This window comes from Streptomyces sp. NPDC126503, from assembly GCF_040302405.1.
GTDB classification, from domain to species: domain Bacteria; phylum Actinomycetota; class Actinomycetes; order Streptomycetales; family Streptomycetaceae; genus Streptomyces; species Streptomyces gulbargensis.
The window spans coordinates 1-56245 of the sequence record NZ_JBEORS010000008.1; the positions used below are offsets into that span (position 1 = coordinate 1).

General features: G+C 71.6%; 56 protein-coding genes and 4 tRNA genes (1 of these 60 cut by a window edge). 34 read left to right on the forward strand and 26 right to left on the reverse strand.

Translation table 11 applies throughout. From position 1 onward, the window contains the following. A partial coding sequence (locus tag ABTY40_RS12755) for a M28 family metallopeptidase (RefSeq protein WP_352059554.1) occupies positions 1–1051 on the reverse strand: 1051 nt, incomplete at its 3' end. 415 nt (positions 1052–1466) lie between these two features. Then, a complete protein-coding gene (locus ABTY40_RS12760; RefSeq protein WP_352059555.1) occupies positions 1467–1934 on the reverse strand; it encodes a VOC family protein in 468 nt (155 codons plus the stop codon). 54 nt (positions 1935–1988) lie between these two features. Here ABTY40_RS12760 and ABTY40_RS12765 point away from each other — a divergent pair, with 54 nt between their 5' ends. Both ABTY40_RS12765 and ABTY40_RS12770 read left to right on the forward strand, forming a co-directional pair. Then, complete coding sequence (locus tag ABTY40_RS12765; RefSeq protein WP_352059746.1) at positions 1989–2576, forward strand: CGNR zinc finger domain-containing protein; 588 nt, start codon at positions 1989–1991, stop codon at positions 2574–2576. A 79-nt stretch (positions 2577–2655) separates the two neighbouring features. Beyond that, a complete protein-coding gene (locus tag ABTY40_RS12770; protein ID WP_352059747.1) occupies positions 2656–3561 on the forward strand; it encodes an EamA family transporter in 906 nt (301 codons plus the stop codon). A 20-nt stretch (positions 3562–3581) separates the two neighbouring features. Here the strand turns inward: ABTY40_RS12770 and ABTY40_RS12775 are convergent, their stop codons facing one another. Both ABTY40_RS12775 and ABTY40_RS12780 read right to left on the reverse strand, forming a co-directional pair. After that, positions 3582–4175 carry a DUF4291 domain-containing protein gene (locus ABTY40_RS12775; protein WP_352059556.1) on the reverse strand — a complete coding sequence of 198 codons (594 nt, stop codon included), beginning with the start codon at positions 4173–4175 and terminating at the stop codon, positions 3582–3584. 63 nt (positions 4176–4238) lie between these two features. Continuing rightward, the gene (locus ABTY40_RS12780) at positions 4239–4736 is read right to left on the reverse strand and encodes a winged helix-turn-helix transcriptional regulator (protein ID WP_352059557.1); all 498 of its coding nucleotides are present in this window, start codon (positions 4734–4736) and stop codon (positions 4239–4241) included. A 99-nt stretch (positions 4737–4835) separates the two neighbouring features. Between ABTY40_RS12780 and ABTY40_RS12785 the strand changes: the two genes are divergently transcribed. Together ABTY40_RS12785 and ABTY40_RS12790 are read left to right on the forward strand one after the other, a co-directional pair. Next, on the forward strand, positions 4836–6293 hold the full coding sequence (locus ABTY40_RS12785) for an MFS transporter (protein ID WP_352059558.1): 1458 nt from the start codon (positions 4836–4838) through the stop codon (positions 6291–6293). 29 nt (positions 6294–6322) lie between these two features. Next, the gene (locus ABTY40_RS12790) at positions 6323–6649 is read left to right on the forward strand and encodes a DUF6401 family natural product biosynthesis protein (RefSeq protein ID WP_352059559.1); all 327 of its coding nucleotides are present in this window, start codon (positions 6323–6325) and stop codon (positions 6647–6649) included. 187 nt (positions 6650–6836) lie between these two features. Here the strand turns inward: ABTY40_RS12790 and ABTY40_RS12795 are convergent, their stop codons facing one another. From ABTY40_RS12795 to ABTY40_RS12825, 7 genes are all read right to left on the reverse strand, one after another. After that, positions 6837–7688 carry a mechanosensitive ion channel family protein gene (locus tag ABTY40_RS12795; protein WP_352059560.1) on the reverse strand — a complete coding sequence of 284 codons (852 nt, stop codon included), beginning with the start codon at positions 7686–7688 and terminating at the stop codon, positions 6837–6839. A gap of 91 nt (positions 7689–7779) precedes the next feature. After that, positions 7780–8709 (reverse strand): EamA family transporter RarD, encoded by a 930-nt coding sequence (gene rarD / locus ABTY40_RS12800; RefSeq protein ID WP_502990576.1) that lies wholly within the window; start codon positions 8707–8709, stop codon positions 7780–7782. Between the two features lie 344 nt (positions 8710–9053). After that, positions 9054–10115, reverse strand: a complete 1062-nt coding sequence (locus tag ABTY40_RS12805) for a 2-oxoacid:ferredoxin oxidoreductase subunit beta (RefSeq protein WP_352059562.1) — start codon at positions 10113–10115, stop codon at positions 9054–9056. Next, the gene (locus tag ABTY40_RS12810) at positions 10108–12045 is read right to left on the reverse strand and encodes a 2-oxoacid:acceptor oxidoreductase subunit alpha (RefSeq protein ID WP_352059563.1); all 1938 of its coding nucleotides are present in this window, start codon (positions 12043–12045) and stop codon (positions 10108–10110) included. The genes ABTY40_RS12805 and ABTY40_RS12810 overlap by 8 nt, the downstream gene beginning before the upstream one ends. Positions 12046–12354: 309 nt before the next feature. Then, the gene (locus ABTY40_RS12815; RefSeq protein WP_309049941.1) at positions 12355–13014 is read right to left on the reverse strand and encodes a response regulator transcription factor; all 660 of its coding nucleotides are present in this window, start codon (positions 13012–13014) and stop codon (positions 12355–12357) included. Between the two features lie 171 nt (positions 13015–13185). Further along, positions 13186–14487: a sensor histidine kinase gene (locus ABTY40_RS12820; protein WP_352059564.1), complete on the reverse strand. Its 1302-nt coding sequence runs from the start codon at positions 14485–14487 to the stop codon at positions 13186–13188. Between the two features lie 217 nt (positions 14488–14704). Continuing rightward, positions 14705–15910: a sensor histidine kinase gene (locus ABTY40_RS12825; RefSeq protein ID WP_352059565.1), complete on the reverse strand. Its 1206-nt coding sequence runs from the start codon at positions 15908–15910 to the stop codon at positions 14705–14707. Positions 15911–16077: 167 nt separating this feature from the next. On the opposite strand from ABTY40_RS12825, the gene ABTY40_RS12830 reads away from it, so the two are divergent. From ABTY40_RS12830 to ABTY40_RS12885, 12 genes are all read left to right on the forward strand, one after another. Then, on the forward strand, positions 16078–16479 hold the full coding sequence (locus ABTY40_RS12830; protein WP_345278599.1) for an NADH-quinone oxidoreductase subunit A: 402 nt from the start codon (positions 16078–16080) through the stop codon (positions 16477–16479). Next, entirely contained in the window at positions 16470–17045 is a 576-nt protein-coding gene (locus ABTY40_RS12835; protein ID WP_345278598.1) for an NADH-quinone oxidoreductase subunit B, read from the forward strand. The genes ABTY40_RS12830 and ABTY40_RS12835 overlap by 10 nt, the downstream gene beginning before the upstream one ends. Next, positions 17042–18247, forward strand: a complete 1206-nt coding sequence (locus tag ABTY40_RS12840) for an NADH-quinone oxidoreductase subunit C (protein WP_352059566.1) — start codon at positions 17042–17044, stop codon at positions 18245–18247. The genes ABTY40_RS12835 and ABTY40_RS12840 overlap by 4 nt, the downstream gene beginning before the upstream one ends. Next, on the forward strand, positions 18244–19212 hold the full coding sequence (locus ABTY40_RS12845; protein WP_352059567.1) for a complex I subunit 1/NuoH family protein: 969 nt from the start codon (positions 18244–18246) through the stop codon (positions 19210–19212). The genes ABTY40_RS12840 and ABTY40_RS12845 overlap by 4 nt, the downstream gene beginning before the upstream one ends. Beyond that, on the forward strand, positions 19212–19868 hold the full coding sequence (locus ABTY40_RS12850; protein WP_352059568.1) for a NuoI/complex I 23 kDa subunit family protein: 657 nt from the start codon (positions 19212–19214) through the stop codon (positions 19866–19868). The genes ABTY40_RS12845 and ABTY40_RS12850 overlap by 1 nt, the downstream gene beginning before the upstream one ends. After that, positions 19865–20464: an NADH-quinone oxidoreductase subunit J family protein gene (locus ABTY40_RS12855; RefSeq protein WP_352059569.1), complete on the forward strand. Its 600-nt coding sequence runs from the start codon at positions 19865–19867 to the stop codon at positions 20462–20464. Before ABTY40_RS12850 ends, ABTY40_RS12855 begins: the two co-directional genes overlap by 4 nt. Next, positions 20464–20820, forward strand: a complete 357-nt coding sequence (nuoK, locus tag ABTY40_RS12860; RefSeq protein WP_352059570.1) for an NADH-quinone oxidoreductase subunit NuoK — start codon at positions 20464–20466, stop codon at positions 20818–20820. The genes ABTY40_RS12855 and nuoK overlap by 1 nt, the downstream gene beginning before the upstream one ends. Continuing rightward, positions 20817–22793 (forward strand): NADH-quinone oxidoreductase subunit 5 family protein, encoded by a 1977-nt coding sequence (locus tag ABTY40_RS12865; RefSeq protein ID WP_352059571.1) that lies wholly within the window; start codon positions 20817–20819, stop codon positions 22791–22793. The genes nuoK and ABTY40_RS12865 overlap by 4 nt, the downstream gene beginning before the upstream one ends. A 3-nt stretch (positions 22794–22796) precedes the next feature. Further along, positions 22797–24374: a complex I subunit 4 family protein gene (locus ABTY40_RS12870; RefSeq protein ID WP_352059572.1), complete on the forward strand. Its 1578-nt coding sequence runs from the start codon at positions 22797–22799 to the stop codon at positions 24372–24374. Continuing rightward, positions 24371–25999, forward strand: a complete 1629-nt coding sequence (locus ABTY40_RS12875; RefSeq protein WP_352059573.1) for an NADH-quinone oxidoreductase subunit N — start codon at positions 24371–24373, stop codon at positions 25997–25999. Before ABTY40_RS12870 ends, ABTY40_RS12875 begins: the two co-directional genes overlap by 4 nt. A 151-nt stretch (positions 26000–26150) precedes the next feature. Beyond that, positions 26151–27014 carry a zinc metalloprotease HtpX gene (gene htpX, locus ABTY40_RS12880; protein ID WP_352059574.1) on the forward strand — a complete coding sequence of 288 codons (864 nt, stop codon included), beginning with the start codon at positions 26151–26153 and terminating at the stop codon, positions 27012–27014. Further along, positions 27011–27403 carry a YccF domain-containing protein gene (locus tag ABTY40_RS12885; RefSeq protein ID WP_352059575.1) on the forward strand — a complete coding sequence of 131 codons (393 nt, stop codon included), beginning with the start codon at positions 27011–27013 and terminating at the stop codon, positions 27401–27403. The genes htpX and ABTY40_RS12885 overlap by 4 nt, the downstream gene beginning before the upstream one ends. A gap of 30 nt (positions 27404–27433) precedes the next feature. On the opposite strand, the gene ABTY40_RS12890 is transcribed toward ABTY40_RS12885, so the two are convergent. The 5 genes from ABTY40_RS12890 to ABTY40_RS12910 form a co-directional block, all read right to left on the reverse strand. Next, positions 27434–28672 carry an APC family permease gene (locus tag ABTY40_RS12890; RefSeq protein ID WP_352059576.1) on the reverse strand — a complete coding sequence of 413 codons (1239 nt, stop codon included), beginning with the start codon at positions 28670–28672 and terminating at the stop codon, positions 27434–27436. A gap of 9 nt (positions 28673–28681) precedes the next feature. Next, positions 28682–29311 (reverse strand): alpha-ketoglutarate-dependent dioxygenase AlkB family protein, encoded by a 630-nt coding sequence (locus tag ABTY40_RS12895; RefSeq protein WP_352059577.1) that lies wholly within the window; start codon positions 29309–29311, stop codon positions 28682–28684. Beyond that, positions 29308–29811, reverse strand: a complete 504-nt coding sequence (locus ABTY40_RS12900; protein WP_352059578.1) for a methylated-DNA--[protein]-cysteine S-methyltransferase — start codon at positions 29809–29811, stop codon at positions 29308–29310. Before ABTY40_RS12900 ends, ABTY40_RS12895 begins: the two co-directional genes overlap by 4 nt. A gap of 103 nt (positions 29812–29914) precedes the next feature. Then, entirely contained in the window at positions 29915–30670 is a 756-nt protein-coding gene (locus ABTY40_RS12905) for an HNH endonuclease signature motif containing protein (protein WP_352059579.1), read from the reverse strand. A 161-nt stretch (positions 30671–30831) separates the two neighbouring features. Beyond that, positions 30832–31323: a YajQ family cyclic di-GMP-binding protein gene (locus ABTY40_RS12910; RefSeq protein ID WP_345278583.1), complete on the reverse strand. Its 492-nt coding sequence runs from the start codon at positions 31321–31323 to the stop codon at positions 30832–30834. Between the two features lie 170 nt (positions 31324–31493). On the opposite strand from ABTY40_RS12910, the gene ABTY40_RS12915 reads away from it, so the two are divergent. Next, positions 31494–31575 (forward strand) — tRNA-Tyr (locus ABTY40_RS12915). 97 nt (positions 31576–31672) lie between these two features. Beyond that, entirely contained in the window at positions 31673–31834 is a 162-nt protein-coding gene (locus tag ABTY40_RS12920; RefSeq protein WP_352059580.1) for a hypothetical protein, read from the forward strand. Positions 31835–31912: 78 nt separating this feature from the next. On the opposite strand, the gene ABTY40_RS12925 is transcribed toward ABTY40_RS12920, so the two are convergent. After that, positions 31913–32569 (reverse strand): SDR family oxidoreductase, encoded by a 657-nt coding sequence (locus ABTY40_RS12925; RefSeq protein WP_352059581.1) that lies wholly within the window; start codon positions 32567–32569, stop codon positions 31913–31915. A gap of 17 nt (positions 32570–32586) precedes the next feature. Continuing rightward, on the reverse strand, positions 32587–33876 hold the full coding sequence (locus ABTY40_RS12930) for an amidohydrolase family protein (protein ID WP_352059582.1): 1290 nt from the start codon (positions 33874–33876) through the stop codon (positions 32587–32589). Positions 33877–34094: 218 nt separating this feature from the next. Between ABTY40_RS12930 and ABTY40_RS12935 the strand changes: the two genes are divergently transcribed. From ABTY40_RS12935 to ABTY40_RS12960, 6 genes are all read left to right on the forward strand, one after another. Beyond that, positions 34095–34167: transfer RNA gene (locus ABTY40_RS12935), tRNA-Thr, on the forward strand. A gap of 45 nt (positions 34168–34212) precedes the next feature. Beyond that, positions 34213–34285: transfer RNA gene (locus ABTY40_RS12940), tRNA-Met, on the forward strand. 88 nt (positions 34286–34373) lie between these two features. Continuing rightward, positions 34374–34538 carry a 50S ribosomal protein L33 gene (gene rpmG, locus ABTY40_RS12945; protein WP_003956487.1) on the forward strand — a complete coding sequence of 55 codons (165 nt, stop codon included), beginning with the start codon at positions 34374–34376 and terminating at the stop codon, positions 34536–34538. Between the two features lie 84 nt (positions 34539–34622). Further along, on the forward strand, positions 34623–35075 hold the full coding sequence (locus ABTY40_RS12950; protein ID WP_345278580.1) for an FAS1-like dehydratase domain-containing protein: 453 nt from the start codon (positions 34623–34625) through the stop codon (positions 35073–35075). 2 nt (positions 35076–35077) lie between these two features. Next, entirely contained in the window at positions 35078–35506 is a 429-nt protein-coding gene (locus tag ABTY40_RS12955) for a MaoC family dehydratase (protein ID WP_352059583.1), read from the forward strand. Between the two features lie 22 nt (positions 35507–35528). After that, the gene (locus ABTY40_RS12960; protein ID WP_352059748.1) at positions 35529–36626 is read left to right on the forward strand and encodes a UDP-N-acetylmuramate dehydrogenase; all 1098 of its coding nucleotides are present in this window, start codon (positions 35529–35531) and stop codon (positions 36624–36626) included. Positions 36627–36651: 25 nt separating this feature from the next. Here ABTY40_RS12960 and ABTY40_RS12965 read toward each other — a convergent pair whose 3' ends face one another. Further along, positions 36652–37674 (reverse strand): adenosine deaminase, encoded by a 1023-nt coding sequence (locus tag ABTY40_RS12965; protein ID WP_345278577.1) that lies wholly within the window; start codon positions 37672–37674, stop codon positions 36652–36654. A gap of 126 nt (positions 37675–37800) precedes the next feature. Further along, positions 37801–39027: a pyridoxal phosphate-dependent aminotransferase gene (locus ABTY40_RS12970; RefSeq protein ID WP_352059584.1), complete on the reverse strand. Its 1227-nt coding sequence runs from the start codon at positions 39025–39027 to the stop codon at positions 37801–37803. Positions 39028–39232: 205 nt separating this feature from the next. Here ABTY40_RS12970 and ABTY40_RS12975 point away from each other — a divergent pair. From ABTY40_RS12975 to ABTY40_RS13020, 10 genes are all read left to right on the forward strand, one after another. Continuing rightward, positions 39233–39305: transfer RNA gene (locus ABTY40_RS12975), tRNA-Trp, on the forward strand. A 104-nt stretch (positions 39306–39409) separates the two neighbouring features. Continuing rightward, on the forward strand, positions 39410–39697 hold the full coding sequence (gene secE / locus ABTY40_RS12980; protein WP_352059585.1) for a preprotein translocase subunit SecE: 288 nt from the start codon (positions 39410–39412) through the stop codon (positions 39695–39697). Between the two features lie 44 nt (positions 39698–39741). After that, a complete protein-coding gene (gene nusG, locus ABTY40_RS12985) occupies positions 39742–40623 on the forward strand; it encodes a transcription termination/antitermination protein NusG (RefSeq protein ID WP_352059586.1) in 882 nt (293 codons plus the stop codon). Positions 40624–40782: 159 nt separating this feature from the next. After that, positions 40783–41217 (forward strand): 50S ribosomal protein L11, encoded by a 435-nt coding sequence (gene rplK / locus ABTY40_RS12990; RefSeq protein WP_309054883.1) that lies wholly within the window; start codon positions 40783–40785, stop codon positions 41215–41217. A gap of 82 nt (positions 41218–41299) precedes the next feature. Beyond that, on the forward strand, positions 41300–42028 hold the full coding sequence (gene rplA / locus ABTY40_RS12995) for a 50S ribosomal protein L1 (RefSeq protein ID WP_309054882.1): 729 nt from the start codon (positions 41300–41302) through the stop codon (positions 42026–42028). A gap of 144 nt (positions 42029–42172) precedes the next feature. Then, a complete protein-coding gene (locus tag ABTY40_RS13000; RefSeq protein WP_352059587.1) occupies positions 42173–43093 on the forward strand; it encodes an SCO4651 family lipoprotein in 921 nt (306 codons plus the stop codon). A gap of 252 nt (positions 43094–43345) precedes the next feature. Further along, positions 43346–43876, forward strand: coding sequence for a 50S ribosomal protein L10 (gene rplJ / locus ABTY40_RS13005; protein ID WP_309054880.1), 531 nt, complete (start codon positions 43346–43348; stop codon positions 43874–43876). A 119-nt stretch (positions 43877–43995) separates the two neighbouring features. Further along, positions 43996–44385 carry a 50S ribosomal protein L7/L12 gene (gene rplL / locus ABTY40_RS13010; RefSeq protein WP_345278571.1) on the forward strand — a complete coding sequence of 130 codons (390 nt, stop codon included), beginning with the start codon at positions 43996–43998 and terminating at the stop codon, positions 44383–44385. A 538-nt stretch (positions 44386–44923) separates the two neighbouring features. Next, complete coding sequence (gene rpoB / locus ABTY40_RS13015) at positions 44924–48406, forward strand: DNA-directed RNA polymerase subunit beta (protein WP_345278570.1); 3483 nt, start codon at positions 44924–44926, stop codon at positions 48404–48406. A 100-nt stretch (positions 48407–48506) separates the two neighbouring features. Next, positions 48507–52406: a DNA-directed RNA polymerase subunit beta' gene (locus ABTY40_RS13020; protein ID WP_309054877.1), complete on the forward strand. Its 3900-nt coding sequence runs from the start codon at positions 48507–48509 to the stop codon at positions 52404–52406. A gap of 73 nt (positions 52407–52479) precedes the next feature. Here ABTY40_RS13020 and ABTY40_RS13025 read toward each other — a convergent pair whose 3' ends face one another. The 6 genes from ABTY40_RS13025 to ABTY40_RS13050 form a co-directional block, all read right to left on the reverse strand. Further along, entirely contained in the window at positions 52480–52743 is a 264-nt protein-coding gene (locus tag ABTY40_RS13025; RefSeq protein ID WP_352059588.1) for a hypothetical protein, read from the reverse strand. Beyond that, the gene (locus ABTY40_RS13030) at positions 52730–52963 is read right to left on the reverse strand and encodes a hypothetical protein (RefSeq protein ID WP_352059589.1); all 234 of its coding nucleotides are present in this window, start codon (positions 52961–52963) and stop codon (positions 52730–52732) included. Before ABTY40_RS13030 ends, ABTY40_RS13025 begins: the two co-directional genes overlap by 14 nt. Before the next feature lie 42 nt (positions 52964–53005). Next, complete coding sequence (locus ABTY40_RS13035) at positions 53006–53932, reverse strand: peptidoglycan-binding protein (protein ID WP_352059590.1); 927 nt, start codon at positions 53930–53932, stop codon at positions 53006–53008. Between the two features lie 157 nt (positions 53933–54089). Next, the gene (locus tag ABTY40_RS13040) at positions 54090–54530 is read right to left on the reverse strand and encodes an ATP-binding protein (protein WP_352059591.1); all 441 of its coding nucleotides are present in this window, start codon (positions 54528–54530) and stop codon (positions 54090–54092) included. Between the two features lie 41 nt (positions 54531–54571). Continuing rightward, the gene (locus tag ABTY40_RS13045) at positions 54572–55216 is read right to left on the reverse strand and encodes a hypothetical protein (RefSeq protein ID WP_352059592.1); all 645 of its coding nucleotides are present in this window, start codon (positions 55214–55216) and stop codon (positions 54572–54574) included. Then, a protein-coding gene (locus ABTY40_RS13050) for a hypothetical protein (RefSeq protein ID WP_352059593.1) crosses the window boundary here: on the reverse strand, positions 55216–56245 show its 3' portion. It continues 77 nt past the right edge of the window; 1030 of the gene's 1107 nt are visible here — the last part of the coding sequence; its start codon lies beyond the right edge, outside the window; it ends in the stop codon at positions 55216–55218. The genes ABTY40_RS13045 and ABTY40_RS13050 overlap by 1 nt, the downstream gene beginning before the upstream one ends.

Genomic DNA, 56245 nt, shown 5'->3' on the forward strand with positions numbered 1-56245 from the left:
TGACGCCGGTGACGTTGACCGTGGAGGTCACCGCGACGCCGTTGTCCGGGATGGACACGTCGGCGGTGTTCTCGAAGACCTTGCCGGTGGGCGGCGGGGTGGTCGCGCCGGACAGCGTCCACAGGGCGTGGGCGATGGCGTCGCTGTTGCGGTCCAGGGCCGTGTCGTTGATGTTCGACGTCGTGTCGCAGGACGAGTGGTAGCAGCGGTCGAAGGCCGTGGCCGTACCGCCCCACTTGGTCACCTGCGAGCTGGTCTTCACCCGGCTCGCGCCGGTGAAGAGACCGCCGACCGGGATGCCCACGTTCTTGAAGGAGGCGTGGTCGGAGCGGCCGTCGCCCTCCGTCTCGATCTCCGTCGGGACGCCGAGGCCCGCGAAGTAGTCCTTGAACGTCTTCTCGATCACCGGGTCGTCGTCGTAGACGAAGTAGCCCGGGTTCGGCGAACCGATCATGTCGAAGTTGAGGTAGCCCGCGAACTTGGACCGCTCGGTCGTGGGCAGCTGGTTCACGTAGTACTTCGAGCCGACGAGGCCGAGTTCCTCGGCGCCCCACCAGCCGAACCGCAGGTGCTTGGAGGGCTGGTAGCCGGCCCGGGCCACGGCGAGGGCCGCTTCCAGGACGGCGGCGGAGCCGGAGCCGTTGTCGTTGATGCCGGCGCCGGAGGAGACCGAGTCGAGGTGTGCGCCGGCCATCACGACCTGGTTCGGGTCTCCACCCGGCCAGTCGGCGATCAGGTTGTAGCCGGTGGTGCCGTTGTAGCTGAACTGCTGGACGGTGGTGGTGTAACCCGCCGCGTCCAGCTTGGCCTTCACGAAGTCGATGGACGCCTTGTAGCCGGGCCGGCCGTGGGCGCGGTTGCCGCCGTTGGCGGTGGCGATCGCCTGAAGGTCCGTCAGGTGCTGCTTGACGTTGGCGAGCGGGATGTCGGGGGCGGCGGCCAGGGCCGAGGCCGCCCGGGGTTCGGCGCCTGCGGTGCCGGTCAGACCGCCCAGGGCGAGGGCGGTGAGCGCGGCGGCCGCGACGGCGCGTCGGGGAACGGAGAGGTTCATGTGGGGGCTCCGGATTCCGAACGGGGATGGGACGGAACGTGCGAGACGCCTCGGGCCGGGTAGCCACGAGGCGCTGGAGCTGTACGAGTACACGTGCGGTGTTCAGTTGTTCCGTTGAACGATTGTGCGTGTGCGTGCTGAATGTTCAGCGAGAATTTGACTTGGCGTCAAGAGCGGAAACCGGTCACGGCCGTCCGCTCAGCGGACAGGGCCGGTGACGTGCGGGGCGGGCGGGGGCGGAGGGGCCTCGGAAGCGCAACGGGCGACCGCCCGGACGGCGCGCGGAGTTCCCGAGGTCGGCGGGGGCGCCGGTACCGGGACCGGCGGGGCGCGACCGAGGCCGACGGGTGGGGTTCCCGAGGTCGGTGGGCGGCGGGCCCTCTCTCCGCGGCCCGCCCATGCCCCGCCGGCACCCCTACTGCACGCAGAACTCGTTCCCCTCCGGGTCCGTCATCACCACCCAGCTGCCGCCCTGCTCCGCCACCCTCCGCCGGACGGTCGCGCCCAGGCCCTCCAGGCGGGCCACCTCCGCGTCCCGCGTACCCGGTTCCGTGTGGAGGTCCAGGTGGAGCCGGTTCTTGACCGTCTTCGTCTCCGGGACCTGCTGGAAGAGGATGCGGCGGCCCGTGCCCGCGCCGGTGGCCGGGTCACGGGGGTCGTCCGGGTGGCTCACGGCGGCGAGGGCGCGCCAGCCGAGGCGCTCGCCGGGCGTGCCCGGGTGGACGGTGGCCGTCTCTCCGGCGGGTACGGCTCCGGCCTTGAGCAGCCGTTCGACGAGGGCGCTGTGGTCCTCCTCCTCGTAGCGCAGCGCGGCGGCCCAGAAGGCGGCCTGGGCGTGCGGATCGGCGCAGTCGATCACAAGCTTCCAGTGGAGTGCGGTCATGTAACTACTTATACTGGTTACGTGACACGGACCGCCACCGGAACACCCCCGGGAATGACCCTCCAGCACCGCGACGGGCAGCGCTTCCGCTTCGACGCGGGCGCGCTCTGTCTCGAACTGCTCCTCACCGGTGGCCCCGGCCCGGCCGCCTCCCGGTACGAGGTGCTCGACCGGGTGGAGGGCCTGCTCGACTGGGTCCGCCGCTGCCGCCTCGCCCCCGGGCCGGAGCTGACCGTCACCCCCGCCGAACTCGCGGCCGTACGGGAGCTGCGGGACGCCCTCTGGCGCCTGGCCCTCGCCCGCGCCGGGGGAGAGGGTTACGACCCCGGGGACCTGGACCTGGTGAACGGGGCCGCCGCCGGCGCGCCGCTCGCCGCCCTCGTCCGCCCGGACGGCACGCGCGCGTGGGCCCCCGGCGCCACCGGCACCCGGCTCCTGGCCACCGTGGCCCGGGACGCGGTCGACCTGCTCACCGGCCCCCACGCGGACCGCGTCCGCGTCTGCGGCGCCGCCGACTGCTTCCTGGTCTTCGCCGACACCTCCTGGCCCGGCCGCCGCCGGTGGTGCTCGATGGAGCGGTGCGGCAACCGCCACAAGGTGCGGGCGCACCGGTCCCGTACCCGTACGGAGGACGAGGCCTGACGGCCCGCCACGCGCGCGTACCGCGCGAAAAAGGGGTGACGCGCGGCGGCCGGTGGCCGACAATCCACGCGTGGCCACCATGGACGCCGACGGGACCGAGCGCGGCCCCTCACCCCGCACCACCCCGGCCGCCGCGGTGGCCGGACGCGCCTTCGGCGCCATTCCGCCGACGGTCCTGGTGCTGCTCGGCATCGTCAGCGTCCAGCTCGGATCGGCCGTGGCCAAGCACCTGTTCGGCGCGGTGGGCAGCTTCGGGACGGTCGCCCTGCGGCTGTTCTTCGCGGCGGCCGTGCTGGTGCTGCTGTGGCGGCCGTCCCCGCGCGTCACCCGGCGTACGGCGACGGTGGTCCTCGCCTACGGCCTGGTCCTCGGCCTGATGAACCTCTGCTTCTACCTGGCGCTGTCGCGGATTCCGCTCGGGATCGCGGTGACCATCGAGTTCCTCGGCCCGCTGGGCGTGGCGCTGGCCGGATCCCGGCGCTGGCTGGACGGCCTCTGGGTGGCGCTCGCGGCCGGCGGCGTCGTCCTCCTCATGGAGGGGCGCGGCGACCTGGACCTGCTCGGCGTGCTGTTCGCCCTCGCCGCCGGAGCGTGCTGGGGCCTCTACATCCTGGTCGGCGCGGCCCTCGGCCGGCACACCACCGAGGGCAACGGCCTCGCGCTCGGCATGGCCGTCGCGGCGCTGGTCACCGTGCCGTTCGGCGTGGCCGAGAGCGGGACGGCGCTCCTCCAGCCGTGGGTCCTGGCCGCCGGAGCCGGTCTGGCGCTGCTCTCCTCGGTGATCCCGTACACGCTGGACCTGGAGGCCCTGCGCAGGATCCCGCCCCGCGTCTTCGGCATCCTCATGAGCCTAGAACCGGCCATGGCCGCCCTCATCGGCCTCGTCGTGCTCGGCGAGGCACTGTCCTGGTCCCAGTGGATCGCGGTGCTGTGCGTCGTGGCCGCCTCGGCGGGCGCGGCGCGCGGCGGACGCCCGGACGACTGACGGGCCCTCACGAACGCTCCTCAGTGCACGAGATGGCCCAGCAGGCCGTCCGCGACCGGGTACGGCTCCTCGCGCGGCAGCAGGCGCCGGGCCGCCTCCACGTCCCCCGCGCGGACGTGCGCGTGGACCTCGTGGGCGAGGGCCGTGACGTCGGTGACGGACACCGTCCACTCGTCCGCGTACCGGCGGGACGCCTCACCCGCCAGCCCCAGCTGAAGCGAGCGGTACGGCAGCGGCCGCAGGTGCGGGTCCCGCTCCGGGTCCCACTGCACCCGTGCCGGGGCCCGCTTCAACTCCCGCTGCCAGGCGGCCCGGTCGGGGTGCAGGCCGGGGACGTAGTGCGAGAGCTGGGCGTGGCGCAGGGCCCAGTCGAAGCCCTCACGGGTGATCTCCACGGCGAGGACGGTCTCCTGGCCCTCCTTGGTGCCCCAGCCCGAGCGGTACATCATCCACAGGAACGACGGCTTGATCCACGTCATGCGGTCCCGCTTCCACTCGGCCGGGAAGCGGCCGTCCCGCGCCGCCGGCAGGCCGAGCTCCGGCCGGTACGCCTGGTAGACGGTGACGGTGTCCGGGGTGTGGAGCGCGCGGATGCGGTACTTCGGTTCTTCCATGGGGGACAGCGTGCGGTCCGGCGGCCCCGTGGAGCCACCGGATTTTTGAGCGCCGCCCCGCCCCTACACCGGGACGGGCCGCCCCCGGCCGGCCGCCGGGGCCGCCTCCAGGGACCCGGCGGCGTCGGCCGCCTCGCGGGCGTCGTAGGCCGCGCGGGCCGCCGCGATCTCGCTCTGGTGCCGCTCGGTCCAGGTCACCAGGGAGCGGATCGTGGTGTGCAAGGTCGCGCCCAGCGGGGTGAGTTCGTACTCGACGCGGGGCGGGACCACCGGATGGACCGTGCGCTTCACCAGGCCGTCGCGCTCCAGCTGGCGCAGGGTCACGGTCAGCATGCGCTGACTGACGCCGTCGATCTCCCGGCGGAGCTCCGTGAAGCGGAGCACGCGCCGGTCGAGGAGCGCGATGACCAGCAGGGACCACTTGTCGGCGATCCGGTCGAGGATCTGCCGGACCTCGCAGTCCTCACGGGTGTCCCACTGGAAGGGATCCGTGTCGGGACCGGCGTCGCCTCCGTAGGTTCCCGCGCAGTGACTCGGTGACTTCGAAGTGCCTTCTTCCATGCCACCCGATGGTGCCGCAGGATGCAGATGGTTACAAGAGGGAACCGACCCTCATTCCGGTAACCGGAACCCCCAACCCTCCCCGCCCTGGAGACAGTTGTGTCCGCACGCTCCTGGAGTCTGCTCCTCGTCCTCTGCGGGACGATCTTCCTCGAAGGCATCGACGTGGCGATGCTCGCCGTCGCCGTCCCGAGCATCCGCGCCGATCTGGACCTCACCACCTCCACCGCCGCCTGGGTCATGTCCGCGTACGTCCTCGGCTACGCCGGCTTCACCCTCCTCGGCGGCCGGGCCGCCGACCTCCTCGGACGCCGCCGCATGTTCCTCGGCTGGCTCACCGTCTTCCTGGTCTTCTCCGGCCTCGGAGGCTTCGCCGACCAGGGCTGGACCCTCGTCCTGGCCCGCTTCGTGACCGGTGTGGCCGCCGCCTTCATGACCCCGGCCGCCCTGTCGATCATCACCACCTCCTACGCCGAGGGGCCGCAGCGCAACCAGGCCCTGCTCGTCTTCGCCGGCACCGCCGCCGGAGGCTTCTCCCTCGGCCTCGTCATCGGCGGCCTCCTCACCCAGCTCGGCTGGCGCTGGGTCTTCTTCGCCCCCGTGCTGCTGGCCGCCGCGCTCCTCCTCGCCGCGCCGAAGCTCATCCCGAAGGAGGAGCGCCCGGCCGGCGGGCGGCGCGGAGGCTTCGACCTCGCCGGGGCGCTCACCGCCTCGGGCGCGATGCTCCTCCTCGCGTACGGGATCCTCCGGCTGGAGCACGGCTTCGGCGGCTGGCCCCTGACCGCCGCCGCCCTCGCCGCCGGACTCGTCCTCGCCGGTCTCTTCGTCGCCGTCGAACGCCGGGCCGCCACCCCGCTGGTCCGGCTCGGCCTGCTGCGCACCCCGTCCGTGATCCGCGCCGACCTCGGGGCCCTGCTGTTCGTCGGCTCCTTCTTCGGCTTCCAGTTCATGGTGACCCTGCACCTCCAGGAGCTGCGCGGCTGGTCCTCGCTCCAGACGGCGCTGGCCCTGGTGGTCATGGGCTGCGACGCGATCCTCGCCCCGACGCTGACCCCGCGCCTGGTGAACCGGTACGGCAACGCCCGGGTCGTCCTCGGCGGCTTCGTCCTCGCCGTCGCCTCCTACGCGCTGTTCCTGCCGGTCGGCCCGGACTGGTCGTACGCCGCGATGTTCCCGGCACTGCTCCTCACCGGCCTGGCCTTCTCCCTCGCGTACGGACCGCTCACCATCGCGGGCACCGACGGGGTCGCGGAGGAGGAGCAGGGCCTGGCGAGCGGACTGCTCACCACGGCCACGCAGTTCGGCTCGGCGGTCGGCATCGCGGCGGTGACCGCGGTGTACGGACTCACCGGCGGCGGCCTCGACGGCTTCCGGGCGGCGCTCGTCGTCCCGGTGGTGATGGTCGTCCTCGGCGTGGCCGTCACGGCGACCGGGGTACGGGGACGGCGGCGCGGCCCCGTCGGCGTGGAGGCTCCGGAGGTCCCCGGGAAGGCCCCGGAGGCGGTCCCGCAGGCGGCCCCGGAGGGCCCCGGCGCTGCGACCAAGCTCACGGTCTGAAGGCCCCGCGGCGCCCCTAATGTAGAGGGATGAACGATTCGCCCGGCTGCCCGTTGACCGACGTCGTCTCCACGTATCTGCCCCGGCTCTCGGAGTTCTCCTTCGAGCCGGGGCTCGTGGCCGCCGTCGACCAGCACGCCGCCGCGGTCTGCGACGCGCTCGTCCCCGCCCAGCGCGGTCCGGAGCCCCGGAGCGTCGGGCGGGAGGAGCTCGCCGACTACGTCCTCGGGTTCACCGACTGGCTCTCCGAGGTCGACTGGGTCGAGCCGGTCGGCCACGACTTCGCCACCCTCCGCCTGACGGCGGTCTGCTGGCTGGTCCGCGAGCTCGACCTCCTCGACAAGGACGCCGCCTGAGGCAGGGCCGCACAGGCGGTTCGGGGGCTCGGGCGGCCGGCGGTTCGGGCCGCACGGGCCGTACCGCCCGCGCCGCTGTCCCGGCCCACGGCACCGGCCCGTACCCGGGAACACGGCGGACCCGCCGGAGCTCTCGGGCACCGGCGGGTCCGCGGGCACGGCGGGCCGGAGCCCTCCGCGCGGCGTGTCACATCGGGTCGACCGGGGGCGCCGGCGGCATCGGGGGCTCCTGACCGGGGCGCCGCTGCTCCTGGCCGCCCCCCGTCCCCTGCCGGCCGCCCATCCGCTCCTGCGCCGAGGGCATCCCGCCCCGCGCGTCCTCACGGCCGCGCTGGTAGGCCGCGATCTGGTCCTTGGCCCGGCCCGTCTCCGTCTCCGCGGCCGACAGCCAGCGCTCCCAGCGGCCCCGCATCGGGGTGACGAGCCCGCCGCCGACACCGACGATCACGACACCCGCGATCGTGGCGAGCACCGCCGTGAGCACCGGCCCGGTCACCGAGGTCGCGATACCGGCCTGGCTCAGCGCCGCGATCACACCGAGGCCGACGATGAAGGCCCAGACCGCCGTGCCGAGCACCTTGCCGTACGACATCTGTCCCAGCGCGCCCTGGACGATGTCCCGCACCGCCCGCGCGATGGCCATGGCGACCACGACGATCACACAGGCGACGATCGCCTTCGGCAGCCACGCCACGACGCCGTTGATCATGACGCTCACCGGGTTGGGGCCGAAGACCCCGAAGGCGAGCTGGAGCGCGATCAGTAGGACCGCGTAGTAGAGGATCTTGGCGATGATGCCGGTGGCGTCGTACTTCGACCCCTTGAGGGCCTTCGCGACACCGCTGCGTTCGGCCATCCGCTCGAAACCGACCTTGCGCAGCAGCCGGTCGGCGACCTTGGCGATCATCTTCGCCACGAACCAGCCGACCAGCAGGATCGCGAGGAAGGCGATGAACTTCGGGATGAACTCGGCGACGGCCGACCAGGCATCCGTGAATCCCCGGCCGAAGTCGACCGAGAGGGCGAGGGGCTGCGACATGGCGCCATCACTCCGCTCGGGACGAGGGCCCCGTTCCGTTTCAGGGCCTGGACTCCCGACGTAACTACGCGTGAGCCGAACGCGCCTGTTGTCAGCGCCCCCGCTGGGCCGAAGGGGTGGAAACCGCGGCGCCGGCGGTGTCCGGCGCGGCGGCGGGCGCCGTCAGGCGCCGGGCCCGCTCGATCTCGCTCCGGGTGCGGCGGGCGGTCCGCAGGGCGTCCCAGGTGAGGATCGTCAGCGCCAGCCAGACCAGCGAGAACCCCGCCCAGCGCTCCGGCGGCATCGCCTCGTGGAAGTACAGGACGCCGAGCAGGAACTGGAAGGTCGGCGCCAGGTACTGGAGCAGGCCGAGCGTCGAGAGCGGGACGCGGATCGCCGCCGCCCCGAAGCAGACCAGCGGTACGGCCGTCACGACGCCGGTCGCGGCGAGCAGGGCCGCGTGGCCCGCGCCCTGGGCGCCGAAGGTCGAGGAACCCTGCGCGCCGAGCCAGAGGAGGTAGGCGAGCGCGGGCAGGAACTGGACGGCGGTCTCGGCGGCCAGGGACTCCAGGCCGCCGATGTTGACCTTCTTCTTCACCAGGCCGTAGAGCGCGAAGGAGGCGGCGAGGGTGAGCGAGATCCACGGCGGCCGGCCGTAGCCGATCGCCAGGACGAGCACGGCGGCGAGGCCGATGCCGACGGCCGTCCACTGGGCCGGGCGCAGCCGCTCCTGGAGGACGAGCACGCCGAGGGCGATGGTGACGAGCGGGTTGATGAAGTAGCCGAGCGAGGCCTCGACGACGTGGCCGGTGTTGACCGACCAGATGTAGAGGCCCCAGTTCAGGGTGATGACGGCGGCGGCGAGGGTGAGCAGGGCCAGCTTGCGCGGGCTGCGGACCAGCTCGCGCGTCCAGTTCCAGCGGCGCAGGACGAGCAGCGCGAGGCCGACCACCGCCAGCGACCACACCATGCGGTGGGCGAGGATCTCAAGGGCGCCGGCGGGCTTGAGGAGCGGCCAGAACAGCGGGACCAGGCCCCACATGCCGTAGGCGCCGATCCCGTAGAGGAACCCCGCCCGCCCTTCGTTCCGCGCGGCCCCGGGCTTCCCGCCCGCCGCGTCGGCCGTCCCGCCCGTACCGTCCGGTGCCGCCGTCGTTCCTGCCGCTCCCGAGTGCGCCGTCTCCGACCTCACCGGACCTCCCGCCCTGCATCGCTCGCCCGTACCGCTGTCCCGTCGACGGTAGCGCCGGACAGGGCGGCTTGTCATGCCCGTACCGCGATACGGTCATGACGGCCCAGGGGTCGGGACCGTGGCGCCGGGAACGCCGGAGGGGGCGCGGCCCCGTGGCCGCGCCCCCTCTCGCCGTTCCGTGGTGCCGCCGTCCGTCAGCCGACGACCGTCCACGTGTCGTTGCCGGTCAGGAGCTGCCCCAGGTCGCCCTTCCCGTACCGCTCGACCGCCGACTCCAGCTGCTCGGCCATGAGCGTGTCGTACACCGGCCGCTCCACGGACCGGAAGACACCGATCGGCGTCCGGTGCAGGGTGTCCGGGTCCGCCAGGCGGGAGAGCGCGAAGGCGGTCGTGGGGGAGGCGGAGTGGGCGTCGTGGACGAGGATCCGCGACTCGTTCTCCGGGGTGACCGGGACGACCTGGAGGTCGCCGGTGGCCGGGTCGCGGACGACGCCCTGGCCCAGGTCGGCGCCGAAGCGGATCGGCTGCCCGTGCTCCAGGCGGATCACCGCCTCCTTGGCCTGGTCCTTGTCCTTGAGGACCTCGAAGGCGCCGTCGTTGAAGATGTTGCAGTTCTGGTAGATCTCCACCAGCGCCGTGCCGTTGTGCTCGGCGGCCTGGCGCAGCACCTCGGTGAGGTGCTTGCGGTCGGAGTCGACCGTCCGCGCGACGAAGGTGGCCTCGGCGCCGAGCGCGAGCGACACCGGGTTGAAGGGCGCGTCGAGCGAGCCCATCGGCGTCGACTTGGTGATCTTGCCGACCTCGGAGGTGGGCGAGTACTGGCCCTTGGTCAGCCCGTAGATCCGGTTGTTGAAGAGGAGGATCTTGAGGTTGACGTTCCGCCGCAGGGCGTGGATCAGGTGGTTGCCGCCGATGGACAGCGCGTCGCCGTCGCCCGTGACGACCCAGACGGACAGGTCGCGGCGCGAGGTGGCGAGGCCGGTGGCGATGGCCGGGGCGCGGCCGTGGATGGAGTGCATCCCGTAGGTGTTCATGTAGTACGGGAAGCGGGAGGAGCAGCCGATGCCGGAGACGAAGACGATGTTCTCCTTCGCCAGGCCGAGCTCGGGCATGAAGCCCTGGACGGCGGCGAGGACGGCGTAGTCACCGCAGCCGGGGCACCAGCGGACCTCCTGGTCGGACTTGAAGTCCTTCATCGTCTGCACGGCCTCGGCCTTGGGCACCAGGCTCAGCAGAGACTCGGTGGACTCAGGCATCGATGGCCTCCTTGAGGACGGCGGCGAGCTGCTCCGCCTTGAACGGCATGCCGTTGACCTGGGTGTGGCTGCGGGCGTCGACCAGGTACTTCGCCCGGACGAGGAGGGCGAGCTGCCCGAGGTTCATCTCGGGGATCACGACCTTCTCGTACCGCTTCAGGACCTCGCCGAGGTTCTTCGGGAAGGGGTTGAGGTGGCGCAGGTGGGCCTGGGCGACGGCGCCGCCCTCCCGCCGGACGCGCCGCACGGCCGCCGTGATCGGCCCGTAGGTGGAACCCCAGCCGAGCACCAGGGTGCGCGCGCCGTCCGGGTCGTCGACCTCGATGTCGGGGACGTCGATGCCGTCGACCTTGGCCTGCCGGGTGCGGACCATGAAGTCGTGGTTGGCGGGGTCGTACGAGATGTTGCCGGTGCCGTCCTGCTTCTCGATGCCGCCGATGCGGTGCTCGAGACCGGGCGTGCCGGGCACGGCCCACGGGCGGGCCAGGGTGTGCGGGTCGCGCTTGTACGGCCAGAAGACCTCGGTGCCGTCGTCCAGCGTGTGGTTCGGGCCGCCGGCGAACCGGGTCCGCAGGTCCGGCAGGTCGTCGACCTCCGGGATCCGCCACGGCTCGGAGCCGTTGGCGAGGTAGCCGTCGGAGAGCAGGAAGACGGGGGTGCGGTAGGTCAGCGCGATCCGCGCCGCCTCCAGGGCCGCGTCGAAGCAGTCGGCCGGCGTCCTCGGGGCGACCACCGGCACCGGGGCCTCGCCGTTGCGGCCGTACATGGCCTGGAGGAGGTCCGCCTGCTCCGTCTTGGTGGGCAGGCCGGTGGACGGGCCGCCGCGCTGGATGTCGACGATCAGCAGCGGCAGCTCCAGGGAGACCGCGAGGCCGATCGTCTCCGACTTCAGGGCCACACCGGGCCCGGAGGTCGTGGTGACGGCGAGCGAGCCGCCGAAGGCCGCGCCGAGCGCGGCGCCGATGCCGGCGATCTCGTCCTCGGCCTGGAAGGTCCGCACGCCGAAGTTCTTGTGCCGGCTCAGCTCGTGCAGGATGTCCGAGGCCGGGGTGATCGGGTACGAGCCCAGGTAGAGCGGCAGGTCGGCCTGGCGGGAGGCGGCGACGAGCCCGTAGGACAGGGCCAGGTTCCCGGAGATGTTCCGGTACGTGCCGGCCGGGAAGGACCGGGTCGCCGGGGCGACCTCGTAGGAGACGGCGAAGTCCTCGGTGGTCTCGCCGAAGTTCCAGCCGGCCCGGAAGGCGGCCACGTTGGCCTCGGCGATCTCGGGCTTCTTGGCGAACTTGCGGCGCAGGAAGGCCTCGGTGCCCTCGGTGGGCCGGTGGTACATCCAGGAGAGCAGCCCGAGCGCGAACATGTTCTTGGAGCGCTCGGCCTCCTTCCGGGACAGGCCGAAGTCCTTGAGCGCCTCGACGGTGAGCGTGGTGAGCGGCACCGGGTGGACCCGGTAGCCGTCCAGCGAGCCGTCCTCCAGGGGCGAGGTCGCGTAGCCGACCTTGGCCATGGCGCGCTTGGCGAACTCGTCCGTGTTGACGATGATCTCGCCCCCGCGCGGCACGTCCCCGATGTTGGCCTTCAGCGCCGCCGGGTTCATCGCGACCAGCACGTTCGGGGCGTCGCCCGGCGTCAGGATGTCGTGGTCGGCGAAGTGCAGCTGGAAGGAGGAGACGCCCGGCAGGGTGCCGGCGGGTGCCCGGATCTCGGCCGGGAAGTTCGGCAGAGTGGAGAGGTCGTTCCCGAAGGACGCCGTCTCCGAGGTGAACCGGTCACCCGTGAGCTGCATGCCGTCGCCCGAGTCACCCGCGAAACGGATGATCACCCGGTCGAGCCGGCGCACTTCCTTCTCTGTGCCGTTCTGGGCCGTCGCCGGAGCGCTGCGCTGCTCTCCGACCAGGGCCTCACCGGCCTCGCTACTGACCTGACTGGTCACTGAACTGGACCTCCCTCGCGGCAAGGGGACTCCCCGCCGGAGGCGGGAGAAGGTTCGGGAAGCGGCCGGCCGGTCACCGTCCGTCCCATGGCCACCCTACGACGGTAAGGAGGCCCTTCCCGGGACTTCTCACATGATGGACCTCATTTTGAGACGCCCTCTTGCCCTGAATTGTCACGTTCTGTCGCCACCCGGAGTGTTCCGGAAAGTCGCATTCCGCCTCATCCCGCGGTCCCGGGGCCCCGGGAGGCCGGGATGCCGCCCCGGCCCGTCCCGGCTTCCCGCGACACCTGACAGACTGTCAGACCATCACGACCGGAGGTACGTCAACACCGCGAGTACCCGGCGATGATCGCCGTCACTCGGCGACAGGCCCAGCTTCAGGAAGATGTTGCCGATGTGCTTCTCCACCGCGCCGTCGCTCACGACCAGCGCTTTCGCGATCGCCGAGTTCGTCCGGCCCTCCGCCATCAGACCGAGGACCTCCCGCTCGCGCGGCGTCAGGTTCGCCAGCACGTCCTGCTGCCGACTGCGGCCGAGCAGCTGCTGGACCACCTCCGGATCCAGCGCCGTACCGCCCCCGGCCACCCGCACCACCGCGTCCACGAACTCCCGCACGTCCGCCACGCGGTCCTTCAGGAGGTAACCCACGCCCCGGCTCGACCCGGCCAGGAGTTCGGTGGCGTACTGCTCCTCGACATACTGCGACAGGACCAGCACACCGAGACCCGGGTACTCCTTCCGCAGCCGCACCGCCGCCCGCACCCCCTCGTCCGTGTGCGTCGGCGGCATCCGCACGTCCGCCACCACCACGTCCGGCAGCGCCCCGGCCTCCGCGAGCCCGGCGACCGCCGTCACCAGCGCCTCACCGTCACCCACCCCGGCGACCACCTCGTGGCCCCGGTCGGTCAGCAGCCGCGTCAGCCCCTCCCGCAGCAGCACCGAGTCCTCCGCGATCACCACCCGCACCCGGCCGGCCTCCTCTCCCGTACCCGCGCCGGCGCCCGTACCGACGCCCGTACCCGTACCCGTCCCCGCGCCCAGACCCACGTCCCGCAGCCCCCATGTCCCGATCGTCCGATGCCCCCCGGGGGGAGCGATGCCCCCTCAGCATCGCACCCGGCACCGGCCACGGGAGGGCTACGCCCGCCAGGGAAGTTCGGCCGTCACCACCGTCGGACCGCCCTCCGGGGAATCCACCGCGAGGACCCCGTCCACCGCCCCGACCCGCTCCGCCAGCCCCGCCAGGCCCCGGCCGCCGCCCTTTCCCACGGCCGCCCCGCCCACGCCGTCGTCCCGCACCTGGAGCATCAGCCGCTCACCCGAACGCCACACCTCCACCCACGCGCGGCGCGCCCGCGCGTGGGTGGAGACGTTCCGCAGCAGCTCCGACACGGCGAAGTAGGCCAGCCCCTCGATCGCCGCCACCGGCCGCGCCGGCAGATCCACGTCCACCGCCACCGGCACGGTGCAGCGCGAGGCGACCGAGGAGAGCGCCGCGTCCAGGCCCCGGTCCGTCAGGACGGCCGGATGGATGCCCCGGGCCAGGTCCCGCAGTTCCCGCAGCGCGAGCTTCACCTCGCCGTGCGCCCCGTCCACCAGGACCGCCGCCGCCCGCGGGTCCCGCGCCAGCGTCTCCTTCGCCAGCCCCAGATCCATCGCCAGCGAGGCGAGACGGGCCTGCGGGCCGTCGTGCAGGTCCCGCTCGATGCGCCGCAGATCGGCGGCGGCCGTGTCGACCAGCACCCCCCGGTCCGACTCCAGCTCCGTCACCCGCGAGGCCGGCCGCGACGGCCCGAGCAGGCCGGCCACCAACAGCTTGTCCACGGCCACCAGGCCGCGCAGCACCCACGGGCCGACCAGGACGAAGACCAGCCCGATCGCACTGGTCACGGCGATCTCGAAGGGCGAGTCCAGGTAGAAGGCGTGCGTCCGGTCGCCGTACAGCTGGATGCCGTCCTGCCCCACGTACGCCGGGAAGGTCCACTGCCACAGCGGGTACGTGAAGAGGCCCCAGCCCCAGCCCCACAGCGTCACCGTCACCGCGAACGAGAACACCGCCCACGGCAGGTGCACGACCGCGTACAGCAGGTGCCGCCACGAGGCCCCGCTCCGCAGCACCGCCCCCATCCACGAGAACGCCCCGCCCGTCCGGCCCCGCACCGGCTCCGGCGCCGCCACCTCGAGCCCGAGCAGCCCGCGTGCCCGCGCCCGCTCCACCACGCCGAACCCCCGGCACAGCGCGAGCGTCCCGGCCAGGACCGGCACCCCGAGGAACGTGATCAGCAGTCCGGCGCCGGTCGCGGTCAGCGCGACCGACAGCGCGAACCAGCACACGGCGAGCGGCAGCCCGACCAGGACGTGGAGGAAGGCCCGCCAGGTGCGGCCCTCGAAGGGCGCGCGGAGCACGGCCGGGAGGCGGAGGGAAGCAGCGGGGTCCATGGCGGTCCTTCGGTGAGGAGAGGCGGTTTCCGTACGTCCTCCAGCCTTCCGCCGGGCCGGGCCGGTGACCATGAGGAGGGTGGGCGTCTCGGGGCGGGGGTTTTCCCCACCGGGAGGGGCGGCGGTACGGCGGCGGTACGCGTCGGGCCGGGGCGGCGGCCAAGGGTCAGGGGCGCGGGCTCGGGCGCGGCCAGGGGCGGCGGTCAGGTGCCCGGGCTCAGGCTCCGGCCGGCCGGGCGCGCCAGGGCAGTTCCGCCGTGACCACGGTCGGGCCGCCCGCCGGCGAGTCCACGAGGAGCAGCCCGTCCACGGCGCCGAGCCGCTCGCCGAGCCCCGCGAGCCCGGTTCCGCCGTCCGTCCGCGCCCCGCCCACGCCGTCGTCCCGCACCTGGAGCATCAGGCGGTCACCCGAACGCCAGACCTCCACCGAGGCCCCGCGCGCCCGCGCGTGCTTCGAGACGTTCTGCAGGAGCTCGGAGACCGTGAAGTACGCGATGCCCTCGATCGCCTCCGCCGGCCGCTCGGCGAGGTCCACCGCCACCTTCACCGGCACGGTGCAGCGCGAGGCGACCGAGGAGAGCGCCGCGTCCAGGCCCCGGTCCGTCAGGACGGCCGGATGGATGCCCCGGGCCAGGTCCCGCAGCTCCTGGAGCGCGAGCTTCACCTCGCCGTGCGCCTCGTCGACCATCGCCGCGGCCGTGTCCGGATCCTCCAGGAGCTTCTCCTTCGCGAGACCGAGCCCCATCGCGAGCGCCACCAGCCGGGCCTGCGCGCCGTCGTGCAGGTCCCGCTCGATGCGCCGCAGATCGGCGGCGGCCGTGTCCACGACCACCCCCCGGTCCGACTCCAGCTCCGCGATCCGCCGCTCCAGCTCGTCGGAGGGCGACAGCAGGCCCCGCACCATCAGCCGGTCCGCGTTCGCGAAGCCGCGCGCCATGTACGGCAGCACCGGCCACAGGACGATCAGCGAGACCAGCGTGACCGAGAACGTCACCACGCCCCACGGCAGCCGGAGCAGCCCGTACAGCTGGGTCCGCCAGGCCACCGGGTCCTTCAGCGAGGCCCACAGCCACCCGAAGAAGCCGCCGCGCCGGGGCAGCGCAGAGGGCTCCGCGATCTCGACCCCGAGTAGCCGGCGGGCCCGCGCCCGCTCCGCGCGGCCGATCCCGCGCGCCCCGCCCAGACCGAGCGCGAGCAGCGGCAGGCCGACCACCGTCACGGCCAGGCCGGCCCCGAGCGCGACGCTCACCACCGCGTACACGAAACCGACGAGGGCCGTGAACAGGTTGGACAGCAGATGGGCGATCTCCCTCCACGTCTCCTTGCCGTAGGCCGGACGCGGACGCGGGGCGGCGGAAGGAGGGGCCGGGGGAACGGAGGGGGGAGCGGAGAGCGGAGCGGCGGGGTCGCGATCGGCGGTCATGGGCCCCAGCCTGCCCGTACGGGACGGCGCGGGGCCATGGGGGAGGTGGGTCACGGGCCGGGGGGATAACCCCACCCGCGCCTGCTTACGCTCCCTTTAGCAGGGCCTAGACTCGCGTGCGTACGGAAGTGACACGTGAGACACCGAGACCGAGGGGCGGGACGGACGTGCCGGAACCGACCGTTGTCGCGGCCCAGGCCGCCGACCACTTCGAGACGTACTCCGCCGTCGGGCTGCTCGCCGTCATCGGCGTGATGTTCGTGGCCGTGGCGTTCGGCGCCGGACGCCTGCTGCGGCCCGTCGTGCCCACCCCCGAGAAGCTGCTCACGTACGAGTGCGGCGTCGACCCCGTGGGAGAGGGCTGGGCCCACACCCAGGTCCGCTACTACGTGTACGCCTTCCTCTACGTCATCTTCGCCGTCGACTCGATCTTCCTCTTCCCCTGGGCGACGGTCTTCGCCGCGCCCGGATACGGCGCGACGACCCTGGTCGAGATGTTCGTCTTCCTCGGTTTCCTCGCCGTCGGACTCCTCTACGCGTACAAGAAGGGTGTCCTGGCATGGACGTAACACCCCTGCCGGCCCCCCGGCTGGGCCCGCTGGCCCGCCTGGCCCCCGAGCCGATGAAGGTCGTCCTCAACTGGGGCCGCCGCTACAGCCTGTGGGTCTTCAACTTCGGCCTCGCCTGCTGCGCGATCGAGTTCATCGCCGCGTCCATGGCCCGGCACGACTTCATCCGCCTCGGCGTGATCCCCTTCGCGCCCGGCCCGCGCCAGGCCGACCTGATGATCGTCTCCGGCACGGTCACCGACAAGATGGCCCCGGCCGTGAAGCGGCTCTACGAGCAGATGCCCGACCCGAAGTACGTCATCTCCTTCGGCGCCTGCTCCAACTGCGGCGGCCCCTACTGGGACTCGTACTCCGTCACCAAGGGCGTCGACCAGATCATCCCCGTCGACGTGTACGTGCCGGGCTGCCCGCCCCGGCCCGAAGCGCTGCTCCAGGGCATCCTCAAGCTCCAGGAGAAGATCGCCCGCGAGAACCTGGGGGAGCGGTACGGCACCACGGCGCCGGCCTCGGTCTCCCAGCTGACCGGCCCGCTGGTCACCCCTCCGCCGGGAGGCGACGACCGATGAACCGCTACGACTCCCTCCCCGAGGCCGTGACGGACCTGTTCGGCGACGAGGCGGCGGCGGAGCGGGCGTACGACCTGCTGACCGTCGACGTCCCCGTCACGGACTGGCTCGACGCGCTGCGGACCGCCAAGGACGAGCTGGGCTGCACCTACTTCGACTGGCTGAGCGCGGTGGACGAGCCGGGCACCGGCTTCCGTGTCTGCGCGCACGTCGTGGCCCTCCGGGACGGCGCCGCCCCGCAGCGTCTGCTCGTGCGCACGACCGTGCCCCACAGCGACCCGGTCCTGCCCACGGCGGTGGGGGTGTTCGCGGGCGCGGCCTGGCACGAGCGCGAGACGCACGAGATGTTCGGCGTCCGGTTCGAGGGCCACCCGCACCTGGTCCCGCTGCTGCTGCCCGAGAACTTCGAGGGCCACCCGCTCCGCAAGGACTTCGTGCTCGCGGCCCGGGTCGCCAAGGCGTGGCCGGGCGCGAAGGAGCCGGGCGAGTCCCACGACGGCGGCCCCAAGCGCCGCCAGATGCTCCCCCCGGGCGTCCCGGACCCGAACGAATGGGGCCCCCTCAAGGGCCAGCTCCCCCCGGCCCCCACCCGCGCCGACCGCCCGGCCCGCCGCACCCGTACGGCCACCGAGGGCTCGGCGAGCCAGGCGGCGGAGGCGACGCCCGCGCGTCGTGCCCGCTCGGCGTCGGAGGGTTCCGCGAGCCAGGCGGCGGAGGCGACGCCCCCGCGCCGTACCGGCTCCGCGAGCGCGGGACCGGCCGGTCAGCCGGCCCCGCGCCGTACCCGCTCGGCGTCGGACGGCTCCGCGAGCCAGGCCGCGGCAGCCTCCCCCGCGGCGCCCCGCCCGCGCCCCCGCAGCGCGGACGCGCCCTGGCACCACGCCCGCCCGGCCTTCGACACCTCCCCGCAGGACACGCAGGACACGCAGGACACCAAGGACACGGCGGCGCCGGCCGGTGCCGCCCCCGCGCCGGAGCCGGCCGGGGCGGCCGAGGGCGCCGCTGCCACGCCGGACACCCGCCCGGACCCGCAGGCCCCGGCCTCCGGGCGGCCCCAGGACCCCACGGAGAGCACCGCCCCCCGGGGTACGCCCCCGGACCCGGAGCCCCCCGCCGAGGGCGCCACCACCCCGGAGCCGGAGGGTGGACCGCGGCGACGGCACACCGATGAGAACGACACCGACGGAGGCGATCCCGCGTGAACGACGTACTCGACGTCGCCCTCCGGCTGCTCGTCGTCCTCGCCGTCTTCCTCGTGCTGCCGCTCGTCGTCGGGCAGACCGAGCACAAGGTCATGGCCCACATGCAGGGCCGCCTCGGCCCCATGTACGCGGGCGGGTTCCACGGCTGGGCCCAGCTCGTCGCCGACGGCGTGAAGTTCGCGCAGAAGGAGGACGTCGTCCCGAAGGACGCCGACCGCCGCGTCTTCCAGTTGGCACCGGCCGTCGCGCTCCTGCCGTACCTGCTCGTCCTCGTCGCGATCCCGATCGGGCCCGGCGAGGGCGCCGTCGGCCAGGTCGTCGACGCGGGCATCTTCTTCGTGCTCGCCGTCATGGGCATCGGGGTGCTCGGCAGCCTGATGGCCGGCTGGGCCTCCGCCAACAAGTTCTCGCTGCTCGGCGCGCTCCGTACCGCCGCCCAGCTCCTCGCCTACGAGCTGCCGATGCTGCTCGCCGCCGCGTCCGTCGCGATGGCGGCCGGCACCGTCTCCCTCCCCGGCATCCTGAACGCCTTCGAGTGGTGGTGGCTGCCCTGGCAGATCGTCGGCGCGATCGTCTTCTTCGTCGCCGGCCTCGCCGAGCTCCAGCGGCCCCCGTTCGACATGCCGGTGGCCGACTCGGAGATCATCTTCGGCGCGTACACCGAGTACACGGGCCTCCGCTTCGCCCTGTTCCTGCTCGCCGAGTACGCGGGCATCGTCGTCCTGTGCGGCCTCACCACCGTCCTCTTCCTCGGCGGCTGGCACGGCCCCCTCGGCGCGGACGGGCTCGGCTGGGTGTGGACCCTGCTCAAGACCGCGGTCCTCGCCTTCGTCGTGATCTGGCTCCGCGTGACGTACCCCCGGCTCCGCGAGGACCAGCTGCAGAAGCTGGCCTGGACGACCCTCGTCCCGCTCGCCCTGGCGCAGATCGCGCTCACCGGCATCGTGAAGGTGGCGATCCAGTAATGCCCATCCCCGGCTCCGGCCTCGCCAAGGGCCTCGCCGTCACGCTCCGCACGATGACGCGCAAGAACGTCACCGCGCAGTACCCGGACACCCAGCCCGAGCTGGCGCCCCGCACGCGCGGGGTGATCGGGCTGTTCGAGGAGAACTGCACGGTCTGCATGCTGTGCGCCCGCGAGTGCCCCGACTGGTGCATCTACATCGACTCCCACAAGGAGACGGTCCCGGCCGCCACTCCCGGCGGCCGCGAGCGCAGCCGGAACGTCCTCGACCGTTTCGCCATCGACTTCGCGCTCTGCATGTACTGCGGGATCTGCATCGAGGTGTGCCCCTTCGACGCCCTCTTCTGGTCGCCGGAGTTCGAGTACGCCGAGACCGACATCCACGAGCTCACGCACGAGCGGGACAAGCTCCGGGAGTGGATGTGGACGGTGCCCGAGCCGCCCGCGCTCGACCCGAAGGCGGAGGAGCCCAAGGAGGTCGCCGCCGCCCGCAAGTCCGCCGAGAAGGCCGCCGCCCAGGCCGCGGCAGCCGCCGAAGCCGCCGCCGAGGCACCTGAGGCCGCGTCCGGCACCGGGACGGCAACCGACCCCGCGCCCGGCGCCGGGACCGCAACCGACCCCGCGCCCGGCACCGACGCCCAGGGGGAGCAGCAGTGAACCTCGCCGCCGCCCACCCCGGCTTCCTCTCGCCCTCCGGCGTCGAGATCGCCTTCCTGCTCGTCGGGCTCGTCACCCTCGGCGCCGCCCTCGTCACCGTCACCACCCGCCAGCTCGTGCACGCCGCCCTCTGGCTGGTCGTGGCGCTCGGCGGGCTCGCCGTCGAGTACCTCCTCCTCACCGCCGAGTTCATCGCCTGGGTCCAGGTGCTGATCTACGTCGGTTCCGTCGTCGTCCTCCTCCTCTTCGGTCTCATGCTCACCAAGGCCCCCATCGGACGCTCCCCGGACGCCGACTCCGGGAACCGGCCGGTCGCCCTCGCCGTCGCGCTCGCCGCCGCCGCCGCGCTCGTCTGGGTCGTCGTCGACGCCTTCCGTACGACCTGGATCGACCTGGACGGACCCGCGCAGGGCACGACCGGCGTCACCGGCGAGATCCTCTTCAAGCACTGGGTGCTGCCCTTCGAGGCCCTCTCGGTGCTCCTCCTCGCCGCCCTCGTCGGCGCGATCGTCCTGTCCCGCAAGAAGGACACCGCCGCCCCCCGCACCGGCCCGGGCACCGGTCCCGCCGCCGGCCCGAAGGGCGGAGCCCGCTGATGCACCTCGCCTACCCGGCCGTCCTCGCCGCCCTCCTCTTCTGCGTCGGCCTGTACGGCGTCCTCGCCCGCCGCAACGCCATCCTGGTCCTGATGTCCGTCGAGCTCATGCTCAACGCCGTCAACCTCAACCTGGTCGCCTTCGACGTCTGGCTCCGCGACGCCCTGCACGCGGGCCAGGCCCTCACCCTCTTCACCATCGCCGTCGCCGCCGCCGAGATCGGCATCGGTCTCGCGATCGTCCTGATGGTCCACCGCAACCGCGGCACCTCGGACGTCGACCGCCTCCGCGACACGGCGGAACAGCCCGAACCCGCCGACGCCGGGACCGACGAGAAGGCCGAGGCCACCGCGTGACCACCACGACCCTCGCCGCCCTCGTCCCCGTCCTGCCCTTCCTCGGCTCCGCCGCCGGACTCGCCCTCGGCCGCACCGCGCCCGGCTTCGTCCGCCCGCTCGCCGTCCTGCCGGCCCTCGCGGCCACCGTCCTCGCCGTGCTCGTCGCCGTCCGCCAGGGCGGCGGCCGGGCCCTCGACGCCGCCACCCCGCTCACGCCGACCGGCTCCGTCCCCATCGACCTGGCGCTGCACATCGACGGCTTCGCGGCCCTCGTCGCCGTCCTCGTCGGCGTCGTCGCGACCTGCGTGCAGATCTACTCGACCGGTTACCTCCGCGACGACCCCCGCTACCCCTCGTACGCCGCGCTCGTCTCCCTCTTCACCGCCGCCATGCTCCTCGTCGTCTACTCCGGCGACCTCATGGTGCTGCTGGTCGGCTGGGAGGTCATGGGCATCTGCTCGTACTTCCTCGTCGGCCACTACTGGGAGACCCCCGAGGCCCGGGCCGCCTCCCTCAAGGCCTTCCTCGTCACCAAGCTCGGCGACGTGCCCTTCCTCATCGGCCTCTTCGCGCTCGCCGCCGACGCCGGCACCTTCCGCATCACCGGCGTCCTGGGCGCCGTCGCCACCGGCGGCCTCGACCACCCCACCCTCATCGCGCTGCTGCTCCTCGCCGGCGTCGCCGGCAAGTCCGCGCAATTCCCGCTCCACACCTGGCTCCCCGACGCCATGGCCGGCCCCACCCCCGTCTCCGCGCTGATCCACGCGGCGACGATGGTCGCCGCCGGCGTCTACTTCACGGCCCGGCTCCTGCCGGTCTTCGCCGCCTCCGGCGCCGCGCTGACCGTCCTCGCCGTCATGGCCGCGATCACCATGGTCGGCTCCGCGCTCGCCGCCCTCGCCCAGGACGACATCAAGCGGGTCCTCGCCTACTCGACCATCGGCCAGCTCGGCTACATGGCCGGCGCGCTCGCCGTCGGCGACCGGGGCGCCGCCGTCTTCCACCTCCTCTCGCACGCCGCCTTCAAGGCGCTGCTGTTCCTCGCCGCCGGCGCCGTCATCCACGCCGCCGGGACGAACTCGCTCACCGCCATGTCCCGCATGAGCGGCCTCGCGAAGCGCGTCCCCGACGCGTACTGGACGATGACCGTCGCCCTCCTCGCCCTCGCCGCGATCCCCCCGTTCGCCGGCTTCTTCTCCAAGGAGGCCGTCCTCGTCGCCGCCGAGCACACCGCGCTCGGCGACCGGACCGGCGCCCCCGCCGGGGCCGGCTGGACCGTCCTCGTCGCGGGCCTCCTCACCGCGCTGCTCACCGCCGCCTACGCCCTCCGCCTCTGGCTGCGGGCCTTCCGCGGCCGGGGCACCGAGGCCCCCGACCACGGCCGGCAGCCCCTCGCCATGACGACCGTCCTGTGGGTGCTGGCCGTCCCCTCCCTGGCCTTCGGCCTCACCGTCACGTACCTGGACGACTGGTTCGACGGCCACGCCCTCACCCCGACCCTCACCACCGCCGTCCTCGGCACCGGACTCGCCGCCGCGGGCGCCGCGATCACCTACGCCGTCTGGCGCGCCCTCGCCGCCAGGGCCCCGGCCGCGCGCCTCCCTCACGTCGCCCACCCCGAGGCCGACGCGGGCCAGGTCGAGGCCGAGGCGCTGCACCTGCCGCACCCCGGCGAGGACCCCGGCGACCCCGGCCGCGCCCTGCTCGGCCCGCTGTACCGCCCGGCGGCGAGCGGCTTCCACCTCGACGCCCTCTACCGGGCCGCCTTCGTCCGCCCCGTCACCGCCGCCGCCTCCCTGGTCCGCTTCCTGGACCGCGAGGTCGTCGACACGTACGTACGCGGCGCGGGCAGCACCGCGAAGGGCCTCGGGTGGCTCGTCCGCCGCGCCCAGACCGGCAACGTGCAGACCTATCTCAGCGCCCTGCTCGCCGGCTCCGTCGTCCTGGCGATCGCCGCCGTCGCCCTCGCCAACGCCGTCGCCGGAGCGTGAGCCGTGATCGATATCAGCGAATCCGTGATGCAGTTCCTCCTCGCGTTCCTCGTCGCCGCGCCGCTCCTCGGCGCCGCCGCCGCGCTCCTGCCCGCCCCGCCGGGCCTGCGCGGCCGCTCACCCGAGCAGGCCGTCCTCCGCCACGGCGTGACCGTCACCGGCGCCGTCCTGCTCGCCGCGATCGTCCTCACGCTCGGCTTCGACCACGACCACCCGGCCACGATGCAGGCCACGACCGACATCAGCTGGATCCACGCCCTCGGCGTGCGCATCCACCTCGGCGTCGACGGCATCTCCCTCCCCCTCCTGCTCCTCACCGCGCTGCTGACCTTCCTCTGCGCGCTGTACAGCTACTTCAAGCCCCCCGCCGGCCCCGCCCCCAAGGCCTTCGTCGCCCTCCTCCTCGTCCTGGAGTCCGGCACCCTCGCCGCCTTCGCCGTCCTCGACCTGGTCCTGTTCTTCCTGGCCTTCGAGATGGTGCTCATCCCCATGTACTTCCTCATCGCCCGCTGGGGCGGCGAGGGCAGGCGGCCCGCCGCCTGGAAGTTCGTCCTCTACACGCTGCTCGGCTCCGTCGTCATGCTGCTCGGCCTGCTCCTCATCGGCGTGAAGGCGGGCACGTTCGACATGGTGGCACTCGCCACCGACAACGGCCGCGGCCTGACCGCGTCCGTGCAGCTCATCGCGGTCCTCGCGATCGGTCTCGGGCTCGCCGTGAAGACCCCGATGTGGCCGCTGCACTCCTGGCTGCCCGACGCCCACACCGCCGCGCCCACCGTCGGCTCCGTCCTCCTCGCCGGCGTCCTGCTGAAGATGGGCACCTACGGGTTCGTCCGCATCGTGCTGCCCATCGCCCCCGACGGCATGCACACCCTCGCCCCGTACCTCGCCGCCCTCGCCGTCGCCGGCATCCTCTACGGATCGCTCGCCTGCCTCGCCCTCGCGCGCCCCGGCGCCAAGGGCGACCTCAAGCGCCTGATCGCGTACTCCTCCGTCGGCCACATGGGCTTCGTGCTCCTCGGCATCGCCACCATGACCCCCACCGGGGTCAACGGCGCCCTCTTCGCCAACATCGCCCACGGTCTCATCACCGGCCTGCTGTTCTTCCTGGTCGGCGCGGTCAAGGACCGGTACGGCACCGCCGACCTCGACACCCTCGCCGGGGCCACCGGCGCCGCCCTCTACGGCCGCGCCCCCCGCCTCGGCGCCCTCCTCTCGTTCGCCGCCGTCGCCTCCCTCGGCCTGCCCGGCCTCGCCGGCTTCTGGGGCGAGATGCTGGCCCTCTTCGGCGCCTTCGAACCCGCCGAGGGCCTCAGCCGCCCCGCCTTCCTCACCTTCATGGCGATCGGCGCCTTCGGCACCCTCCTCACCGCCGCGTACCTCCTCGTGGTCGTCCGCCGCGTCTGCATGGGCGGCCCCCGCCCCGCCGGCGAACCGGCCCTCGCCGACGTCCAGGGGTACGAAGCCGCCGCCTGGACCCCGCTCGTCGCCCTCACCGTCCTCGCCGGACTCTGGCCCGCGGTCCTCCTCGGCCTCACCGACCCGGCCGTCCAGCAGCTCCTCGCGGGAGGCACCCAGTGACCCCGTTCGCCAGCGGCACCCTCGTCCAGTCCGTCGACTGGCTCACGATCGCGCCGCCCACGCTCACCGCCGTGGTCGCCCTCGCCGTCCTCGTCGCCGACCTGTTCGTCCCCCCGGAGCGCAAGCGGCTCCTCGGCCTGGTCGCGACCGCCGGACTCGCCGCCGCCCTGGCGCTCCTGATCCCGCTCCGGGCCGGCGACCGCGCCACCTTCTGCCTCACCGCGCAGGCCCAGGCCCAGGCGCACACCCAGAGCGCCGCGTGCAGCTACACCGCCGACCGGTTCACCCTGGTCGTGCAGCTCCTCGTCCTCGGCGGCGCGCTGCTCACCGCGCTCCTGTCCCTGGACGAGACCCGCGCCAAGCTCCCGGCCGGCGAGTTCTGGTTCCTGCTGCTCTCCTCGGCCGCCGGCGCCGCCCTGCTGCCCGCCTCCCGCGACCTCGCCACCCTCGTCGTCGCCCTCGAAGTGGCCTCGCTGCCCGCGTTCGCGCTCGTCGGCCTCAAGCGCGGCGACCGCATGTCCGGCGAGGCCGCCCTCAAGTTCTTCCTGTCCTCCGTCACCGCCACCGCCGTCACCCTGCTCGGCGTGAGCTTCGTGTACGCGGCGACCGGCACCCTCCACCTCACCGAGCTCGCCGCCCGCCTCGACGACGTCCCCGGGCAGCTGCAGACCCTCGCCGAGGCGGGTGTCGCCCTCACCCTCGTCGGCTTCGCCTTCAAGACGGCCGCCGTGCCCTTCCACTTCTGGGTCCCCGACACCTACGTCGGCGCGCCGCTTCCGGTCGCCGCCTACCTGTCCGTCGTCGGCAAGGCCGTCGGCTTCACCGGCCTCATCCTGGTCACGGTCGTCGCCTTCCCCTCGCACGCCGACATCTGGGGCCCCGCCCTCGCCGTCCTCGCCGCGCTCACCATGACCGCCGGCAACGTCGCCGCCCTGCGGCAGGTCTCCACGCGCGCGTGGAGCGCGGTACGGCTCCTCGCCTGGTCCTCCGTGGCCCAGGCCGGCTACCTCCTGGTGCCGATCGCCGCCGCCGCGTACTCCAGCGACGACCAGATCGGCGCCACCGTCGCGTACGCCCTCATGTACGCCGTCGTGAACCTCGGCGCCTTCGCCGTCGTCGCGCTCGTCGCCCGCAGCCACCCCGGGAACCGCCTCAGCGACTACCGGGGCCTGTACGCCACCAGCCCCGCCGCCGCCCTCGCCCTCGCCTTCTTCCTGCTGAACCTGGCCGGACTGCCGCCGGGCATCATCGGCCTCTTCGCCAAGGTGACCGTCTTCTCGGCGGCCGTCGACGCGGGCCTCGGCTGGCTGGCCGTGATCATGGGCCTCAACGTCGTCATCGGCCTGTACTACTACCTGCGCTGGACGGCCCTGCTGTTCCGCCCGGCCCCGGAAACCGCCCCCGCGCCGCCGACGGAAGCACACACCCCGGAAGCACCCACCGCGGAAGCACGCACCACGGAAGCACCCTCCGCGGAAGCGCCCGCACCCGGGGCGCCGGCCCCCCGCCGCGCCCCGGCCCCCCTCCCCGTCACCGCGGCCATCGTGCTCACCGCCGCCGCCGGAGCCGTCCTCTCCGGCTACCCGCAGCTCGCCCTCCGCTTCGCGGCGGCCGGCCTCTTCTGAGGCGCTCACCCGCACGGAGCGGCCCCGCCCCGGTGCGGCCGGGGGAACCGCAGCCTCCCGCCTGGCGTTCACCAGTACGGGAGGGTCCACTGGACCAGTGGGCCACCACCAAGCAAAGGGTTCCCCTGCCGCACCACCTGGAGGGCGTACCGTGCACCGCCGGCACAACGGGCTGAGGACCGCCGTACTCCTCGGAGGGCTCTCCGCCCTCATCATCGTCATCGGCAGCTTCTTCGGACGTACGGGGCTGATCGTCGCGGTTCTCGTGGCGCTCGGCACCAACGCGTACGCCTACTGGAACAGCGACAAGCTCGCGCTGCGGGCCATGCGCGCCCGCCCGGTGAGCGAGTTCGAGGCCCCCGGCCTCTACCGGATCGTGCGGGAGCTCTCCACCCAGGCCCGCCAGCCCATGCCCCGGCTCTACATCTCGCCCACCCAGGCGCCCAATGCCTTCGCCACCGGCCGCAACCCGCGCAACGCCGCCGTCTGCTGCACCGAGGGCATCCTCGCCCTCCTCGACGAACGCGAGCTGCGCGGCGTCCTCGGCCACGAGCTGAGCCACGTCTACAACCGGGACATCCTCATCTCCTCGGTGGCCGGAGCCCTCGCCTCGGTGATCATGTTCCTGGTCAACTTCGCCTGGCTGATCCCCGTCGGCCGCTCCAGCGACGACGACGGCCCCGGCCTCCTCGGCATGCTCCTGGTCATGATCCTGGGCCCGGTGGCCGCCTCCGTCATCCAGCTCGCCGTCTCCCGCTCCCGGGAGTACGAGGCCGACGCCTCCGGAGCCCAGCTCACCGGCGACCCGCTCGCCCTCGCGGGCGCCCTGCGCAAGCTGGAGGCGGGCACCAGACAGCTGCCGCTGCCACCCGAGCCCAAGATCGAGACGGCCAGCCACATGATGATCGCCAACCCGTTCCGGCCCGGCCAGGGCCTCGCCCGGATGTTCTCCACCCACCCGCCCATGGCCGAGCGGATCGCCCGGCTCGAACAGATGGCGGGGCGACGCCCGTGAAGACCGTCCTCAACGTCGTCTGGCTGGTCCTCTCCGGCTTCTGGCTGTTCCTCGGCTACCTCGCTGCCGGCGTCCTGCTGTGCGTCACCGTCATCGGCATCCCGTTCGGCCTCGCCGCCTTCCGCATCGGCCTCTACGCCCTCTGGCCCTTCGGCCACACCGTCGTCGACAAGCCCGGCGCCGGAGCCGCCTCCTGCGTCGGCAACGTCCTGTGGCTGATCCTCGCCGGCTGGTGGCTCGCCCTCGGCCACGTGGTGACCGGCATCGCCCTGTGCGTCACGGTCATCGGCATCCCCCTCGGCCTCGCCAACTTCAAGCTCATCCCCGTCTCCCTGCTCCCCCTCGGCAAGGAGATCGTGCCCACGGACCAGCCCTTCGCGGCCCGCTGACCGGTCCCCGCCCCGCGTGGCCCGGCGGCCTCAGGCCCTCGGCGGTACCGGCCGTCCCCGCCCGACCGCGTACGCCACCACGCCCAGGGCCACCACCCCGGCCCCCGCCAGGACCGAGCCCAGCGGCAGCGCGAGCGCGAGTGCCGCGCAGCCGGCGAGCCCCAGGAGGGCGAGCGGCGCGGCCCGGCCGCCCAGCGTCCAGGCGGAGGCGTTCGCGATCCCGTAGTAGACCAGCACGCCGAAGGACGAGAAGCCGATCGCCCCCCGCACGTCGGCCGTCGCCGCGACCACGGCCACCACCGCGCCCACCGCGAGCTCCGCCCGGTGCGGCACGTGGAAGCGCGGGTGCACGGCCGCCAGCCCCGCCGGCAGATAGCCGTCCCTGGCCATCGCCAGGGTCGTCCGGGACACCCCGAGGATCAGCGAGAGCAGGGAGCCCAGCGCGGCCACGGCCGCGCCCACCGTCACCACCGGCACCAGCCACGAGGCGCCCGCCGCCCGGGCCGCGTCCGCCGGCGGGGCGGCCGAACCGGCCAGTGCGGCCGGCCCGAGGACGGTGAGCACGGCGACCGCGACGGCCGCGTACACGGCGAGCGCGATGCCCAGCGCCAGGGGCACCGCACGCGGGATCGTCCGGGCCGGATCGCGGACCTCCTCCCCGAGCGTGGCGATCCGCGCGTACCCCGCGAAAGCGAAGAAGAGCAAACCCGCGGCCTGCAGCACCCCGCCCGCCGCGACCTCCCCGCCGAACGGTTCACCCTGCCGCGCGCCGCCCCCGAACGACACCACGACCACCGCCGCGAGCACCGCCAGGACCAGCGCCACGATCACCCGTGTGAGCATCGCCGACTTCTGAACACCCGCGTAGTTGACGGCCGTCAGGGCCACCACGGCGGCCACCGCCACCGCGTGCGCCTGCCCCGGCCACACGTACGCGCCGACGGCCAGCGCCATCGCCGCGCACGAGGCCGTCTTGCCGACCACGAAGGCCCAGCCTGCCAGGTGCCCCCAGAAGGGGCCGAGACGTTCGCGACCGTACACATAGGTGCCGCCCGAGGCGGGGTACAGGGCCGCGAGCCGGGCCGAGGCCATGGCGTTGCAGTACGCGACGACGGCGGCGAGCCCGAGGGCCCAGAGCAGTCCCGCTCCCGATCCGGCCGCTCCCGCCGCCGGCCCGAGCGCGACGAAGATCCCCGCCCCGACCATCGAGCCGAGGCCGATCACGACCGCGTCGAAGAGGCCGAGGGACCGGCGCAGTTCGGATGTCATGCGCACAGCCTAGAAGCTGAGTCCGGTCTCCCTCAGCGTGATGTTCAACCGGCCGTTCAGCCCCAGCGCGGGATCGGCCGTCCCCGGAAACACCGTGGGCACGCCGTGGAAGGCCCGCCGCGACGGACCACCGAACACGAACAGGTCACCCGAGGCCAGCTCCACGTCCGTCCACGGCCGCCCGCGCCCCTCCGCGTTGCCGAACCGGAAGACGCACCGGTCCCCGAGACTCAGCGACACCACCGGCGCAGCCGACCGCTCCTCCCGGTCCTGGTGCATGCCCATGCGCGCCCCGGCCCCGTAGAAGTTCACCAGCGCCGTGTCCGGCGCGAACCCGCCGTCGTCCCCGTACGCCTCCGCCACCGCGGCTCGCCCCAGCGCGGCCAGCCACTCCGGCAGCGCGACCGCCACCGCCTCGAGATAGCGGTACGGCACCCACCGCCGCCCCAGGCACAGCGAACGCACCGACATCACACCCCCGCCCGGCAGCACGGTCCGCTCGTACGCCACGGGCCCGCGCCCCCACTCCCGGCAGGCCTCCACCAGCTCCCGCTGCCGCGCCACCGGCAGCCAGTCCGGCACGTGCACTGCCCCGGGCGCCACCTCGGCCCGCTCGCGCGGAAACAGCCCCTCCGTCACACCGGCGCACCCTCGAGCCCCAGGAGCCGCTGCTTGCGCTCCAGCCCCGCCGCGTACCCGCGCAGGCTCCCGTCGGCCCCGATCACCCGGTGACAGGGCCGCACCACCAGCAGCGGATTGCGGCCGATCGCCGTCCCCACGGCCCGTACCCCGGCCCCCGCCGCACCGACCCGCCGGGCGATCTCCCCGTAGCTGACGGTCGCCCCGTACGGAATCTCCTCCAGCGCCCGCCAGACGCGCCGCTGGAACTCCGTCCCCGCCTCCGCGTGGGGAATCTCGAACCGGTCGCGCCGCCCGGCGAAGTACTCCTCCAACTGCCCCACGGCCTCCGCGAAAGCCTCCGGCGCGTGCGTCCAGCCCTCCAGCACCGTGGCACCGCCCTTCTGCCCGGGCAGCGACAGCGAGCGCAGCGCGGTACGGCCCCCTGGCGCGAGCCGCCCGACGAGCAGCATCTCCCCCAGGGGGCCGTCGGCGTACGCGTACACGGTGATGTCGGTCATGCCTCCAGTGTGCGAGGCCGGTCCGCACTCCGGCTGGCGGATTTCGGACACCACCTTCATCGGACGGGCCGGTGGTCGCCCCGAGCGACCCGGCCGGGCGCGGTCACTCGTCGGTCTCCCCCAGGCCGCGGGTGCCGAGCGAGACGCGGGGAAGCTCCCGGTCCTCTTTCGCGGCCTCGAAGAAGTCCAGCTCCGTCGGGTCGAGGTCCAGCGCCGCGCAGATCTCCTCGTGGAGTACGACGTAGGCCATGAACCGCTCGTTCCTCCGGTCCTCGTAGTCGTCCCCGCTCGTGTCGTAAGCGGAAAGCCTGAGGTCGAACAGGTCGTTCGCCCAGTCCCGGTACCGGTCGAAGACGTGGTTCGCCGCCTCGGTGACTCCCTCGTCCCCCAGCTCACCCAGCTGGTCGGTGGCGGCGCGGGCGACGGACGCCGCGCGCCGGCAATCCTCCAGATTGCCGGTCGGAAAGCCGAAGGAGGAGAACCCGACCGCCTGGATCAGGACGACGAGCGACTTGTGCCACGCGGTCATCTCATTCTGGAACAGCCGGTACGCCCGGATGAGACCGGCTCGGGGCGAGGGGTCGTCGGGCGCCACGCGGTTGGGATCCGAGAGCCGCAGCAGTTCCTTGTACCGGAACATGGCCTGGCGGTCGATGTCCCCCCGATCGAAGCGGGTGTGGCAGTTCGGACACAGGACGATCAGGTTGTGGAACTCGTGCCTCAGGACACGGTGCCAGGGCACGATGTGCGCGATCTCCAGCGGGGTCGCGCGGCATGTCGGTATCGCACATCGGTGGCCGGCCTCGACGTAGAGCTGCCGGGCCAGCGGACGAGGCACCTTGGTGCGCTTCGTGGCCATGCGGGCAGCATAGGAGGTGTCACCGACAGTGCGGCCCGGCCCGGGCGGAACCGCCAACGGACACGTCCGACGGCGCGGACCCACGAGGGCGGCCGGCGAAACGGTCCCCGGCCGGACGCCCCCGTCGCGCCGGCCCGGCGCCGCCACGGGCCAAGCCCTGATCAGCGGTAGTTCACGAACTGCAGTGCGAAGTCGAAGTCCTGGTTCTTCAGCAGCGTGATCACGGCCTGCAGGTCGTCCCGGCTCTTCGAGCTGACCCGCAGCTCGTCACCCTGCACCTGCGCCTTGACGCCCTTCGGGCCCTCGTCGCGGATGACCTTGGAGACCTTCTTCGCGTTCTCCTGCGAGATGCCCTCCTGGATGGAGGCGAACAGCTTGTACTCCTTGCCGGACAGCTGCGGCTCGCCGTCCACGTCCAGCGACTTCAGCGAGATCCCGCGCTTGATCAGCTTGGACTGGAAGATGTCGAGGATCGCCTTCACGCGCTCCTCACCACTCGCCTGCATCAGGATCTTCTCGCCCGACCACTCGATCTTGGCGTTGGTCCCCTTGAAGTCGTAGCGCTGCGAGATCTCCTTCGCCGCCTGGTTGAGGGCGTTGTCGACCTCCTGCCGCTCGACCTTGGACACGATGTCGAAACTGGAGTCGGCCATGACTCGTGGCTCCTTGCTCGGATGCTGGGGTACAGCCCAAAGCCTAGGGGGTGTCCCACAGCACCCACCCCTGATCAAACAGGTGGCGGAGCACCCCACGGGATCAGGTATCGTTTACGTCGTTGCCACGGAGCACCGCCGAAAAGCGGCCTCCACGGCAGCGATCCCATGGCGGTGTGCCCGAGTGGCCAATGGGAGCGGACTGTAAATCCGTCGGCTTAGCCTACCCAGGTTCGAATCCTGGCGCCGCCACGTGATGAAGACGGCCCCTGATCTGCGGAAACGCGATCAGGGGCCGTTTTGTTCTTGTGTGCTCCCCGGTCAGGAGCGGCCGCTAGAGTCACGGGCCATGGGGGAGCAGAGGATGCGTACGAAGCCGTGCAAGTGGTGCCGGCAGCCGGTCGCGTACCGGTCGTGGTGGCGTTCACGCCGGTACTGCAACCGGTGGCACCAGACACGGAAACGGATCTCCCGGATCCTGGAACTGTTCGGCGAGGCCGCCAGCGCCTGACCGCCCGGACAATCGGGCCCGCTGACGCGCAGCCGTGGACCGGCAGGTACTCCTGTCCCGGGACGAACGGACCGGGGCTCAGTTGCCCGCCACGTCCTTGACCGCCACCGAGACCGGGATCGAGCCGGAGATCAGCTCCAGCGTCAGGCCCGCGGTCGCCGGGGTGTCGAGGAGTTCGGCGAGGACGGCGGCCACGTCGTCGCGGGGGACCGGGCCGCTGCCCGTGTGGGCGCCCAGGCGGACCAGGCCCGTGCCCGCGTCGTTCGTCAGGGAGCCGGGGCGCAGGATCGTCCACTCCAGGTTCGGGCGGGAGCGGATGTCGTCGTCCGCGGCGCCCTTGGCACGCAGGTACGCGTCGAAGATCTCGTCGCCCGGCCGCCGCGCGTCCGCGCCCATCGACGAGACGACGACGTACCGCCGCACGCCGGCCCGTTCCGCCGCGTCCGCGAAGAGGACCGCCGCCCCCCGGTCCACCGTGTCCTTGCGGTCCGCGCCGCTGCCCGGGCCCGCGCCCGCCGCGAAGACGGCCGCGTCCGCGCCCTCCAGGACCGCCGCCACCTCCTCCACCGACGCCGACTCCAGGTCCAGCACCACGGGCTCCGCGCCCGCGTCCCGCAGGTCCGCCGCCTGCTCGGGGCGGCGGATCAGGCCCGCCACCTCGTGTCCGCCCGACGAGAGCAGCCGTTCCAGGCGCAGGGCGATCTGTCCGTGTCCACCAGCGATGACGATGCGCATACACACGACCGTACGACTCAGCGCGGCCCGGGGCCTCCCGGCCCGGGACGGTCCGGGCGGTCCGGACGCTCGGGCCGCTCCGGCCGGGCCTGTCGCGGCAGATCCAGCGCCGCCGCCGAGTCGCAGTACTCCCGCACCGCGCTCGTCCGCGCCACCACCCGCCCCCGGTGCACCACGATCCGGCTGTACGCGAGCGACAGCGCCCCCGCGAGCCGCTCGCCCCGCACCGCCAGGAGCTCCGCCGGGAAGCCCGCCTCCACACGCACCTCCGGCAGCCCCATCGCCGCCCGCGCCTCCGCGCTCACCGCCGCGTACGCCTCCCCGGGCGTCAGCCCGCCCAGCGACGCCAGCAGATAGGCCGCCTCCAGCGGGTCCCCGCGGCCCACCGGGTTCGCCAGGTCCCGCAGCGCCCCGCCGCCCGCCGCCACCCGCACCCCGGCCGACCGCAGCAGCCGCACCGGCGCGGCCCCCCGCCGCTCCGTACCCCCGCAGCCGCCCTGCGGCAGGCACACCACCGTCACCCCGGCCGCCGCCAGCTGGTCCGCGACCCGCGCCGCGACGTCCGCCGGCAGCCGCGCGAGCCCCGCGCACGGCCCGATCGTCACCCCCGGCCGCAGTCCGCCGGCCATCACCGCGAGCCGGGCGAGCCGCGCGGGATCGTCCCCGTCGGTGTGCAGGTCCACCGGGCAGCCGTGCTCGGCGGCCAGCTCCAGGACCGCCTCCGCGTACCCGGTGGGATCCGGGTCCAGGTCCGGGCAGCCACCGACCACGCCGGCGCCCATCCGCACCGCGTCCCGCAGCAGCGCCAGCCCGTCCGCCCCCGCCGCGCCGGTGAGCAGCCGGGGCACCGCGACCGCCGTCAGATCGGCCAGGCCGCGCAGCGAACGCCGGGCCTGCAGTGCCGCCTCCAGCGGCCCGAGCCCGTGCACGTCCCCGATCCGCACGTGCGCGCGCAACGCCGTCGCCCCGTGTCCGAGCTGGAGCAGCGCGGCCTCGGTGGCGCGCCGCCGCACCTCCTCGGGGGCGTACGAGACAGGGCCCGGGCTGTCGGCGGTGAGCGCCGTGTCGGCGTGGGCGTGGGGCTCGGCGGGGGCCGGCAGCAGCAGATAGCCGGCCAGGTCGACGCGCGCGCCGGGCGCGGGGAGGCTGCCCGCCGTCCCGACGGCCTCGATCCGGCCCCGTACCAGCCGCACGTCCACCGTCCTGCCGTCGGCGAGCCGCGCGTTGGCCAGCAGCAGCGAGCCCGACTCGGCGGTCGTCGCGGCCCCGTCGTCGGGCGGCTGGGGCTGCTTGCTGTCGGCAGACATCGGGCTCCTCCGGGGCTCGTGGCTGGCTCACCAAGATCAAGATCACGCAGCGTGGGGCAGAGCCTAGGGGCGCCCGCAGCCGCCTTCGAGGAGGAGCGCAATAGTCGTACCGATGAGGCCACGAGTGGCGTACGGGGCGCCGGACCGGCCCCTCCGGGAGGCCGCCGGGAAACGGATTTGGGTGATGGGCGGAGGACCGTGTAATGTCTTCCTCGCTCGCCCCAATAGCTCAGTCGGCAGAGCGTCTCCATGGTAAGGAGAAGGTCTACGGTTCGATTCCGTATTGGGGCTCTGGTGAGAAGGTCCCCGCCTTCGGGCGGGTTACCCGATCATCAAAGCGGTGTAGCTCAGTCGGTAGAGCAAGCGGCTCATAATCGCTGTGTCACCGGTTCAAGTCCGGTCACCGCTACACACAGTAGCCGATTGTGGGGTCGGTCCTTCGATCGGCTACTCTTCTATGCGTTCATCCGTCCATCCGTCCGTCAAGGAGCACTCACGTGGCTGCCACCGACGTCCGCCCGAAGATCACGCTGGCCTGCGTGGAGTGCAAGGAGCGGAACTACATCACCAAGAAGAACCGGCGTAACAACCCGGACCGTCTTGAGATGAAGAAGCACTGCCCCCGCTGCAACTCGCACACCGCGCACCGCGAGACGCGATAATCCAGGCTCGTTCACGAGGCCGTCCCCACTGGGGGCGGCCTCGTGGCGTTTGACGCAACAGATCCAGCAGGAGGTATCGAGTCCATGGCGCTCGACCAGTCCTTCGTGGGCCGGACCTATCCGCCCACCGCGCCCTACGAGGTCGGCCGGGAAAAGATCCGCGAATTCGCCGAGGCCATCGGTGACGCCAATCCCGCGTACACCGACACCGAGGCCGCCAAGGCGCTCGGTCACCCGGATGTGATCGCGCCGCCCACATTTGTGTTCGCCATCACCTTCAAGGCCGCCGGACAGGTCGTCGAGGACCCCCAGCTGGGCCTCGACTACAGCCGGGTCGTCCACGGCGACCAGAAGTTCGCCTACACCCGTCCCGTGCGCGCGGGCGACCGACTCACCGTCACCTCCACCATCGAGGCGATCAAGTCCCTCGCCGGCAACGACATCCTGGACATCCGCGGCGAGGTCCACGACGCCTCCGGCGAGCACGTCGTCACCGCCTGGACCAAGCTCGTCTCCCGCGCCCCCGAGGAGGCCTGACCATGACCGCGAAGATCGCCTACGACGACGTCGAGGCCGGCACCGAGCTCCCCGCGCGGAGCTTCCCCGTGACCCGCGCCACGCTCGTCCGGTACGCCGGCGCCTCCGGGGACTTCAACCCCATCCACTGGAACGAGAAGTTCGCCGTCGCGGTCGGCCTCCCCGACGTCATCGCCCACGGCATGTTCACCATGGCCGAGGCCATCCGCGTCGTCACCGACTGGGCCGGCGACCCCGCCGCCGTCGTCGAGTACGGCGTCCGCTTCACCAAGCCCGTCGTCGTCCCCAACGACGACACCGGCGCCCTCATCGAGGTCAGCGCCAAGGTCGCCGCCAAGCTGGACGACCGGCGGGTGCGCGTCGACCTCACCGCGACCAGCGCCGGACAGAAGGTCCTGGGCATGAGCCGCGCCGTGGTCCAGCTCGCCTGACGCCAGGAAGAGGACGTAGGTGTTGTGTCGGTCGACACGACACCTACGTACTCTTGAGCCCGTGCACGTACTCCACGACGCCCCCCTCGCCCCCCTCACCACCTTCCGGCTCGGCGGCCCCGCCGCCCGGCTGGTCACCGCCACCACCGACGACGAGGTGATCGCCGCGGTCCGCGAGGCCGACGCCTCCGGCACCCCGCTCCTCGTGATCGGCGGCGGCTCCAACCTGGTCATCGGGGACAAGGGCTTCGACGGCACCGCCCTGCGCGTCGCCACGAAGGGCTTCACGCTCGACGGCACCCGCCTGGAACTCGCCGCCGGCGAGGTCTGGACCGACGCCGTCGCCCGGACCGTGGAGGCCGGGCTCGCCGGCGTCGAGTGCCTCGCCGGCATCCCCGGCTCGGCCGGCGCCACGCCCATCCAGAACGTCGGCGCCTACGGCCAGGACGTCTCCGCCACCGTCACCGAGGTCGTCGCCTACGACCGGCGCGCCGGGGAGACCGTCACCCTCACCAACGCCCAGTGCGCCTTCTCGTACCGCCACAGCCTCTTCAAGGAGCACCTCGAGCGGTACGTCGTCCTGCGCGTCCGCTTCGAGCTGGAGGACGCCGGCGGGCTCTCCGCGCCCGTCAAGTACGCCGAGACCGCCCGCGCCCTCGGCGTCGAGGCCGGGGACCGGGTGCCGCTGGAGCGGGCCCGCGAGACCGTCCTGAAGCTGCGCGCCGGCAAGGGCATGGTCCTGGACCCCGAGGACCACGACACCTGGTCCGCCGGGTCCTTCTTCACCAACCCGATCCTCCCGGCGGAGGAGTACGCGGCCTTCCTCACGCGCGTCGCCGGACGCCTCGGCCCCGACGTCACCCCGCCGGCCTTCCCCGCGGGCGAGGACGGCGCCGTGAAGACCTCGGCCGCCTGGCTCATCGACAGGGCCGGCTTCACCAAGGGGTACGGCTCCGGGCCCGCCCGGATCTCCACCAAGCACACCCTCGCCCTCACCAACCGCGGCGAGGCCACCACCGAGGACCTCCTCGCCCTCGCCCGCGAGGTCGTCGCCGGCGTCCGGGACGCCTTCGGGATCACCCTCGTCAACGAGCCCGTGATGGTCGGCGCCGGCCTCTGACCCCGCGGTCACCGGCGTACGGGCGTCAGCCGGCCAGCCAGTCGTCGATCCCGGCCAGCAGCTTCGCCCGTACGTCCTCCGGCGCCGCCGAGCCCCGCACCGACTGGCGGGCCAGCTCCGCCAGCTCCTCGTCCGTGAAGCCGTGGTGCTCGCGGGCGATCTCGTACTGGGCCGCCAGGCGCGAGCCGAACAGGAGCGGGTCGTCCGCGCCGAGCGCCAGCGGGACCCCGGCCTCGAACAGCGTGCGCAGCGGGACGTCGGCGTGCTTCTCGTACACCCCGAGCGCCACGTTGGACGCCGGGCACACCTCGCACGTCACCCCCCGCTCGGCGAGCTTCCGCAGCAGCCGCGGGTCCTCCGCCGCCCGCACCCCGTGGCCGATCCGCGAGGCCCGCAGATCGTCCAGGCAGTCCCGCACGGATGCCGGACCGGTCAGCTCCCCGCCGTGCGGGGCCGCGAGCAGGCCGCCGTCGCGGGCGATCGCGAAGGCACGGTCGAAGTCCCGGGCCAGCCCCCGCCGCTCGTCGTTGGACAGACCGAAGCCGACCACCCCGCGGTCCGCGTACCGGACCGCGAGACGGGCCAGCGTCCGGGCCTCCAGCGGATGCTTCATACGGTTCGCCGCGACCAGCACCCGCATCCCGAGGCCCGTCTCCCGGGAGGCCGCGTCGACCGCGTCCAGGATGACCTCCATGGCCGGGATCAGCCCCCCGAGATGAGGGGCGTACGAGGTCGGGTCGACCTGGATCTCCAGCCACCCCGAGCCGTCCCTGACGTCCTCCTCCGCCGCCTCGCGCACCAGCCGCCGGATGTCCTCGGGCTCGCGCAGGCAGGAGCGGGCGATGTCGTACAGGCGCTGGAAGCGGAACCAGCCGCGCTCATCGGTGGCCCGCAGGCGCGGGGGCGTACCGCTGCTCAGCGCCTCGGGCAGGTGCACGCCGTACTTGTCGGCCAGTTCGAGGAGGGTCGAGGGCCGCATCGAACCGGTGAAGTGCAGGTGCAGATGGGCCTTGGGCAGCAGGGTGATGTCGCGGTGAACGTGCTCCATCGGCCGATCCTGCCGCAACCGGACGGGCCCGGGCACCCCTTTTCCCCGATCGGGACCGGCCCGAACGCAGAAGCGGCCCCCGGTTCCGAGGAACCGGGGGCCGCCGACCTGCCGAACTCCGACGGGTCAGTCGCGGGCCTCCGCCAGCAGCTTCTGGATCCGGGACACGCCCTCGACCAGGTCCTCGTCGCCGAGCGCGTACGACAGGCGCAGGTAGCCCGGCGTGCCGAAGGCCTCGCCCGGGACGACCGCGACCTCGGCCTCGTCCAGGATCAGGGCCGCGAGCTCGACCGAGTCCTGCGGGCGCCGGCCGCGGATCTCCTTGCCGAGCAGCGCCTTCACCGACGGGTACGCGTAGAACGCGCCCTCCGGCGTCGGGCAGTAGACGCCCTCGATCTCGTTGAGCATCCGCACCATCGTCTGGCGGCGCCGGTCGAAGGCGGCGCGCATCGTGGCGACCGCGTCCAGGTTCCCCGTCAGGGCGGCGAGCGCGGCGACCTGCGCCACGTTGCTCACGTTGGAGGTGGCGTGCGACTGGAGGTTCGTCGCGGCCTTCACCACGTCCTTCGGGCCGATGATCCAGCCCACGCGCCAGCCCGTCATCGCGTACGTCTTGGCGACGCCGTTCACGACGACGCACTTGTCGCGCAGCTCCGGCAGGACCGCCGGCAGGGAGACGGCGGAGGCGTCTCCGTACACCAGGTGCTCGTAGATCTCGTCGGTCAGCACCCACAGGCCGTGCTCGACGGCCCAGCGGCCGATCGCCTCGGTCTCGGCCTCGGAGTACACCGCGCCGGTCGGGTTCGACGGGGAGACGAAGAGGACGACCTTGGTCCGCTCGGTCCGGGCCGCCTCCAGCTGCTCCACCGAGACCCGGTACCCGGTGGTCTCGTCGGCCACGACCTCCACCGGCACACCGCCCGCGAGCCGGATCGACTCGGGGTACGTCGTCCAGTACGGCGCCGGGACGATGACCTCGTCGCCCGGGTCCAGGATCGCGGCGAAGGCCTCGTAGATCGCCTGCTTGCCGCCGTTGGTCACCAGGACCTGGGAGGCGTCGACCTCGTAACCGGAGTCGCGCAGCGTCTTGGCGGCGATGGCCGCCTTCAGCTCGGGCAGGCCGCCGGCCGGGGTGTAGCGGTGGTACTTGGGGTTCTTGCAGGCCTCGACGGCCGCCTCGACGATGTAGTCCGGCGTCGGGAAGTCGGGCTCACCCGCGCCGAAACCGATCACCGGGCGCCCGGCGGCCTTGAGGGCCTTGGCCTTGGCGTCGACGGCGAGGGTGGCGGACTCGGAGATCGCACCGATCCGGGCGGAGACCCGACGCTCGGTGGGAGGGGTAGCAGCGCTCATGCGGCCCATCGTCCCAGACCGCTTCACGGCCCGGCACACAGGTTTCACGGAGCGGACAGGAACGGTCATTCCTGGTCGTACGCGCGTCCGGTGCCGGGCCGGCGCGCTATCTGTTCGACGTGGGCCCCCTCAGCACGTACACTCTCTCCTCGTTGGCCCGCACCGACCACATCTCACGATGCGGTAGGTTGGGGGGCAGCAACAAAGGGTCGTAGCTCAATTGGTAGAGCACCGGTCTCCAAAACCGGCGGTTGGGGGTTCAAGTCCCTCCGGCCCTGCTACACACACCGCCAGGTTGTGTGCGCATGTACGTCTTCATTGCACCGCCGTGCGGCTCCACCCGGGCGCGGCACGGCCACGACCCGGAATCAGGTGAGAGATCGTGACGGACGCCGTAGGCTCCATCGACATGCCTGATGCCGAAGACGAGGCCGCGGAGTCGAAGAAGAAGGCCCGCAAGGGCGGCAAGCGCGGCAAGAAGGGCCCTCTGGGCCGCCTCGCGCTCTTCTACCGCCAGATCGTCGCGGAGCTCCGCAAGGTCGTCTGGCCGACGCGTAGCCAGCTGTCGACGTACACCACCGTGGTGATTGTCTTCGTCGTCATCATGATCGGCCTTGTCACCGTGATTGACTATGGCTTCCAGGAAGCAGTCAAGTACGTCTTCGGCTGACTTTTTGTTCCACCCCATCTGTATCGCAGGAAGAAGCAGCCACCGTGTCTGACGCGAACCTGAACGACGCCTTCGAGTCCGAGTCCGGCGAGGACGAGCTGGACATCGTCGAGGCCGCCGACGAGGACCAGGCGGACGCTGCGGACGAGATCGCGGGCGAGGCCGCCGAGGACGAGGCCGTCCACGTCGAGGACGCCGACGGCGACGCCGAGGTCGTGGCGGAGGACGCCGACGGCGACGCCGAGGAGTCCGACGAGGACGAGGCCACCGCGGACGAGACCGAGGAGGAGGCCGAGCCGGCCGCCCCGGTCGACCCGGTCGCCGCGCTCCGCGAGGAGCTGCGCACCCTGCCCGGCGAGTGGTACGTCATCCACACCTACGCCGGCTACGAGAAGCGCGTGAAGGCCAACCTGGAGCAGCGCGCCGTCTCGCTCAACGTCGAGGACTTCATCTACCAGGCCGAGGTCCCCGAGGAAGAGATCGTCCAGATCAAGGGCGGCGAGCGGAAGAACGTCAAGCAGAACAAGCTCCCCGGCTACGTCCTCGTCCGCATGGACCTGACGAACGAGTCCTGGGGTGTCGTGCGCAACACGCCCGGCGTCACCGGCTTCGTGGGCAACGCCTACGACCCGTACCCGCTGACCCTGGACGAGATCGTCAAGATGCTCGCCCCGGAGGCCGAGGAGAAGGCCGCCCGCGAGGCCGCCGAGGCCGAGGGCAAGCCGGCTCCCGCCCGCAAGCTGGAGGTCCAGGTCCTGGACTTCGAGGTCGGCGACTCGGTCACCGTCACCGACGGCCCCTTCGCCACCCTCCAGGCGACGATCAACGAGATCAACGCCGACTCGAAGAAGGTCAAGGGCCTGGTCGAGATCTTCGGTCGCGAGACCCCGGTCGAGCTCAGCTTCGACCAGATCCAGAAGAACTGACCTCACAGGTTTCCGATCAGGTCAGAGTGGCTGCGAAAGCCGCTCTGACCTGCTCGGTTTTTGGCCGCACCGCCATACCCGTTATCGTTGTGCGGTATGCCTCCATCCGGATGACCGGGTGGCGGGCTGAACACTCTCACTAGGACCCGGAGAGAGCACATGCCTCCCAAGAAGAAGAAGGTCACGGGGCTTATCAAGCTCCAGATCAACGCCGGTGCCGCGAACCCGGCGCCGCCGGTCGGCCCCGCGCTGGGTCAGCACGGCGTCAACATCATGGAGTTCTGCAAGGCCTACAACGCCGCGACCGAGTCGCAGCGTGGCATGGTCGTGCCGGTGGAGATCACGGTCTACGAGGACCGTTCCTTCACCTTCATCACCAAGACTCCGCCGGCCGCCAAGCTGATCCTCAAGGCCGCGGGTGTGGACAAGGGCTCCGGCGAGCCGCACAAGACCAAGGTCGCGAAGCTCACGAGCGCCCAGGTCCGCGAGATCGCCACGGTCAAGCTGCCCGACCTGAACGCCAACGACCTGGACGCCGCCGAGAAGATCATCGCCGGCACCGCCCGTTCCATGGGCATCACGGTCGAGGGCTGATCACCCCCCTCGTCACCCCAGTGGCAGGGCCAGCGCCGGCCCGTACCACGACTCCACACCTGAAACGAACACAGGAGCAGAAGTGAAGCGCAGCAAGTCTCTCCGCGCTGCGGACGCGAAGATCGACCGGGAGAAGCTCTACGCCCCGCTCGAGGCCGTCCGTCTGGCCAAGGAGACCTCCACCACGAAGTTCGACGGCACCGTCGAGGTCGCCTTCCGCCTGGGTGTCGACCCGCGCAAGGCCGACCAGATGGTCCGTGGCACCGTGAACCTCCCGCACGGCACCGGTAAGACCGCCCGGGTCCTGGTCTTCGCGACCGGTGACCGTGCCGAGGCCGCGATCGCCGCGGGCGCCGACATCGTCGGCTCCGACGAGCTCATCGACGAGATCTCGAAGGGCAACCGCCTGAACGAGTTCGACGCCGTGGTGGCCACCCCGGACCTCATGGGCAAGGTCGGCCGCCTCGGCCGCGTCCTCGGCCCGCGTGGTCTCATGCCGAACCCCAAGACCGGCACCGTCACCCCCGATGTCGCCAAGGCTGTCAACGACATCAAGGGCGGCAAGATCGAGTTCCGCGTCGACAAGCACTCGAACCTGCACTTCATCATCGGCAAGGTCTCCTTCGACGAGACCAAGCTGGTGGAGAACTACGGCGCGGCCCTGGAGGAGATCCTCCGTCTGAAGCCGTCCGCCGCCAAGGGTCGCTACATCAAGAAGGCCGCCATCGCCACCACGATGGGCCCCGGCATTCCGGTCGACCCGAACCGCACCCGCAACCTCCTCGTCGAGGAGGACCCGGCCGCGGTCTGAGCCCTCACGGCTCGCTGAGTGGTCAGCCGGCCCCCGCCCCTCTCCGGAGGGCGCGGGGGCCGGCTTTTTCGCGTTGCGGCACTGTCGGCACCGTGGGATACGGTCGAGGCGAACAGAGACCTGAATCAAGGGGTGGGGAACACCATGAGCAAGTCCTCCTGGAAGCGCGCGGGCGTCGCGCTCACCGCCGTGGCCGTCGTGACGGGGGCCGCGGGCTGTCAGGACGGTGACAGCAAGGCCGGGGGCGCCAAGGCGGCGGGACCCGGGGACGTCACGAAGGTCCTCACGGCCGCGTACGAGAAGACCTCGGCCGCCAAGTCGGCCAAGGTCAAGATGACCATGGCCATGGAGGGCGCCGGCGCCGACTCCGGGACCGCCGAGCTCTCCGGCGTGCAGGGCTGGGACCCCGCGGTCATGGACATCACCATGAAGGGCTCCATGCTGAGCGCCGGGGACCCCGAGGCCCCCGAGCAGATCCGCATGCTGATGCTCGACAACGTCATGTACATGGACATGGGCGCGAAGCAGGCCGCCGAGATGGACGGCAAGCGCTGGATGAAGCTGGACCTGAAGGCCGCGGCCGAGGCGTCCGGCGACAAGGACCTGCAGAAGCAGATGACCGGCGGCCTGGAGTCCATGAACCAGGACCCGGCCCAGCAGCTCGCCCTGCTCCTGGACTCCCCGGACCTCAAGCACGTCGGGGCCGAGAAGATCAACGGCATGGAGACCCAGCACTACAAGGGCACGCTGACCTTCGAGCAGATGCTGAAGGCCAACGAGACCTCCAAGGTCCTCCCGAAGGAGGACTACGACAAGCTCATCGCGAACGTGAAGAAGACCGGTCTCACGGGCTACGAGACCGAGGTCTGGGTCAACGGCGACGGCTACCCGGCCCGGATGGACATCGGCATGAAGATGAAGCAGGGCTCCATGACCCTGCGCGCCGACTACTCGGACTACGGCGCTCAGGCGGCCGTCAAGGCCCCGCCGGCCGGCGAGACGGTCGACCTCTTCAAGATGCTCAAGGAGATCGGCCAGGCCGGCGGCGAGGCGCCCCAGGGCTGATTTGCTCCTGGCCCAGGCCATCACGTACTCTTCCACAGAAGCCAAAGACCGCTGGTCGTCGCTGTGCCCGCAGGGGTACGGAGGCCGAAGGATTCGCTGAGAGACGCGAGCGACCCGCGCAGGTGACTGTGGAAGAGTTCCCGGATCGTTCGCGAGCCGGTCGAGCTGAGCCCCGTGCGCCTGCGCCCGGGGCGTTTTGTTTTGTTCAGCCCCTTCCGCGCGGTCCCATCACCCGGAAGGAGGCCGACGCTTATGGCAAGGCCCGACAAGGCTGCCTCGGTGGCCGAGCTGGAGGACCAGTTCCGCAGCTCGAACGCCGCTGTGCTGACCGAGTACCGGGGTCTCACCGTGGCGCAGCTCAAGACGCTGCGTCGTTCGCTCGGTGAGAACGCCCAGTACGCCGTGGTGAAGAACACGCTGACCAAGATTGCGGCCAACCAGGCCGGGATCACCGCGCTGGACGACCAGTTCACTGGTCCGACCGCGGTCGCCTTCGTCACCGGTGACCCGGTGGAGTCGGCGAAGGCGCTGCGTGACTTCGCCAAGGAGAACCCGAACCTCATCATCAAGGGCGGTGTCCTTGAGGGTAAGGCGCTCTCCGCCGATGAGATCAAGAAGCTCGCGGACCTCGAGTCCCGCGAGGTTCTGCTCAGCAAGCTGGCCGGTGCCTTCAAGGGCAAGCAGTCCCAGACTGCTCAGCTCTTCCAGGCGCTGCCGTCGAAGCTCGTCCGCACCGTGGACGCGCTCCGTGCCAAGCAGGCCGAGCAGGGCGGTGCCGAGTAATTCGGCTCGCGCAATGATCCGCACCGCCGCCTAGGCGGAGCGGGTCGCAGCGGGCCGAACGTACGCCCGCCTCACATGTACATCCGGCACCTGCCGATTTAGTGGAAGGATCGCCCATCATGGCGAAGCTCTCTCAGGAAGACCTGCTCGCGCAGTTCGAGGAGATGACCCTCATCGAGCTCTCCGAGTTCGTGAAGGCGTTCGAGGAGAAGTTCGACGTCACCGCCGCCGCGGCCGTCGCCGTTGCCGCCCCGGGTGCCGCTGGTGGCGCCGGTGGCGCCGAGGCCGTCGAGGAGAAGGACGAGTTCGACGTCATCCTCACCGGCGCCGGCGACAAGAAGATCCAGGTCATCAAGGTCGTGCGTGAGCTGACCTCCCTGGGCCTGAAGGAGGCCAAGGACCTCGTCGACGGCACCCCGAAGCCGGTCCTCGAGAAGGTCAACAAGGAAGCCGCTGACAAGGCCAAGGACGCCCTTGAGGGCGCCGGCGCCTCCGTCGAGGTCAAGTAAGACCTCGTCGCGCCAAGCGACTCTCTGAGCGTGTAACGCTCGCAGCGTGAAGGGCGATCACCCAACTGGGTGGTCGCCCTTCGGCGTACCCCGGGAGGGCGTGGCGGCGTTGGTCCGGGCCGCCGGAAGCGGAGTATGGTGATCTTCGCCGTGCGCCCCGTACACCGGGGGGCCTTGACGAACCGCACGCAGCGCGCAATTCTCAGGACGCGTCGTCACAACGATCCGTATCCGAGGCATGGATCGACGGCCGAACGGGCAGTATCGAGGTGCGCCGCATGGCGCGAGGTACCGCGGAGATGAGAACAACGAGGGTCGCGAAGAACCGCCCTGGACATCAGTGGGCCAAGTGGCTACACTGACCCTTTGCGCTGCCTGTTAGCTGCCCCCTGCCCGTCACCAGGGGCATACCCTCGCATCCGCTTCGACGGCCGACCTCTCTGACCTGGTCCTTTGGTCATTTCGGGAAGGCAAGCCGGCGAAGCAGCTGGGGACCGGTACGCGCGTAGTGAGTCCGAGCCCTCGGAAGGACCCCCTCTTGGCCGCCTCGCGCAACGCCTCGACCAATACGAACAACGGCGCCAGCACCGCCCCGCTGCGCATCTCCTTTGCAAAGATCAAGGAGCCCCTCGAGGTTCCGAACCTCCTCGCGCTGCAGACCGAGAGCTTTGACTGGCTGCTCGGCAACGCCGCCTGGAAGGCTCGCGTCGAGGCTGCCCTTGAGTCGGGACAGGACGTCCCCACGAAGTCCGGCCTGGAGGAGATCTTCGAGGAGATCTCCCCGATCGAGGACTTCTCCGGGTCGATGTCGCTGACCTTCCGCGACCACCGCTTCGAGCCGCCGAAGAACTCGATCGACGAGTGCAAGGACCGTGACTTCACGTACGGCGCCCCGCTCTTCGTCACGGCCGAGTTCACCAACAACGAGACCGGCGAGATCAAGTCCCAGACGGTCTTCATGGGCGACTTCCCGCTCATGACCAACAAGGGCACCTTCGTCATCAACGGCACCGAGCGTGTCGTGGTGTCGCAGCTGGTCCGTTCGCCGGGTGTCTACTTCGACTCCTCCATCGACAAGACGTCCGACAAGGACATCTTCTCCGCCAAGATCATCCCGTCCCGGGGTGCCTGGCTCGAGATGGAGATCGACAAGCGCGACCTGGTCGGTGTCCGCATCGACCGCAAGCGCAAGCAGTCCGTCACCGTCCTGCTGAAGGCTCTGGGCTGGACCACCGAGCAGATCCTGCAGGAGTTCGGCGAGTACGAGTCCATGCGCGCCACCCTGGAGAAGGACCACACCCAGGGCCAGGACGACGCGCTCCTCGACATCTACCGCAAGCTGCGTCCGGGCGAGCCGCCGACGCGCGAGGCCGCTCAGACGCTGCTCGAGAACCTCTACTTCAACCCGAAGCGCTACGACCTCGCGAAGGTCGGCCGCTACAAGGTGAACAAGAAGCTCGGCGCCGACGAGCCGCTGGACGCCGGTGTCCTCACCACCGACGACATCATCGCCACGATCAAGTACCTGGTGAAGCTCCACGCGGGCGAGACCGAGACGGTCGGCGAGAACGGTCAGCAGATCGTCGTCGAGACCGACGACATCGACCACTTCGGCAACCGTCGTCTGCGCAACGTCGGCGAGCTCATCCAGAACCAGGTCCGCACGGGTCTGGCCCGGATGGAGCGCGTCGTCCGCGAGCGCATGACCACCCAGGACGTCGAGGCGATCACGCCGCAGACCCTGATCAACATCCGGCCGGTCGTCGCCTCCATCAAGGAGTTCTTCGGCACCAGCCAGCTGTCGCAGTTCATGGACCAGAACAACCCGCTGTCGGGTCTGACGCACAAGCGTCGTCTCTCGGCGCTGGGTCCCGGTGGTCTGTCCCGTGAGCGGGCCGGCTTCGAGGTCCGAGACGTGCACCCGTCCCACTACGGACGCATGTGCCCGATCGAGACCCCCGAAGGCCCGAACATCGGTCTGATCGGTTCGCTCGCCTCGTACGGCCGCGTCAACGCGTTCGGCTTCATCGAGACGCCGTACCGCAAGGTCGTCGACGGCATGGTCACCGACGAGGTCGACTACGTCACCGCCGACGAGGAGGACCGCTTCGTCATCGCGCAGGCCAACGCCGCGCTGGACGACGACCTCCGCTTCACGGAGAACCGCGTCCTGGTCCGCAAGCGCGGCGGCGAGGTCGACTACGTCGAGCCGTCGGAAGTCGACTACATGGACGTCTCGCCGCGCCAGATGGTGTCGGTCGCGACCGCCATGATCCCCTTCCTCGAGCACGACGACGCCAACCGTGCCCTCATGGGCGCGAACATGATGAGGCAGGCCGTCCCGCTCATCAAGTCGGAGGCCCCGCTCGTCGGCACCGGCATGGAGTACCGCTGCGCCACCGACGCCGGCGACGTGCTCAAGGCCGAGAAGGACGGTGTGATCCAGGAGCTCTCCGCGGACTACATCACCGTCGCCAACGACGACGGCACGTACACCACGTACCGCCTGCACAAGTTCTCGCGCTCGAACCAGGGCACCTCGGTCAACCAGAAGGTCGTCGTCTCCGAGGGCGACCGGGTCATCGAGGGCCAGGTCCTCGCCGACGGCCCCGCCACCGAGAACGGTGAGATGGCGCTCGGCAAGAACCTGCTGGTCGCGTTCATGCCGTGGGAGGGTCACAACTACGAGGACGCGATCATCCTGTCGCAGCGCCTCGTCCAGGACGACGTCCTCTCCTCGATCCACATCGAGGAGCACGAGGTCGACGCCCGTGACACCAAGCTCGGCCCCGAGGAGATCACCCGGGACATCCCGAACGTCTCCGAGGAGGTCCTCGCCGACCTCGACGAGCGCGGCATCATCCGCATCGGTGCCGAGGTCGTCGCCGGCGACATCCTGGTCGGCAAGGTCACCCCGAAGGGTGAGACCGAGCTGACCCCGGAGGAGCGCCTGCTCCGCGCGATCTTCGGTGAGAAGGCCCGTGAGGTCCGTGACACCTCGCTGAAGGTCCCGCACGGCGAGACCGGCAAGGTCATCGGCGTCCGCGTCTTCGACCGCGAGGAGGGCGACGAGCTTCCCCCGGGCGTGAACCAGCTGGTCCGCGTCTACGTCGCCCAGAAGCGCAAGATCACCGACGGTGACAAGCTCGCCGGCCGCCACGGCAACAAGGGTGTCATCTCCAAGATCCTTCCGATCGAGGACATGCCCTTCCTCGAGGACGGCACCCCGGTCGACATCATCCTCAACCCGCTGGGTGTCCCGTCCCGAATGAACCCGGGACAGGTCCTGGAGATCCACCTCGGCTGGCTCGCCAGCCGCGGCTGGGACGTCTCCGGCCTCGCGGACGAGTGGGCGCAGCGCCTCCAGGCCATCGGCGCCGACAAGGTCGCCCCCGGCACCAACGTCGCCACCCCGGTCTTCGACGGTGCGCGTGAGGACGAGCTCGCGGGTCTGCTCCAGCACACCATCCCGAACCGCGACGGCGAGCGCATGGTGCTCCCGACCGGCAAGGCGCGCCTGTTCGACGGCCGCTCCGGCGAGCCGTTCCCGGACCCGATCTCGGTCGGGTACATGTACATCCTCAAGCTCCACCACCTGGTCGACGACAAGCTGCACGCCCGGTCGACCGGTCCGTACTCGATGATCACCCAGCAGCCGCTGGGTGGTAAGGCCCAGTTCGGTGGTCAGCGCTTCGGTGAGATGGAGGTGTGGGCGCTGGAGGCATACGGCGCCGCCTACGCCCTCCAGGAGCTGCTGACGATCAAGTCCGACGACGTCACCGGCCGCGTGAAGGTCTACGAGGCCATCGTCAAGGGCGAGAACATCCCTGAGCCCGGCATCCCCGAGTCCTTCAAGGTGCTCATCAAGGAGATGCAGTCCCTGTGCCTCAACGTGGAGGTGCTGTCCTCGGACGGCATGTCCATCGAGATGCGCGACACCGATGAGGACGTCTTCCGCGCAGCGGAGGAGCTCGGTATCGACCTGTCCCGGCGCGAGCCGAGCAGCGTCGAAGAGGTCTGACGGGAGTCCGGTACGGGGGCTCAGCAATGAGCCCCCGGCCGGCCCCAGGACCCCCGTATCAGACCCACAGCCTTACAACCCTGAGAGGGATTGACGCATAGTGCTCGACGTCAACTTCTTCGACGAGCTCCGGATCGGTCTGGCCACCGCTGACGACATCCGTCAGTGGAGCCACGGCGAGGTCAAGAAGCCGGAGACCATCAACTACCGCACGCTCAAGCCCGAGAAGGACGGACTCTTCTGCGAGAAGATCTTCGGTCCTACCCGGGACTGGGAGTGCTACTGCGGCAAGTACAAGCGTGTCCGCTTCAAGGGCATCATCTGCGAGCGGTGTGGCGTCGAGGTCACCCGCGCGAAGGTGCGCCGCGAGCGGATGGGCCACATCGAGCTCGCCGCTCCCGTCACCCACATCTGGTACTTCAAGGGCGTTCCGTCGCGTCTGGGCTACCTGCTCGACCTCGCCCCGAAGGACCTGGAGAAGGTCATCTACTTCGCGGCGTACATGATCACGTACGTCGACGACGAGCGCCGTACGCGTGACCTGCCGTCGCTGGAGGCCCACGTCTCCGTCGAGCGCCAGCAGATCGAGAACCGTCGCGACGCCGACCTCGAGGCCCGTGCCAAGAAGCTCGAGACCGACCTGGCCGAGCTGGAGGCCGAGGGCGCCAAGGCCGACGTGCGCCGCAAGGTGCGCGAGGGCGCCGAGCGTGAGATGAAGCAGCTGCGCGACCGTGCGCAGCGCGAGATCGACCGCCTCGACGAGGTCTGGAACCGCTTCAAGAACCTCAAGGTCCAGGACCTGGAGGGCGACGAGCTCCTCTACCGCGAGCTGCGTGACCGCTTCGGCACGTACTTCGACGGCTCGATGGGCGCCGCGGCGCTGCAGAAGCGCCTGGAGTCCTTCGACCTGGAGGAGGAGGCGGAGAAGCTCCGCGAGATCATCCGTACCGGCAAGGGCCAGAAGAAGACCCGTGCGCTCAAGCGCCTCAAGGTCGTCTCCGCGTTCCTGCAGACCGCGAACAGCCCCAAGGGCATGGTTCTCGACTGCGTGCCCGTGATCCCGCCGGACCTGCGTCCGATGGTGCAGCTGGACGGTGGCCGCTTCGCGACCTCCGACCTGAACGACCTGTACCGCCGTGTGATCAACCGCAACAACCGTCTGAAGCGTCTGCTCGACCTCGGTGCCCCCGAGATCATCGTGAACAACGAGAAGCGGATGCTCCAGGAGGCGGTCGACGCCCTCTTCGACAACGGCCGCCGCGGCCGCCCGGTCACGGGCCCCGGCAACCGTCCGCTGAAGTCCCTCAGCGACATGCTGAAGGGTAAGCAGGGTCGATTCCGTCAGAACCTGCTCGGTAAGCGTGTGGACTACTCCGCGCGTTCCGTCATCGTCGTCGGCCCGCAGCTCAAGCTGCACCAGTGCGGTCTGCCGAAGGCGATGGCCCTGGAGCTGTTCAAGCCGTTCGTGATGAAGCGCCTGGTCGACCTGAACCACGCGCAGAACATCAAGTCGGCCAAGCGCATGGTCGAGCGCGGCCGCACGGTCGTGTACGACGTCCTCGAAGAGGTCATCGCCGAGCACCCGGTTCTGCTGAACCGTGCGCCCACGCTGCACCGCCTCGGCATCCAGGCCTTCGAGCCGCAGCTGGTCGAGGGCAAGGCCATCCAGATCCACCCGCTCGTCTGCACCGCGTTCAACGCGGACTTCGACGGTGACCAGATGGCCGTCCACCTGCCGCTCTCCGCGGAGGCGCAGGCCGAGGCCCGCATCCTGATGCTGTCCTCGAACAACATCCTCAAGCCCGCCGACGGCCGTCCGGTGACGATGCCGACCCAGGACATGGTCCTCGGTCTGTTCTTCCTCACCACCGACGGCGAGCTGCGGGACGTCAAGGGCGAGGGCCGCGCGTTCGGCTCCACGGCCGAGGCGATCATGGCGTTCGACGCCGGCGAGCTGTCGCTGCAGTCGCCGATCGACATCCGCTTCCCGATCGGCACCGTTCCGCCGCGCGGCTGGGTTCCCCCGGTCGCGGAGGAGGGCGAGCCGCAGTGGCAGCAGGGTGACTCGTTCCGCCTGCGGACGACCCTGGGCCGTGCGCTCTTCAACGAGCTGCTGCCCGAGGACTACCCGTTCGTCGACTACTCCGTCGGCAAGAAGCAGCTCTCCGAGATCGTCAACGACCTCGCCGAGCGCTACCCCAAGGTCATCGTGGCGGCGACGCTCGACAACCTGAAGGCGGCGGGCTTCTACTGGGCGACCCGTTCCGGTGTCACCGTGGCCATCTCCGACGTCGTCGTTCCCGAGGCGAAGAAGGAGATCGTCAAGGGCTACGAGGCGCAGGACGAGAAGGTCCAGAAGCAGTACGAGCGCGGTCTGATCACCAAGGAGGAGCGGACCCAGGAGCTCATCGCGATCTGGACCAAGGCGACCAACGAGGTCGCCGAGGCGATGAACGCGAACTTCCCCAAGACGAACCCCATCTTCATGATGGTTGACTCGGGTGCCCGAGGAAACATGATGCAGATGCGGCAGATCGCCGGTATGCGTGGTCTGGTGTCGAACGCGAAGAACGAGACCATCCCGCGTCCGATCAAGGCGTCCTTCCGTGAGGGCCTCTCCGTCCTCGAGTACTTCATCTCGACGCACGGTGCCCGTAAGGGTCTGGCCGACACCGCCCTGCGTACCGCCGACTCGGGTTACCTGACCCGTCGTCTGGTGGACGTCTCGCAGGACGTGATCATCCGCGAGGAGGACTGCGGCACCGAGCGCGGTCTGAAGCTGCGGATCGCGGCCAAGGACGAGTCCGGTGTCCTGCGGAAGACGGACGACGTCGAGACCTCCGTGTACGCGCGGATGCTCGCCGAGGACGTCGTCGTGGACGGCAAGGTCATCGCGCCGGCCAACGTCGACCTGGGTGACGTGCTCATCGACGCCCTCGTCAACGCGGGCGTCGAGGAGGTCAAGACCCGCTCGGTCCTGACCTGTGAGTCCGCCGTCGGCACCTGCGCCTACTGCTACGGCCGCTCGCTGGCCACCGGCAAGCTGGTCGACATCGGTGAGGCGGTCGGCATCATCGCCGCCCAGTCCATCGGTGAGCCCGGTACCCAGCTGACGATGCGTACCTTCCACACCGGTGGTGTGGCCGGTGACGACATCACCCAGGGTCTGCCCCGTGTCGTCGAGCTCTTCGAGGCCCGGCAGCCGAAGGGTGTCGCCCCGATCTCGGAGGCGGCCGGCCGCGTCCGCATCGAGGAGACCGAGAAGACCAAGAAGATCGTCGTCACCCCGGACGACGGCAGCGACGAGACGGCCTACCCGATCTCGAAGCGTGCCCGTCTGCTCGTGGGCGAGGGCGACCACGTCGAGGTCGGCCAGAAGCTGACCGTGGGTGCCACCAACCCGCACGACGTGCTGCGGATCCTCGGTCAGCGCGCGGTCCAGGTCCACCTGGTCGGCGAGGTCCAGAAGGTCTACAACTCGCAGGGTGTGTCGATCCACGACAAGCACATCGAGATCATCATCCGGCAGATGCTGCGCCGGGTGACGATCATCGAGTCCGGCGACGCGGAGCTGCTGCCGGGCGAGCTGGTCGAGCGCTCGAAGTTCGAGCAGGAGAACCGTCGTGTGGTCACCGAGGGCGGTCACCCCGCCTCCGGCCGTCCGCAGCTGATGGGTATCACCAAGGCCTCGCTGGCGACGGAGTCCTGGCTGTCGGCCGCCTCCTTCCAGGAGACGACCCGAGTGCTGACGGACGCGGCGATCAACGCCAAGTCCGACAGCCTCATCGGCCTCAAGGAGAACGTCATCATCGGTAAGCTCATCCCGGCCGGTACGGGTCTGTCCCGCTACCGCAACATCCGGGTCGAGCCGACCGAGGAGGCCAAGGCCGCGATGTACTCGGCCGTCGGCTACGACGACATCGACTACTCGCCGTTCGGTTCGGGCTCCGGCCAGGCCGTTCCGCTGGAGGACTACGACTACGGTCCGTACAACCAGTAAGCGAGTCGGTTGACCGAAGGGCGGCACCCCGTGACCGGGGTGCCGCCCTTCGGCGTTCCCGTGGGCCGGACGGTCAGCGGCCGACGAGTTCCCAGGCCGTGAGCAGGACGCCCATGGTGGCGGCCACCGCGAGGATGCTGGACAGCGGCCATCGGGCGCGCTCCAGGTCGTCGAGGCGGGCCTCGTGGTCGGCGAGCTGCCGGTCGGTCTGGTCGCTGCGCTGCACGAGCAGGGCGAGCGAGCCGTCGACCCGGGCGAAGCCGGCCTCCAGGGTGCCGCGGAGCCGTTCCAGCTCCAGGGCGACGGCGACGGGATCGTTCGGGTCAGGCTCGGTCATCGGCACCGCCCGGGGTGGGGCGGAGCCAGGCCGGGAGCAGGTTCTGGACCAGGTCGAGGGCCATGACCCGGGTGAGTGCGCCGGCGACGGCCAGGGCTCCGGCGACCCAGGGGAGGGTCTCGGGGATGCCGGAGGCGTCGACGATCGCGGGCAGCACGACGGCGATGCCGACGGCGGTCTGGAGGACGGTACGGGCCGTGCGCTTGGCGGCATCGGTCATCGTGGGTCTCCTCGGGGTTGTGCGGGGGTGGTACGCGGGGGTTCAGGCCGTGTACGGCACCTTCAGGGCGTTCCAGGAGGCGGCGCCCGGGATGCCGTCGGCGGCGGAGCCGCGGAAGCCGAGCTTGTGCTGCCACCTGGCGTACGAGCGGCGGTCGGCCTCGCTCCAGCGGGGGCCGGGGCCGACCGCGTACGCGGAGCAGCCCTCGGCGACGAGGCGGCGGCCCATCGCCGTGATGATCGGGGAGCTCGTCTCCGTGCGGAAGAACGAGGTGCCCGGGAAGGGCTGGTAGCGGGGGCGGGGAGGGGTGGGCTTCGCCCCGGGGACGGGGGCCGGCGGGTTCTTGACGGGGGCCTTGGCGAGCCGCCTCTGCACCCGGTCGCGCATGCCGGGCATGCCGAAGCCCTTCGGGTCGGACTTCAAGTCGGACCACTCCAGGTGGCCGATGACGGACTTCGCGCCCCAGCCGTGGGCCCGGCAGAGAGCGGCCGAGACCCGCTCGATCGCGTCGAGCTGGGCGGCCGGCCACGGGTCGGATCCGTCGCCGAGGTTGACGCACTCGAAGCCGTAGAAGCGGGCGTTCCCGTCGACGGCGTGCGCGCTGCCCTGGTGCTCGCGGGGCGCGGGCGGGCGCTCGCCGTACGTCTCGCTGACCACGGCCTTCAGCACGGACGGGTCGCCGCCGCCGGCGTGGTTGGCCCGGCCGGAGCCGACCAGGTGGACGGTGCCGTCCTTGGCGATCACTCCGTGGCACAGCGGCCCGGGCAGGCCCTTGTAGCCGTGGAAGCACATCTCGACCGAGGAGGCCGTGCCGCTGGAGACGGTGTGGTGGATCATGACGCCGGCGACCGGGCCCCAGGCACCGGCCTGGTTGCGGTGGTGGGTGCGCCAGCCGGGGTGCTCGACGACGGTGACGCCTTCGGCGCGGAGCGCGGCGGCGAGCCGGTCCGCGGGCAGGGGAGTGGCCATCTGGTGTCCTCCGGACATGCGAAAGCCCCGGCCGTCGGGGCGCGGGGCGGGCGGAGAGGTGGGGGGCGTTCCGGCGGCGGTGGCGGGCCGGGGCGGGGTGCGGGTCTTCGTGAGCCGTGGGCTACGGAACCGGGGCCGCGGGCCGAGGGCCGGGGGCCTACGCGACCGGGGTCTGCGGTGCCGGCTCGGGGGTCGGCGCGGGCTCCGGGTCCGGGGCGGGCGCCGGCTCCGGCGGGGTGGCCGGGGCCCAGGCCGCGCACAGCTCCGCGTAGGCGGCCCGGCGGGCCTCGAAGTCGGCGAGCGCGGCGGCGACCGCGCTCCGTACCGCCTCCGGGTCGGGCACGGCCTGCTTGCCGGCCACGGGCTGGATCACGGCGGTGCCGTAGCCCCGCAGCGACGCGCCGTTCGGGCCGTTCTCGTTGACCTGGGCGCTGACGTACACCGCCGGGTACTCGCCCGTCACCGGGTCGATCTCCAGCGGGCCGCCGAGCGTGTTGTCGTAGAGGCGGACGGCGACGGCGTGGCCGTTCTCGGTGACGGTGCCGCGGCCGGCGTAGTCGACGGCCAGGCCCCAGGGGTGGTTCGGATCGGGGGTCATGCGGGGATCCTTTCCGGGGTTTTACGGGGGAACGGGGCGGTTCAGGACTGGCGGCCGTGCATCATGACGGGCTTCGCGTAGACGGTGCCGGAGGCACTGGTGACGCGGGCGTGGAGCTCCACGTTCATGTCCTTGCCGAAGTCGGCCTGCATGTCGGCCGTGACCGCGCCGGTGTGGTCGAAGACCGATCCGGCGTTCACGGTCGGACCGAACTGGACGCCGTTGACCATCACCCGGATCTCGCCCGTGACGCCCGCGGCCGAGACCCGGGTGTACATGCGCAGCCGCATCTTGGGCTGCCAGATCGGGTTCTGGGACTGGGCGATCGTCGTCCAGGCCGTCGCGCCGGTCGACGGCCAGTTCGCGGAGGCCATGTCCTGCGGCGGCAGCATCGCCAGCCAGGGCCGGGCCAGGCCCCCGGTCAGGATGTCGTCCGACAGGACTTCGTGCCCGTACGCGTCGTTGACCCGTAGCACCGGCTTCGTGGAGTCGGGGCCGCTGGTGTTGATCTGGACCAGGTTGGCCGAGGTGGCGGGGGCGTTCGGGTCCGTCTGGCGGCGCAGCGTCAGCGAACCGTTGACGACCTCGGTCAGGGGCGGGCGGACGTTCACGGCCGTGGAGAGGGCCTGGATCCGGCGCTCCATCTGGATCAGCCGGTCGATGATGTCCTCGGGCAGCAGCGCCATCAGCGTTCCTCCAGTGCGAGATCGGCGGTGTCGGGACGGCCGCGTTCGGCCGGCCGCACCTTGACGCCGACGATCCGGTAGCGGGCGTCGAGGCCCGTCGGATGCCATTCGTCGGTGATGCGGATGCGGGCGGTGCGGCCCAGCAGCGCCGGCGGGACGATCCCGCCGAGCCGGATGCTGATCTCGGGGATCAGCACGGACCCGGCCGCCGCGTCCACGGCCGCCTGGGCCAGCGAGTCCAGCGTCGCCTTGTCGCTGATGTCGTTGTGGTCCGAGGACAGGTCGAGCTGGGGCCAGCGGTCGTCCAGCGGCTTCTTCGGCGTCGCGACGGACGACAGCGTGGGCCGCGAGGTGGTGGCGGCGTTGGTGTTGGTGGTGGCGCCCCGGGCCAGGGCATGGGTGCCGCCGCGGGTGGCGTCGTCCGGGAGCGAGTACGACAGGATGGTGCCGGGCCGGTCGAAGACCATGTCCGTGCTGCCGGTGTGGAGCTTGGGCGAGCCGAGCCGGAGCTGGCGGACCCGCTTGCCGTCCTCCGGGTCCCGGAACACGAAGATCTGGTACTCGAACCCGTTCTCCTGGGCGCCGAGCTGGTCGAGCGCCTCCTGGTACACGGTCTCGTCGCCGTGCAGCCACGACGCGGTCCGCAGCACGCCGGACGTCGCCTCGGGGTCACCGGTCTCGATGCCGCTGGAGCCGAGACCCGCCGAGAGCGACGACCACAGGGTGCGGGCGATGGTGAACTGGTCCGTCGGCTGGGTGTACTTGAGATCCGTACGGATGCGGCGGCGGGCCGCGTACGAGTCGAAGGTCGACGCCTGGATGCCCAGGGACAGCACGCCCCGGTCGCTGCCCTGGAGGGTGCTGGTCCAGACGATGCCGCCCCACCACAGGTCTCCGCCGCGCTCCAGATAGACCGTGGTGCGGCCCGGCTTGATCTTGTGGGCCCGCTCGGCCATCGTGCGGTCGGGGATGGGGACCGTGCCGGACAGGGAGCCGGCCCGGCCGATGTAGTCCTCGAAGGAGACGTCC

Coding starts and splice junctions, on each gene's coding strand:
- ABTY40_RS12835 (WP_345278598.1), top strand. CDS start 16,470: ATGGACGTAACACCCCTGCCGGCCCCCCGGCTGGGCCCGCTGGCCCGC.
- ABTY40_RS13040 (WP_352059591.1), bottom strand. CDS start 54,530: ATGACCCCCGATCCGAACCACCCCTGGGGCCTGGCCGTCGACTACGCC.
- ABTY40_RS12955 (WP_352059583.1), top strand. CDS start 35,078: ATGACCGCGAAGATCGCCTACGACGACGTCGAGGCCGGCACCGAGCTC.
- ABTY40_RS12920 (WP_352059580.1), top strand. CDS start 31,673: ATGGGGGAGCAGAGGATGCGTACGAAGCCGTGCAAGTGGTGCCGGCAG.
- ABTY40_RS12765 (WP_352059746.1), top strand. CDS start 1,989: ATGACCCTCCAGCACCGCGACGGGCAGCGCTTCCGCTTCGACGCGGGC.
- ABTY40_RS12780 (WP_352059557.1), bottom strand. CDS start 4,736: ATGGAAGAAGGCACTTCGAAGTCACCGAGTCACTGCGCGGGAACCTAC.
- ABTY40_RS12890 (WP_352059576.1), bottom strand. CDS start 28,672: ATGACATCCGAACTGCGCCGGTCCCTCGGCCTCTTCGACGCGGTCGTG.
- ABTY40_RS12770 (WP_352059747.1), top strand. CDS start 2,656: ATGGACGCCGACGGGACCGAGCGCGGCCCCTCACCCCGCACCACCCCG.
- rplL (WP_345278571.1), top strand. CDS start 43,996: ATGGCGAAGCTCTCTCAGGAAGACCTGCTCGCGCAGTTCGAGGAGATG.
- ABTY40_RS12900 (WP_352059578.1), bottom strand. CDS start 29,811: ATGACCGACATCACCGTGTACGCGTACGCCGACGGCCCCCTGGGGGAG.
- ABTY40_RS12805 (WP_352059562.1), bottom strand. CDS start 10,115: ATGCCTGAGTCCACCGAGTCTCTGCTGAGCCTGGTGCCCAAGGCCGAG.
- ABTY40_RS12970 (WP_352059584.1), bottom strand. CDS start 39,027: ATGAGCGCTGCTACCCCTCCCACCGAGCGTCGGGTCTCCGCCCGGATC.
- ABTY40_RS12950 (WP_345278580.1), top strand. CDS start 34,623: ATGGCGCTCGACCAGTCCTTCGTGGGCCGGACCTATCCGCCCACCGCG.
- ABTY40_RS12925 (WP_352059581.1), bottom strand. CDS start 32,569: ATGCGCATCGTCATCGCTGGTGGACACGGACAGATCGCCCTGCGCCTG.
- ABTY40_RS12820 (WP_352059564.1), bottom strand. CDS start 14,487: ATGGACCCCGCTGCTTCCCTCCGCCTCCCGGCCGTGCTCCGCGCGCCC.
- ABTY40_RS12795 (WP_352059560.1), bottom strand. CDS start 7,688: ATGTCGCAGCCCCTCGCCCTCTCGGTCGACTTCGGCCGGGGATTCACG.
- ABTY40_RS12850 (WP_352059568.1), top strand. CDS start 19,212: ATGCCCATCCCCGGCTCCGGCCTCGCCAAGGGCCTCGCCGTCACGCTC.
- ABTY40_RS12840 (WP_352059566.1), top strand. CDS start 17,042: ATGAACCGCTACGACTCCCTCCCCGAGGCCGTGACGGACCTGTTCGGC.
- ABTY40_RS12965 (WP_345278577.1), bottom strand. CDS start 37,674: ATGGAGCACGTTCACCGCGACATCACCCTGCTGCCCAAGGCCCATCTG.
- ABTY40_RS12910 (WP_345278583.1), bottom strand. CDS start 31,323: ATGGCCGACTCCAGTTTCGACATCGTGTCCAAGGTCGAGCGGCAGGAG.
- ABTY40_RS12775 (WP_352059556.1), bottom strand. CDS start 4,175: ATGGAAGAACCGAAGTACCGCATCCGCGCGCTCCACACCCCGGACACC.
- ABTY40_RS12825 (WP_352059565.1), bottom strand. CDS start 15,910: ATGACCGCCGATCGCGACCCCGCCGCTCCGCTCTCCGCTCCCCCCTCC.
- ABTY40_RS12905 (WP_352059579.1), bottom strand. CDS start 30,670: ATGGCCACGAAGCGCACCAAGGTGCCTCGTCCGCTGGCCCGGCAGCTC.
- ABTY40_RS13035 (WP_352059590.1), bottom strand. CDS start 53,932: ATGGCCACTCCCCTGCCCGCGGACCGGCTCGCCGCCGCGCTCCGCGCC.
- rplJ (WP_309054880.1), top strand. CDS start 43,346: ATGGCAAGGCCCGACAAGGCTGCCTCGGTGGCCGAGCTGGAGGACCAG.
- ABTY40_RS13025 (WP_352059588.1), bottom strand. CDS start 52,743: ATGACCGAGCCTGACCCGAACGATCCCGTCGCCGTCGCCCTGGAGCTG.
- ABTY40_RS13045 (WP_352059592.1), bottom strand. CDS start 55,216: ATGGCGCTGCTGCCCGAGGACATCATCGACCGGCTGATCCAGATGGAG.
- ABTY40_RS13030 (WP_352059589.1), bottom strand. CDS start 52,963: ATGACCGATGCCGCCAAGCGCACGGCCCGTACCGTCCTCCAGACCGCC.
- ABTY40_RS13000 (WP_352059587.1), top strand. CDS start 42,173: ATGAGCAAGTCCTCCTGGAAGCGCGCGGGCGTCGCGCTCACCGCCGTG.
- ABTY40_RS12760 (WP_352059555.1), bottom strand. CDS start 1,934: ATGACCGCACTCCACTGGAAGCTTGTGATCGACTGCGCCGATCCGCAC.
- rarD (WP_502990576.1), bottom strand. CDS start 8,709: ATGTGGGGCCTGGTCCCGCTGTTCTGGCCGCTCCTCAAGCCCGCCGGC.
- ABTY40_RS12790 (WP_352059559.1), top strand. CDS start 6,323: ATGAACGATTCGCCCGGCTGCCCGTTGACCGACGTCGTCTCCACGTAT.
- rplK (WP_309054883.1), top strand. CDS start 40,783: ATGCCTCCCAAGAAGAAGAAGGTCACGGGGCTTATCAAGCTCCAGATC.
- nuoK (WP_352059570.1), top strand. CDS start 20,464: ATGCACCTCGCCTACCCGGCCGTCCTCGCCGCCCTCCTCTTCTGCGTC.
- ABTY40_RS12930 (WP_352059582.1), bottom strand. CDS start 33,876: ATGTCTGCCGACAGCAAGCAGCCCCAGCCGCCCGACGACGGGGCCGCG.